The organism is Rufibacter ruber, assembly GCF_014138425.1.
Taxonomy (GTDB): domain Bacteria; phylum Bacteroidota; class Bacteroidia; order Cytophagales; family Hymenobacteraceae; genus Nibribacter; species Nibribacter ruber_C.
On sequence record NZ_JACJIQ010000017.1, the window covers coordinates 55,660 to 113,330 of the forward strand.

49 protein-coding genes (2 of these 49 only partly in view) are annotated in these 57,671 nt (G+C 50.5%); 32 read left to right on the forward strand and 17 right to left on the reverse strand.

The window, feature by feature from the left end; all coding sequences use genetic code 11:
• On the forward strand, window positions 1–1,055 hold the 3' portion of the coding sequence (locus FHS90_RS17700; protein WP_182514037.1) for a type I restriction endonuclease. The gene continues 43 nt to the left of window position 1, outside the view; only the last 1,055 of its 1,098 coding nucleotides appear in the window; its start codon lies beyond the left edge, outside the window; its stop codon occupies window positions 1,053–1,055.
• Window positions 1,056–1,183: 128 nt separating this feature from the next.
• On the opposite strand, the gene FHS90_RS17705 is transcribed toward FHS90_RS17700, so the two are convergent.
• Entirely contained in the window at window positions 1,184–1,735 is a 552-nt protein-coding gene (locus tag FHS90_RS17705) for an REP-associated tyrosine transposase (RefSeq protein ID WP_182514038.1), read from the reverse strand.
• A 92-nt stretch (window positions 1,736–1,827) separates the two neighbouring features.
• Window positions 1,828–2,253, reverse strand: coding sequence for a DUF5655 domain-containing protein (locus FHS90_RS17710; protein WP_182514039.1), 426 nt, complete (start codon window positions 2,251–2,253; stop codon window positions 1,828–1,830).
• A 952-nt stretch (window positions 2,254–3,205) separates the two neighbouring features.
• On the opposite strand from FHS90_RS17710, the gene ccoS reads away from it, so the two are divergent.
• The 8 genes from ccoS to FHS90_RS17750 all read left to right on the forward strand — a co-directional run bounded on the left by ccoS (window position 3,206) and on the right by FHS90_RS17750 (window position 11,949).
• Entirely contained in the window at window positions 3,206–3,412 is a 207-nt protein-coding gene (ccoS, locus tag FHS90_RS17715) for a cbb3-type cytochrome oxidase assembly protein CcoS (RefSeq protein WP_149097431.1), read from the forward strand.
• On the forward strand, window positions 3,402–5,588 hold the full coding sequence (ccoN, locus tag FHS90_RS17720) for a cytochrome-c oxidase, cbb3-type subunit I (RefSeq protein ID WP_182514040.1): 2,187 nt from the start codon (window positions 3,402–3,404) through the stop codon (window positions 5,586–5,588). The genes ccoS and ccoN overlap by 11 nt, the downstream gene beginning before the upstream one ends.
• A gap of 133 nt (window positions 5,589–5,721) precedes the next feature.
• Window positions 5,722–5,916: a hypothetical protein gene (locus FHS90_RS17725; protein ID WP_066835972.1), complete on the forward strand. Its 195-nt coding sequence runs from the start codon at window positions 5,722–5,724 to the stop codon at window positions 5,914–5,916.
• Window positions 5,913–7,121, forward strand: a complete 1,209-nt coding sequence (locus FHS90_RS17730; protein WP_066835970.1) for a c-type cytochrome — start codon at window positions 5,913–5,915, stop codon at window positions 7,119–7,121. Before FHS90_RS17725 ends, FHS90_RS17730 begins: the two co-directional genes overlap by 4 nt.
• Before the next feature lie 1,223 nt (window positions 7,122–8,344).
• Window positions 8,345–9,745 carry a cytochrome c oxidase accessory protein CcoG gene (ccoG, locus tag FHS90_RS17735; RefSeq protein ID WP_066835968.1) on the forward strand — a complete coding sequence of 467 codons (1,401 nt, stop codon included), beginning with the start codon at window positions 8,345–8,347 and terminating at the stop codon, window positions 9,743–9,745.
• 94 nt (window positions 9,746–9,839) lie between these two features.
• Window positions 9,840–10,313 (forward strand): FixH family protein, encoded by a 474-nt coding sequence (locus tag FHS90_RS17740; RefSeq protein ID WP_182514041.1) that lies wholly within the window; start codon window positions 9,840–9,842, stop codon window positions 10,311–10,313.
• A gap of 4 nt (window positions 10,314–10,317) precedes the next feature.
• The gene (locus tag FHS90_RS17745; RefSeq protein ID WP_182514042.1) at window positions 10,318–11,025 is read left to right on the forward strand and encodes a sulfite exporter TauE/SafE family protein; all 708 of its coding nucleotides are present in this window, start codon (window positions 10,318–10,320) and stop codon (window positions 11,023–11,025) included.
• 27 nt (window positions 11,026–11,052) lie between these two features.
• Window positions 11,053–11,949, forward strand: coding sequence for a universal stress protein (locus FHS90_RS17750; protein ID WP_182514043.1), 897 nt, complete (start codon window positions 11,053–11,055; stop codon window positions 11,947–11,949).
• Window positions 11,950–12,114: 165 nt separating this feature from the next.
• On the opposite strand, the gene FHS90_RS17755 is transcribed toward FHS90_RS17750, so the two are convergent.
• The 12 genes from FHS90_RS17755 to rpsF all read right to left on the reverse strand — a co-directional run bounded on the left by FHS90_RS17755 (window position 12,115) and on the right by rpsF (window position 25,851).
• Window positions 12,115–13,479, reverse strand: coding sequence for a M56 family metallopeptidase (locus FHS90_RS17755; RefSeq protein ID WP_182514044.1), 1,365 nt, complete (start codon window positions 13,477–13,479; stop codon window positions 12,115–12,117).
• Window positions 13,469–13,849, reverse strand: coding sequence for a BlaI/MecI/CopY family transcriptional regulator (locus tag FHS90_RS17760; protein ID WP_066835958.1), 381 nt, complete (start codon window positions 13,847–13,849; stop codon window positions 13,469–13,471). The genes FHS90_RS17755 and FHS90_RS17760 overlap by 11 nt, the downstream gene beginning before the upstream one ends.
• Before the next feature lie 787 nt (window positions 13,850–14,636).
• Window positions 14,637–15,740 carry a signal peptidase I gene (gene lepB, locus FHS90_RS17765; RefSeq protein WP_182514045.1) on the reverse strand — a complete coding sequence of 368 codons (1,104 nt, stop codon included), beginning with the start codon at window positions 15,738–15,740 and terminating at the stop codon, window positions 14,637–14,639.
• A 75-nt stretch (window positions 15,741–15,815) separates the two neighbouring features.
• The gene (locus FHS90_RS17770) at window positions 15,816–16,199 is read right to left on the reverse strand and encodes a VOC family protein (protein WP_066836018.1); all 384 of its coding nucleotides are present in this window, start codon (window positions 16,197–16,199) and stop codon (window positions 15,816–15,818) included.
• A 969-nt stretch (window positions 16,200–17,168) separates the two neighbouring features.
• Complete coding sequence (priA, locus tag FHS90_RS17775) at window positions 17,169–19,703, reverse strand: replication restart helicase PriA (RefSeq protein WP_182514046.1); 2,535 nt, start codon at window positions 19,701–19,703, stop codon at window positions 17,169–17,171.
• Window positions 19,704–19,855: 152 nt separating this feature from the next.
• Complete coding sequence (locus tag FHS90_RS17780; protein WP_153042755.1) at window positions 19,856–20,335, reverse strand: hypothetical protein; 480 nt, start codon at window positions 20,333–20,335, stop codon at window positions 19,856–19,858.
• Window positions 20,336–20,532: 197 nt separating this feature from the next.
• A complete protein-coding gene (locus FHS90_RS17785; RefSeq protein ID WP_182514047.1) occupies window positions 20,533–22,569 on the reverse strand; it encodes a thioredoxin domain-containing protein in 2,037 nt (678 codons plus the stop codon).
• 305 nt (window positions 22,570–22,874) lie between these two features.
• Window positions 22,875–23,855, reverse strand: a complete 981-nt coding sequence (locus tag FHS90_RS17790) for a GSCFA domain-containing protein (RefSeq protein WP_066837638.1) — start codon at window positions 23,853–23,855, stop codon at window positions 22,875–22,877.
• Between the two features lie 43 nt (window positions 23,856–23,898).
• Entirely contained in the window at window positions 23,899–24,588 is a 690-nt protein-coding gene (locus FHS90_RS17795) for an HAD family hydrolase (RefSeq protein ID WP_066837634.1), read from the reverse strand.
• A 185-nt stretch (window positions 24,589–24,773) separates the two neighbouring features.
• Window positions 24,774–25,217: a 50S ribosomal protein L9 gene (rplI, locus tag FHS90_RS17800; protein ID WP_066837631.1), complete on the reverse strand. Its 444-nt coding sequence runs from the start codon at window positions 25,215–25,217 to the stop codon at window positions 24,774–24,776.
• A 14-nt stretch (window positions 25,218–25,231) separates the two neighbouring features.
• Window positions 25,232–25,483 (reverse strand): 30S ribosomal protein S18, encoded by a 252-nt coding sequence (gene rpsR, locus FHS90_RS17805; RefSeq protein ID WP_066837628.1) that lies wholly within the window; start codon window positions 25,481–25,483, stop codon window positions 25,232–25,234.
• Window positions 25,480–25,851, reverse strand: a complete 372-nt coding sequence (gene rpsF / locus FHS90_RS17810; RefSeq protein WP_066837626.1) for a 30S ribosomal protein S6 — start codon at window positions 25,849–25,851, stop codon at window positions 25,480–25,482. Before rpsF ends, rpsR begins: the two co-directional genes overlap by 4 nt.
• Before the next feature lie 755 nt (window positions 25,852–26,606).
• On the opposite strand from rpsF, the gene FHS90_RS17815 reads away from it, so the two are divergent.
• The 19 genes from FHS90_RS17815 (at window position 26,607) to FHS90_RS17905 (ending at window position 50,914) form a co-directional block, all read left to right on the forward strand.
• A complete protein-coding gene (locus tag FHS90_RS17815; RefSeq protein ID WP_082893728.1) occupies window positions 26,607–27,923 on the forward strand; it encodes a c-type cytochrome in 1,317 nt (438 codons plus the stop codon).
• Between the two features lie 36 nt (window positions 27,924–27,959).
• On the forward strand, window positions 27,960–30,974 hold the full coding sequence (locus FHS90_RS17820; RefSeq protein ID WP_182514048.1) for a TAT-variant-translocated molybdopterin oxidoreductase: 3,015 nt from the start codon (window positions 27,960–27,962) through the stop codon (window positions 30,972–30,974).
• An 18-nt stretch (window positions 30,975–30,992) separates the two neighbouring features.
• Window positions 30,993–32,411 (forward strand): NrfD/PsrC family molybdoenzyme membrane anchor subunit, encoded by a 1,419-nt coding sequence (nrfD, locus tag FHS90_RS17825; RefSeq protein WP_182514049.1) that lies wholly within the window; start codon window positions 30,993–30,995, stop codon window positions 32,409–32,411.
• Window positions 32,404–32,928, forward strand: a complete 525-nt coding sequence (locus FHS90_RS17830; protein WP_066837618.1) for a DUF3341 domain-containing protein — start codon at window positions 32,404–32,406, stop codon at window positions 32,926–32,928. The genes nrfD and FHS90_RS17830 overlap by 8 nt, the downstream gene beginning before the upstream one ends.
• Window positions 32,928–33,641, forward strand: a complete 714-nt coding sequence (locus FHS90_RS17835; RefSeq protein WP_182514050.1) for a c-type cytochrome — start codon at window positions 32,928–32,930, stop codon at window positions 33,639–33,641. Before FHS90_RS17830 ends, FHS90_RS17835 begins: the two co-directional genes overlap by 1 nt.
• A gap of 20 nt (window positions 33,642–33,661) precedes the next feature.
• Entirely contained in the window at window positions 33,662–34,939 is a 1,278-nt protein-coding gene (locus tag FHS90_RS17840) for a quinol:cytochrome C oxidoreductase (RefSeq protein ID WP_220483103.1), read from the forward strand.
• Window positions 34,940–34,963: 24 nt separating this feature from the next.
• Window positions 34,964–36,016 (forward strand): cytochrome c oxidase subunit II, encoded by a 1,053-nt coding sequence (locus FHS90_RS17845; RefSeq protein WP_074987993.1) that lies wholly within the window; start codon window positions 34,964–34,966, stop codon window positions 36,014–36,016.
• A gap of 23 nt (window positions 36,017–36,039) precedes the next feature.
• Entirely contained in the window at window positions 36,040–37,869 is a 1,830-nt protein-coding gene (locus tag FHS90_RS17850; protein WP_066837612.1) for a cytochrome c oxidase subunit I, read from the forward strand.
• A 3-nt stretch (window positions 37,870–37,872) separates the two neighbouring features.
• On the forward strand, window positions 37,873–38,949 hold the full coding sequence (locus tag FHS90_RS17855) for a COX15/CtaA family protein (RefSeq protein ID WP_182514051.1): 1,077 nt from the start codon (window positions 37,873–37,875) through the stop codon (window positions 38,947–38,949).
• An 8-nt stretch (window positions 38,950–38,957) separates the two neighbouring features.
• On the forward strand, window positions 38,958–39,854 hold the full coding sequence (gene cyoE, locus FHS90_RS17860) for a heme o synthase (protein ID WP_246387147.1): 897 nt from the start codon (window positions 38,958–38,960) through the stop codon (window positions 39,852–39,854).
• A gap of 12 nt (window positions 39,855–39,866) precedes the next feature.
• Window positions 39,867–40,448 carry a cytochrome c oxidase subunit 3 gene (locus FHS90_RS17865; protein WP_182514052.1) on the forward strand — a complete coding sequence of 194 codons (582 nt, stop codon included), beginning with the start codon at window positions 39,867–39,869 and terminating at the stop codon, window positions 40,446–40,448.
• 16 nt (window positions 40,449–40,464) lie between these two features.
• Window positions 40,465–41,211: a cytochrome c oxidase subunit 3 gene (locus FHS90_RS17870; RefSeq protein WP_066837596.1), complete on the forward strand. Its 747-nt coding sequence runs from the start codon at window positions 40,465–40,467 to the stop codon at window positions 41,209–41,211.
• A gap of 28 nt (window positions 41,212–41,239) precedes the next feature.
• On the forward strand, window positions 41,240–41,587 hold the full coding sequence (locus FHS90_RS17875) for a cytochrome C oxidase subunit IV family protein (RefSeq protein WP_066837593.1): 348 nt from the start codon (window positions 41,240–41,242) through the stop codon (window positions 41,585–41,587).
• A gap of 81 nt (window positions 41,588–41,668) precedes the next feature.
• Window positions 41,669–42,265, forward strand: a complete 597-nt coding sequence (locus FHS90_RS17880) for an SCO family protein (RefSeq protein ID WP_182514053.1) — start codon at window positions 41,669–41,671, stop codon at window positions 42,263–42,265.
• A complete protein-coding gene (locus FHS90_RS17885; RefSeq protein ID WP_066837587.1) occupies window positions 42,255–42,803 on the forward strand; it encodes a DUF420 domain-containing protein in 549 nt (182 codons plus the stop codon). Before FHS90_RS17880 ends, FHS90_RS17885 begins: the two co-directional genes overlap by 11 nt.
• 47 nt (window positions 42,804–42,850) lie before the next feature.
• A complete protein-coding gene (locus tag FHS90_RS17890; protein WP_182514054.1) occupies window positions 42,851–43,096 on the forward strand; it encodes a CAMCR motif-containing small membrane protein in 246 nt (81 codons plus the stop codon).
• A gap of 65 nt (window positions 43,097–43,161) precedes the next feature.
• Window positions 43,162–43,479 carry a DUF983 domain-containing protein gene (locus FHS90_RS17895; protein WP_241499075.1) on the forward strand — a complete coding sequence of 106 codons (318 nt, stop codon included), beginning with the start codon at window positions 43,162–43,164 and terminating at the stop codon, window positions 43,477–43,479.
• Window positions 43,480–43,661: 182 nt separating this feature from the next.
• Entirely contained in the window at window positions 43,662–47,357 is a 3,696-nt protein-coding gene (locus tag FHS90_RS17900; protein ID WP_182514055.1) for a sensor histidine kinase, read from the forward strand.
• A complete protein-coding gene (locus FHS90_RS17905) occupies window positions 47,354–50,914 on the forward strand; it encodes a DUF8818 domain-containing protein (protein WP_182514056.1) in 3,561 nt (1,186 codons plus the stop codon). Before FHS90_RS17900 ends, FHS90_RS17905 begins: the two co-directional genes overlap by 4 nt.
• A gap of 170 nt (window positions 50,915–51,084) precedes the next feature.
• Here FHS90_RS17905 and FHS90_RS17910 read toward each other — a convergent pair whose 3' ends face one another.
• Window positions 51,085–51,918, reverse strand: coding sequence for an FRG domain-containing protein (locus FHS90_RS17910; protein WP_241499074.1), 834 nt, complete (start codon window positions 51,916–51,918; stop codon window positions 51,085–51,087).
• A gap of 190 nt (window positions 51,919–52,108) precedes the next feature.
• Window positions 52,109–53,074: an ADP-glyceromanno-heptose 6-epimerase gene (gene rfaD, locus FHS90_RS17915; RefSeq protein WP_066837575.1), complete on the reverse strand. Its 966-nt coding sequence runs from the start codon at window positions 53,072–53,074 to the stop codon at window positions 52,109–52,111.
• 547 nt (window positions 53,075–53,621) lie between these two features.
• Between rfaD and FHS90_RS17920 the strand changes: the two genes are divergently transcribed.
• The 4 genes from FHS90_RS17920 to lpxB all read left to right on the forward strand — a co-directional run bounded on the left by FHS90_RS17920 (window position 53,622) and on the right by lpxB (window position 57,254).
• Window positions 53,622–54,542 (forward strand): ABC transporter substrate-binding protein, encoded by a 921-nt coding sequence (locus FHS90_RS17920; RefSeq protein WP_343049773.1) that lies wholly within the window; start codon window positions 53,622–53,624, stop codon window positions 54,540–54,542.
• The gene (locus tag FHS90_RS17925; protein WP_343049774.1) at window positions 54,539–55,546 is read left to right on the forward strand and encodes a FecCD family ABC transporter permease; all 1,008 of its coding nucleotides are present in this window, start codon (window positions 54,539–54,541) and stop codon (window positions 55,544–55,546) included. The genes FHS90_RS17920 and FHS90_RS17925 overlap by 4 nt, the downstream gene beginning before the upstream one ends.
• Window positions 55,546–55,962: a 6-pyruvoyl trahydropterin synthase family protein gene (locus tag FHS90_RS17930; protein WP_066837566.1), complete on the forward strand. Its 417-nt coding sequence runs from the start codon at window positions 55,546–55,548 to the stop codon at window positions 55,960–55,962. The genes FHS90_RS17925 and FHS90_RS17930 overlap by 1 nt, the downstream gene beginning before the upstream one ends.
• Before the next feature lie 167 nt (window positions 55,963–56,129).
• Window positions 56,130–57,254 carry a lipid-A-disaccharide synthase gene (lpxB, locus tag FHS90_RS17935; RefSeq protein ID WP_182514057.1) on the forward strand — a complete coding sequence of 375 codons (1,125 nt, stop codon included), beginning with the start codon at window positions 56,130–56,132 and terminating at the stop codon, window positions 57,252–57,254.
• A 116-nt stretch (window positions 57,255–57,370) separates the two neighbouring features.
• Here the strand turns inward: lpxB and clpX are convergent, their stop codons facing one another.
• Window positions 57,371–57,671, reverse strand: partial view of an ATP-dependent Clp protease ATP-binding subunit ClpX gene (gene clpX / locus FHS90_RS17940; RefSeq protein WP_066839396.1) — the final stretch only. 923 nt of this gene lie beyond the right edge of the window; 301 of the gene's 1,224 nt are visible here — the last part of the coding sequence; the start codon falls outside the window, past its right edge; it ends in the stop codon at window positions 57,371–57,373.

Sequence of the window (57,671 nt, forward strand, 5' to 3'; positions counted from 1 at the left end):
CCCGCCTGCAGGAATCAATTCAAACAGAAGAAGCTACCAAAATGGCTTTTGTCATGCCATTCATTTCGGCATTAGGCTATGATATATTCAACCCAATGGAGGTAGTTCCTGAGTATATAGCTGATATAGGAATTAAAAAAGGCGAAAAGGTTGATTATTGTATTTTCAAAGATGGCGCTCCAACCATCATTATTGAATGTAAGCACTGGAAAGAGAAGCTTGATGTCCACAATTCTCAGTTGCACCGCTATTTCCATGTGACTGCGGCCCGTTTTGGCATACTCACCAATGGTATTGTCTATCGGTTTTACACAGATTTGGTAGAACCCAACAAGATGGACGATAAACCTTTCTGGGAATTCAATATCACAGAGGTAAGTGAACAGGCCATCTTTGAATTAAAGAAATACCACAAAGCTCAATTCAGCGTGGAGAACATTTTAAGTTCAGCCACAGAATTAAAATATGCCAAAGAAATTAAGCGCATCATGCTGGAGGAAATGGCAAACCCTACCGATGTTTTTGTGAAGCACTTTGCCCGGCAGATTGTCTCAGGTGCCATGACCGCTAAAGTGCTGGAACAGTTTACGGGTTTGGTGAAAAAGTCTATCCACGGCCTTATAAGCGAGATGATAAGCGACCGGTTGAAATCTGCCCTTGCCTCAGAAGAAGATAGAAACTTTGTTCAGTCACGGGTTGAAGAAGAGACCACCGTGCAGCCGGTGAATGCAGAAGCAGCCAGTAAAGTAACCACCACTGAGATGGAGAAAGAGGCCTTTTATATAATTCGCTCTATTCTCAGAGGTAAGGTTGATGCGAATAGGATACACCACCGTGATACGCAAAGTTATTTCGGTATTTTACTAGATGATAATAACCGGAAACCCATTTGCCGTTTAAACCTGGAAGGCGCAAAGAAAACAATTAGCTTGTTTGATGAAGCCAAGAAGGAGTCTAAGCATGAGTTGCAGGGACTTGATGATATTTATGCTCACGCAGAGCAGCTTATAAATACCGCTTTGAGTTATGACTTGAAAACTGTTTCCTTGAACTGAGCTTTATTGTAAAGCAAAACAGCAGAGTTGAGAAAAGGTCAGGCTAAGAAAGGTTTTCTTCTGGTCTGACCTTTTCCCCTTACTAACTCTTCTTTTCTATGGCGCGGAAGTTACTTCCGTGCCTTCTTTTATTCCATAAAGGTTATTTCTATTAACCCTTTACCGCCTGCGTAGTCAGTGGCACTACTGTATAGAAAAGCTTCGGCCGTGTTTACAATACCTGCCACTACGGGATTCTGATGTATATACTCAAGGCACCGTTGCTGCTGGCCATTGCTGGTTAACTCTACCGGGTGGTATTGACTCTGCCAGAATTGGTACTTTTGATGCTTGGCGCTTCCTGCTGCGGCAGTTTGAAAGAGCGACAATAGCCATTCTTTTCTACTCTCCTGACTATTTTCTTGAATAGCCCGCACCAGAGACACGGAGGTGAATTTTTTGAAATCGCGCATGATGTCTGCCAGTGGCAACTTACCATCTGTGCCTAGAGCAAGGTGCAGGTGATTAGTCATGATACACCACGCATAAATGATTAATCCTTTTTCTTTTTGGCAGTACTGCAGGCTGTCTACAAGTATATCTTTGTACTCCCGCCGCGTAAAAGCATCCACCCATTGAACCACCGCGAAGGTGACAAAATATATCTTGTCTGGATTGTTGGCTTTGTACTTCTCACTCATACTCTAGAACTTCCTGCTACGGGGAGAAAGGCACGGAAGTAACTTCCGCGCCATAGAATTAATTACTTTTTTTATTCTCTAACTTTTTTAACCTACTTCCTTCCCTTCTCCGCATCCAAGGCATACGCCAGCCGCATATAATGCAGCACTTCCTCATTCAAATCTTCTTTGTCATAGAAGCGCACGTAGTGGTTGATGAGCCGGTCGCCTAGGTGGCCAATTTTGTGGAAGCAGAGCGTTTGGTCATACACCCGGTCTAGCGGGAGGCACACGTCCAGAAAGTTCCGCCCGAACTGGTGCACTGAGCAGAAGCGCGTGTTCTTGGCCAGGGAGATCATGGTTTTGGCCGGGTGAATCTTGAAATCGCCTATGGTGCGGTACTGCGCCAGGAAATGGTGGTACAGCCCCACGGTTACGTCAGATTTGCCGCGCAGGAAATCGGCCTCGGTTTTGTCCAGGCAGGAGTGGGACTGGTGCGTACGCAGGAAAGATTGGGTGCAGGTGGGGCAGGTCCACATGGGCGGCGGGCGTTTTCGGCTTGTTTTCAGGAAAATAGGCGAAAAACAGAAAATGCACAAATGCGGCGGTTGGTTTTTGTAGAGACCAGGCACCGCCTCGTCTCTTTGGGGCAGTCTACGCGTAAGCGGAAGCAAAATATCAGCTATTTGTAGAACCCAACCCTACCCCTCAGAGGGAGGGGAGTATCTGCACGAGTAGGAAGAGTTAGCAATGGCTACAGCGTTTCCGGGCTACTTTCCGGAAAACAAGCCGAAAACGCACACCTCCTTTTCAGTGCCTGCGGGAGCGGGCAACGCAGAAGCCGTAGGCGCCGAGGTGCTTAGCGGGAGCACAGACAGGCGGTGCAAATCAGCAATGGCCGCGTTGGCGACGAAAGAAACAGCGGTTGCCAGGTACGAAATTAATGAAGGGAAGCCTGTTTGAGCGGCAGCGAGTTTGAGGCTTCTTGATTCTTTTGGTTAGGTTGAGCATCAAGGATCAACGTGACAAACAGGGGCAGAAAGCAGTTCAGATGGAGGTTGGGCAAGAACAGCGGTGGGTGCAAAAGCAATTCGCTGATGGCCGGGAAACGTTCAGCAATGCGTAAGAGACAAGGCGGTGCCTGGTCTCTACAGATATAGGAATGTTCAGCAAACAGAATCTCAGCAATGCGTGCCCTCCTGTGTAAACATCCCCTTCGCCCCCTTCAAAGGGGGGATCAACTAAAGTAAGCATGCTTTCAATGAGAAGGGAGAAGGAATCAACGCTTAGAGTACATAAAAACGTGTTATACAGCCTTTAAACCGCCTTCTCTGACATCAATCACTGGCTAAACTGACGCACGTCATCTTTTTCCCTCCCGTATCTCCTGACCTTTGTATCAACTGAAAGGGCAAGGTAAGCGCGTAAGGGGTTGAGTTCACTTCTTTTTCCGCCGCCGCCTGTTTCAGGAGAGAAAAAATCGGCGCAGCCATGAACATTATCTTTTTACTCATCTGCATCAGTCTGCTGGTGGCCATCCTGTTTCTGGGGGCATTCCTGTGGGCGGTGCGCTCCGGCCAGTACGAGGACGATTACACCCCCTCGGTGCGCATTCTCTTTGACAACGAATTAACCAAAAAACAACCCATTACTTCAATATCTACTAAACCAATGGAGGACACCGCACATGTTAGCTGAGGTTCTAAAAGCTCCGGGCGAAGCGCTAAAATCCAGCGTCCGCACCGTAGAAACATTCTACTATGACAACAAGATTGTCAGGGATTTCGCCTATGCCACCCTGTTCTGGGGCGTGGCGGGCATGCTCATAGGAGTGATCATTGCGTTCCAGCTGGCACGCCCTGAGCTCAACATGGGCACTGAGTACACCACCTTCGGGCGGGTCCGTCCGCTGCACACCAATGCCGTGATCTTCGCGTTTGTGGGCAACGGTATCTTCATGGGCGTGTACTACTCACTGCAGCGCCTCTGCAAGACCAGAATGTACTCAGACAAACTGAGTAAGATTCACTTCTGGGCCTGGCAGCTGATTATTGTCTCTGCGGTGATTACCCTTCCGTTGGGGATTACTACCTCAAAAGAGTACGCTGAGCTGGAATGGCCCATTGACATTGCCATTACGCTGGTATGGGTGGTGTTTGGCTGGAACATGTTCGGGACCATTATTAAACGCCGCGAGCGCCACATGTACGTGGGGATCTGGTTCTACATTGCCACGTTCCTGACCGTTGCGGTACTGCACATTGTAAACTCATACGAGATTCCGGTAACGTTCATGAAAAGCTACTCTGGCTACGCCGGGGTGCAGGATGCGCTGGTGCAGTGGTGGTATGGCCACAACGCGGTTGCGTTCTTCCTGACTACGCCGTACCTGGGTATGATGTACTACTTCCTGCCTAAAGCGGCTGGCCGTCCGGTATACTCGTACCGTCTGTCAATTATCCACTTCTGGTCTTTGATCTTCATTTACATCTGGGCCGGTCCGCACCACTTGCTGTACACCGCCCTGCCAGACTGGGCGCAGTCACTGGGGGTAGTATTCTCTGTGATGCTGATTGCCCCAAGCTGGGGTGGTATGATCAACGGTCTCTTGACCCTGCGCGGTGCCTGGGACAAAGTACGCACTGAGCCAGTGTTGAAGTTCATGGTGGTAGCCATCACCGCCTACGGTATGGCAACGTTTGAAGGCCCTATGCTTTCTTTGAAGAACGTAAACGCCATTGCCCACTACACTGACTGGATAGTAGCCCACGTACACGTAGGCGCCCTGGGCTGGAACGGCTTCCTGACCTTTGGTATCCTGTACTGGCTGTTGCCCCGCATCTTCAGAACCGAGCTGTACTCTAAAAAACTGGCCAACTGGCACTTCTGGTTAGGCACGCTGGGTATCCTGTTCTACGCCGTGCCTATGTACTGGGCTGGTTTCACCCAAGGCTTGATGTGGAAACAGTTCAACAACGAAGGGCTGCTCCAGTATTCTAACTTCCTGGAGACCGTGCTGCAGATTGTGCCTATGTACTACCTGCGCGGTATTGGCGGGGTACTCTACTTAGGTGGCGTGTTCCTGATGATCTACAACATTGTGAAAACCGTGAAAAGCGGTTCTCTCTTAGCCAATGAAGAAGCCCAGGCTGCCCCGTTAATGCCAGCCGCCGTGATCAAAAACACGGGTGAGCACACCGGAGGCCACTGGCACCGCATGATTGAGCGCAGACCGGTACAAATGGCCGTATTCGCCACGGTTGCCATCTTGATTGGTGGTCTGGTAGAGATGATCCCAACGTTCCTGGTAGAGTCTAACGTGCCTACTATTGCCAGCGTGAAACCTTACACCGCCCTTGAGCTGCAGGGCCGCGATGTCTACATCAAAGAAGGCTGCGTGAACTGTCACTCTCAGATGGTGCGGCCGTTCCGCTCTGAGACTGAGCGCTACGGTGAGTACTCTAAAGCCGGCGAGTTTGTGTATGACCGTCCGTTCCTGTGGGGCTCTAAGCGTACCGGGCCAGACTTGCACCGGGTAGGAGGGAAGTACCCGCACAGCTGGCACTACCACCACATGCTGGACCCAACCTCTATGTCTCCGGGTTCTATCATGCCCGCCTACCCATGGTTGCTGGAGAAAGACCTGGACGTGAGCGACACCCAGGCCAAAATTGAAACCCTGACCAGCTTAGGTACTCCGTACGCTCCCGGCTACGCCCAAAAAGCGAACGAAGACTTAGCCCGTCAGGCCAAAGAAATCGCCGCTGAGCTTAAAAAGGAGAACATTGAGGTGAAGCCTGAGAAAGAGATTGTGGCCCTCATTGCCTATCTGCAACGCCTGGGTACAGACATTAAAGTGAAAGAAGAAAAGTAGTTAATAGTTGTTGGTTGTTAGTTTTTGGACAACATAGTTTACAGGAAGGTGCTCCTTACAAGCAATAAAGCAGGAGAGGAGTAGTCTGAAAATCTAACAACCAACAACCAATAACTGACAACTAATAAGAGCCATGTATAAAGAAATATTACAGTCCATAGACGGAATTGAGATTTACCCAATCATCTCGTTCCTTATCTTCTTCTTCTTCTTCCTTGGGTTGATTGCCTACGTGGTGGTAGAAAAGAAAGAGCATATCCAGAGCATGAAAGCCATGCCCCTGCAGAATGATAATGGATTTGACCACCCTTTAAACCCACGGTCATGAAACGATTGATACTTTCCCTGGCCGCCGCGGCACTGGTAGCGGGAACAGGGCTACAACCCGCCGCCGCCCAGGATGCCGTAAAAGGCAAGTCTATCTTTGACGCCAACTGCGCCGCCTGCCACAGTGTGCAGGAGCAGGTGGTGGGCCCTGCCCTCAAAGACGTGCACAAACGCCGCGATGAGAAATGGATCACCAGCTTTGTGAAGAACTCCACCAAAATGATTGCCTCTGGTGACAAACAGGCGGTAGAGATCTTTGAGAAATTTGGGAAAACCCAGATGACCAGCTTTGAAGGTGCGCTCTCAGACGGTGACATCAAAGACGTGATCGCCTATGTCAAAGAAGAAAGCGACAAGCCCGCAGAAGCCAAGGTAGAGGTTGCACCTACTGACCCTACTAAGACAGACGGGGCAACTCCGGCCGCGGCCAGTTTTAACTGGAAAGCCATTCCGCCCGCTACCCAGCTGCTGGTGGTGCTGATCGGGTTCCTGTTGGTGATGGTGCTGGTGTTCCTGGTAATGACCTTTGTGCAGGCGCTTCCGTTGCTGTCTCACATGTATGACAAGCCCGCCCTGCGCAATACCGCCATGGCCCGTTTCATTGCCTTGCTGCGCGGTGACACGTCTACCATTACCGGCAAGCACAAAGACATCCTTATGGAAGACCACAGCTATGACGGTATACATGAGTTTGACAACGACCTGCCACCTTGGTGGAAATACACCTTCTATGTGACCATTGTGTTTGGGGTAGCGTACTTGCTGCACTACCACGTGTTTAGCAGCGGTAACCTGCAGCTCGCCGAGTACGAGGCCGAGGTACAGCAAGCCGCCCTGTTGAACCCATCTGGTGGCGAAGAGGGGAACGTGAACGAGGTGACCAACTTCACCGCTCTCACAGAGTCTGCGAAACTGGAAGCCGGGAAAGCCGCCTTCATCCAGAACTGCGCCGCCTGCCACGGTCAGGAGGGACAAGGGGTGGTTGGTCCTAACCTGACAGACGAATTCTGGCTGCACGGCGGCGATGTGAACGATGTCTTCAAGGTAGTGAAGTACGGCGTGACCAGCAAAGGCATGGTGGCCTGGCAGAAAAAGCTGAGCGATGACCAGATCCTGGAAGTTTCCAGCTACATTCTGAGTTTGAAAGGCAGCAACCCGGCCAACGCCAAAGCCCCGCAAGGCGAGAAATACGTGCCTAAGAAATAGAGAACCTCTAAAGTACATTACAACCCTTTATTACGTCTCTTTTATAGAAGCCCCTGTCTGTAAGGCAGGGGCTTTTAGTTGTTTGTCTGGGAGAATGGTGGGAGGGTATTTCTGTTTCTGGCCTGTTTTAGAGAAAACAGCTCCAAAACGCAAAAGCGGTGTTCCTGCTCCCCCAGGGAGAAGGGTAGGAAGAGGGGCTGCGGTTCTAATAGTAAAGGTAATTGGCGCAGACACCCGCAGGTCTGGAAGACAGGGCGAGGTCATATGAGTAGACGGTAAAGTGGTGGCAAAAGTATACCCCCCAACCCCTCCAAGGAGGGGAGTGATCTGGTAAGCGTGGATCTGCTTGTGTAAACATCCCCCTTCACCCCCTTCAAAGGGGGAGTATCAGCTGGAGTTAGAAGGCACGGAAGGAACTTCCGCGCCATAGGGGGCTATAGAGGCAGAGGTAATGTGAGGCTGCCGCCTCATGGAAGCTGAAAGCTTCCGCCATTATAGGTCCAAGTTGAAAACTTGAACCAGAGAAAGCGGCAAATAAGCAGCAAAAAGTAAACAAACAACAATGAACAATCAACACTTCTGCTGGTGCCACCTCTGTTAATTAGCACTTCTGCCCCTGGCTGATGTGCGCAGCACGGGCTCGTCTCAGGCTAGCGGATCAGCAGTAGTTACCTACTGAAGCAGACAGAGCAAGTAAGGAAGTATCAGGAGAGGAACCGAAACCAGTCCTGGGGGTGAGCGCCTCTGTTACTACGGTGCCGCTTCAGCGGCAAGGCCGGAGGGCCTAGTTTTAACAGCAGTGCTCACCTCCAGGACGGGGCCCCGCGGCCGTGAGCGCTTACCGGAAAAGATGAAACAGTACAGTGAGTGAGGCACCGGAGCAAACGGTAAAGCCAAGGGAACAGCAAACTACGCACTGACACTGCAGTAGAAACAAGCAAGCGAACAACAGCCCACGTTCTAATCAGCAGGAAGTCAAAAAGAACAGCTAACTGCTTGCTGTTCCAAATCAGAAGACCTCAAAGCCAGACTCCCCCTGCTGGGCTGGGCAAATAGATATGAGAAGGAAAAACTGACGAAGATCATTTTCGCCAATGACCCATGAACTCGTGAACCGCAGAGGAGACCGGTAATTTTACATCGTAATTCGGAGCAAAGGAGACACCTTCCGCCAAATTACGAGAACCCCCTCTCGCTGCCGGGCGCACAACCGGTATGAGACCATGAGTACATTATTAACAGATCCAGAAACCTTTAGAGACACGCTCTCTACCGTTGACAAAGACGGAAAACGGGTTTGGCTTTACCCTAAGAAGCCCAGCGGGAAATTGTACCAGTACCGCAAGTATGTGAGCTACGCGCTCCTGACCCTGCTCTTCACGGGACCTTTCATGAAAGTGAACGGGCTGCCGTTGTTGCTCTTCAATATTCCGGCCCGTAAGTTTGTCCTGTTCGGCATGATCTTCTGGCCGCAGGATTTCTTTATCCTGCTCATCGGGTTCATGGCCTTTATCATGTTCATCATCCTGTTCACCGTGGTGTACGGGCGGGTGTTCTGCGGTTGGGTGTGCCCCCAGACCATTTTCATGGAAATGGTGTTCCGGCGCATAGAATACTGGATTGAAGGAGATGCCCCCCAGCAGAAAGCCTTAGACAAATCGCCCCTGAACTGGAACAAACTCTGGAAAAAGACCGCCAAACACACCCTGTTCGTGCTGGTATCTTTTGTGATTGCCCATACCTTTCTGGCCTACATCATTGGGGTAGAGGAACTCTGGAAAATAGTCACAGATTCCCCGGCCAACCATTTAGGCGGACTTTTCTCTTTGATTCTGTTCACCGGCGTGTTCTACGGGGTATTTGCCCGCTTTAGAGAGCAGGTGTGTACCATTGTCTGCCCCTACGGAAGGCTGCAAGGCGTCATGCTGGACAAGCAGAGTTTAACCGTAGCCTATGACTACGAGCGCGGTGAACCCAGAGGCAAGCTCCGCAAGAACCAGGTCCGGACTGAGGGCGACTGTATTGACTGCCATCAGTGCGTGCAGGTATGCCCCACCGGCATTGATATCAGAAACGGTGCCCAGCAGATGGAGTGTATCAACTGCACCGCCTGTATAGACATCTGTAACTCCATCATGGACCTGGTGAACAAGCCGCACGGCCTTATCAAAGTGGCTACAGAGGAAAGTATAGCGGAGAAGAAAGCCTGGAAATTCACTACCCGTATGAAGTCTTACACAGCCGTGCTGGTGGTGCTGGTGGGCGCGTTCACCACGTTGCTGATTACCCGCAGCAACATTGACGCCACCATTCTGCGCACGCCGGGCATGCTCTACCAGGAGACGGACAAAGGCACCGTGACCAACCTCTACCACATTACGCTCATCAACAAAACCGATGAAGAGCTACCGGTAAGCCTCAAGCTCCTTTCTTCTGAAGGTTCTATCAAAGTGGTGCGCAATGAGCTGGTGCTTCCTAAGCAAGGCTTGACAGAAGGTGTCTTCTTTGTAGAAATTCCTAAGAAAGAACTAGCCTCAGCCTCCTCTAAAGTAGAAATTGGTGTCTACAGCGGTGACAAACTCATTGCCACTGAGAAAACCAAGTTCCTGGGGCCTGGCCACTAAATATATTTTGAGAAAGAGTGACGGTGAGAATGACCGGCAACCGGCGTCTCACCCTCACTCACCAAAAACCATCAACCCAAAATAAGAAACTACCATGTCTACCCATACTACCACCACCCCTGTTAAGCAATTCTCCCTGCTGCCCTACATCATCATCACCGCCTTCATACTGTTTGGCTCTTACATTGGCTTTATGGTCTACGGGGCCATGCAGAGTGAGGTGAACCTGGTGAGCAAAGACTACTATGCAGAAGAGCTGGCCTATAGCCAACGCATGAAGCAGCTGCAGGAAACCCAGCAACTGGAGCAGCCCATCCATATAGTGTCTGCCGAAATGGCAGAACAACTGGTAATCCAGTTCCCCAAAGAGTTGGCTAAAGCCGAAGGCATAGTGCACCTTTTCAGACCCTCTGATGAGAAACTGGATGTGGTCCTGAAACTGGAGTTGTCGCCAGAAGGCCTGCAGAACATCAATACCGCCAGCCTGGCCAAAGGCCATTGGCGGGTGCAGGTGACCGGCAAGCTGAACGGGAAGGAATATTACCAGGCACAGGACGTAACACTCTAATACCATGTGGTGGGCGGGTGCAATCATAGGTTTTATCAGTAGTTTCCATTGCGTGGGGATGTGCGGCCCCATAGCCATGGCGCTGCCTGTTGGCAGGGGTACCGGCGCTTCTTTTGTGGGAGGCCGGCTCCTGTACAACCTGGGCCGTGTAACTACTTACACCAGCCTGGGCCTGGTAGCGGGGCTGCTGGGCCGCACGCTGCAGCTGGCGGGCTGGCAACAAACCATCTCTATTGTGTCTGGGGTCCTGATGTTGGCCCTGGTGCTGTTACCCAGATTGGATACCGGTACCCTGGGCCAGAAACTGGGTACTGACCGCTGGTGGAACGCCCTCCGGAAAGCCATTGGCAAACAGTTTCAAAATCCTTCGCCAAAGGCGCTGTTCACGGTGGGCTTGCTCAACGGTCTGCTGCCCTGCGGCATGGTGTATTTTGCGTTGGCGGGGGCGGTAAGTGCGCAAAACGTAGGCGGGGCTGTGCTGTACATGGCCATGTTTGGGTTGGGAACGCTGCCGCTAATGTGGCTGGTGTCCCTTTCCGGTAAAATTATTCAGCCCAGGTGGCGGGCGCTCATGCGCAATGCCGTGCCCTACGTGGCGGGGTGCCTGGCCGTGCTGTTCATTTTGAGAGGCCTCAATTTAGGGGTGCCGTATCTGAGTCCTAAGCTAGTAACTACGGAGCAAGAGGCGCCTGTGTGCCATGTTCCTTCATAAGATACCCAAACGTTAACCAACAAGCACATGAAAACCTCACCAAGAATCCTGCTTCCGTTTAATTTTACAGACGGCTGCGTGGCCGCTCTACGGTATGCCTATCAGTTTGCCGGCAAGGTAGGTGCTGATATCACCTTGTTGCACTGCAGCGGCTCCCTCAAGCTTACCCCAACCTTTAAAAGCCACCTGCTTCTGAGGCTAAGGTCGTTTGCTGAACGCTACGCCTCTAGTTATGTTACCGGTACCGGTGTAGACCCTGTTATTGAATGTGTGCTGAAGGAAGGCAACCTTAGGGAAAACCTGCGTTCAGCCGCAGAAGAAGTAGGGGCCAGCTTAGTCCTGTCTCCCGCCGATTATTTATTGCAGACCCTGACTGAAGGGGAGGTGGTGGCCCTGCCGGAACTGGTTGCCTGCCCTGTGCTGCTGGTGCCAGAGAAAGCAATATTTACCCCCCTCAAAGAAATTGTCTTCACCCTGGATGTCACTGACACAGACGCCAGCGTGATGCAAACGGTGCAGCGGTTGGCCCAGCGCTTTCAGGCGCACCTGTCATTGCTGCACCTGCACAGCAAATTAGACGGTGTGAGTTTCTGCCAGGTGCAGAAAGCCAGCGAAAAAGTGAAGCAGGAGCTGGAGTACGCCCACTGCTCTATCACCTGTCTGGAAGAAGAGGACCTGCTGGAAGGCCTGAATGACTTTGCGGCCCCGCGTATCCCGGACCTGTTTGTAATGGCCACCCGTGACACGCACCTGCTGCACCAGTATTTCTCCGGCCGCTACCGCAAAACCAGCGCCTACCATTTGCACACGCCGCTGCTAAACCTGTACCAGGCCCGCAGAACCGCCTGTTCAGGAGGCTGTACCCACTGCAACACCTCCAGCCATTCCCATGCCTCTGAGGCAGCTGAAGCAACCGTGGGGTAAGGCGTAATCCTGCTTTTGGGCTGTTTTATGAAAAACAGGCCGAAAACAGGATTTGTGCGCACCACTAGTTGACACAGCTTTTGTGCTTCAGAAGGTCCTATACAGGAACAGCCCTGCTTTAGAGATAAAGCAGGGCTGTTCCTGTATAGGACCTTCTGAAAGCAGTTAATGCATAGGGCCGTAACCCACCACTACTACAGACTCCATCAGATGCACTGGTTTCCCTTTTAGTTGAGATGAGACCTTGGCAAGAGATTGCTGATGATCCTGCGTCATTTTGGTCTTGTCATTCTTGAACCCGTCAATCAGGATAGAGAAGGGGAATACAAAGGTAGTGGGGGAGGTGGTGCCATTGGTTTCCCACGCGGACATTTTATTGACTACCCTTACAATCTTTTTTTCTAAGGAAGGGTGGCTGGCCTGCAATACCTTCATGTTGCCGGGGTTGCCATTCTTGTCAATGGTTAACTGAATGAACACGCTGCCATACTCATTGTTCTTCTGTGCAACCGAAGGAATTCTGATGTTATTGGCTAAAAACTTGTACAGCTCGTTCTTTCCACCCGGGAACTGGGGCTCCCTGGAGTTCTGGTCTTTGGGAGTGTGCTCCCTGGTGGCGGCTTGTGGTTCAGCAGAGGCTTGCAGATGCAATTGGTAGGACGAGAGCGAGAGCACCAGCAGGGCCACCAGCGGAAGGGCCAGAAGCTGTTTCATTTTGGGGGTGCGGCGGTTGGTTTGGTGAATCATGTGAATACGTTTTAGAGTGAGTGATTTATTAAAGAAATGACCTATGGTGATAGAAGAGGCTTGCAAGACTTGATTGGCGAGCAGGAGCCCATAGGTTTTCCGGTCACCGGTGGTAACTACCTGGGCATCTGCCATAAATTCATGCACGGCAACCAGGGCTTTTCTGTATACCGGGAGAAGGGGGTTGAACCAGAATAAAATGCACAGGACCTCCATAAAAAGCAAATCATAGCTGTGCCCCTGCCTCACGTGAACCCGCTCATGCTGCAAAATGCGCTCCTGGTCTGCTGCACTCAGGGAGAGGGTGTTGTCCCAGAAAATGCAGCGGAAGAAAGAGAACGTAGGCCAAGCCCCCTGCGTGGGAATATAGGTGATGCCATCACGGGTTTCGGCAGTAGCCTGGTGTTGCACCTTGAGGGCCCTGAAGAGCAGTAACTGACGTAGAAACCTATAGGCTGTATAACTGAAGCCGCCAACATACAAAAGCCCAAGTAGACCGGACCAGTGGAACCAATCATGTTGAGAGGCCGCGGCATCTGCAACAGGTACCTTGATGAGAACGGCCGTAGGTGCCGCCACCAGTGCTGATAATGGGGCTATGGCAGCTACTTGTACCGGAATCTGTAAAAGGGGCAGGAGCAGGGAGAGGACCGTGGCGGCTAATAAATACGCACGATTAAACCCAAAACACGTCTCCTGCCTCAGAACCAGGTGAAAAAAGAGAAAGAAGGCGAGTAGGCAGGCGCCAGATTCCAGAGAATAGGCAAGCAGGCTATTGGTCATGATCTTCTGGGGTAGAATTCTTTTTTACATAGTTCACCAGTTCCTCCAGTTCCTTTACATCTAACTCCTCTTCCTGAGCGAAAAAAGAGACCATGCGTTTAAAGGACCCGCCAAAGTAGCCGCTTACAAAGTTTTTGAGAAAGAACTTCTGGTAGTCGCTTTTCTTGATGAGGGGGTAGTACTCATGGGTTTTTCCGTAAGCGGTGTAGCCTACAAACCCCTTCTTCTCCAGAATTCGCACAATAGTGGAGACCGAATTATATATAGGCTTCGGCTCTGGGAACTGCTCTATCACATCTTTCACAAAGCCTTTTCCAATCTTCCAGAAGATGTGCATGACCTGTTCCTCTGCTTTGGTTAACTCTTTCATTTTAAAGTGGCTGGTGGTTGTATAAACGTATAACTTAATTTTAAGTTATACAACTTATTTTTAAGTTATTTTCAGTGTGAAAGAAATTCCTCAGGTAGGGAGCGTTTTAGAAGGACGGGGATGTTAAGGGCCAACTTTCTGTTTTTGGGCTGTTTTATGAAAAACAGGCCGAAAACAGAAATCCCGCAGCTAATGTAGGTGCGGGATTTCTATAATCTGTCAGGATGAGCTAAGCGATAGGTCAGGTATTCTGCCCTGGCATCGCGTTGGGGGCTTGGCTGGCGTCCCGTTCATCTACCAGCCGCATGTACCTTGGCAACTCTTTAGAGACGTCTTCTTTTTGGTAGAGGCGGCAGTGGTGGTGGAAGGTGCGCGCTCCAGACAGGGGCCCATCTTATGGAAGCAGAGGTTATCCTGAGGGAGCAGGCGGTCAAACGGCAGCACCACGTCAACAAAGTTTTTCCCTGACCTGATGAGGGAGCAGAACCTGTGTTCCCGGCCAGGGAAATCATAGACTTGGTGGGGTGCAGCGTAAAACCGCCAATGGTGCGGTACTACCCCAGAAAAAGCTGGTACAACCCTACCGTATGCGCAGACTTGGCCCGCAGAAACTCTTCTACCGTTTTGTCCAGGCTGGAGTGGGGTAGTGCGCAAGCATTGCTGTGGGCAGGCAGGGAAGGTCTACATGTGCGTTTTTGGCTTGTTTTTAGAAAAGTAGGCCAAAAACAGCGAATCAGCCCGCGGCACCCAACGCATTTGGCTGCCGCGGGCTGTAGCAGCAGAGAAGCTATTTGATGGCAGATAACAACCGGCTCCACCTGACTTTGTCTGTGAAGGAGGAGGCCAGGGAGTCTGTAGACAGCCACACCATGACCGCTTTGCCTACCACGTATTCTTCGGGCACATAGCCCCAGAAACGCGAGTCATTGGAATTGTGGCGGTTGTCTCCCATCATGAAATAGTAGTTCTGCTTGAAGGTGTAGTGGGTAAGGGCTTTGCCCTTCTGAAACAGTCGGCCATTTTTGACCTCCAGATGCTCATTGTGCTCGTACCTGCGAATGATCTTCTCATAAAGCGGCAGTGTCTCTGGGGTAAGGGCCACCGTTGCGCCTGCCTTAGGGATGTACAGTGGCCCAAAATTGTCCTGGTTCCAGGCGTAATGTTCTGGCGCCTGCGGAAACACGCGCGGGTCAGCCTCACCGGCGGCGGCTGTGAGCGGGGTAACTGCCTGAATGAAATCAAACGTTTTGAGCAGGGCAGCCGTCTTTGGGAGGGTGTGCAGGATATAACCGCCCTGCACCGGTACCACATCGGTAATGTCGTGCTTCCGGAAGAACGCCTCCTGCACGTATTCCTTGGTTTGTACAAAATAGCTGAACTGGAGCTTTTCCGGAGCCGGAGACAGTTTTCCGTTGAGGTACACCTGTCCGTGTTTGATTTCCAGGGTGTCACCGGCTACGGCAATGCAGCGCTTGATCAGGTAGGTTTTCAGGTCAACTGGCCGCTCCACTTCCTCTGGGTGGTTGAACACCACCGGGTCATGGTGCTGCACCTCAGAAAACCCGGGAAAGCGGTAAGCCGGAAGTTGCACCAGGTCTGAGAACGACGCCAGGTTGGTTCCCCAAAGGGTTTGGTGCGTGAGCGGTACCTGCAGCGGGGTAATGGGCGTGCGGGGACCGTAGTGCAATTTGCTTACAAAGAGATAGTCGCCGGTGAGCAGTGACTTCTCCATAGAAGAACTGGGAATGGCAAAAGCCTCAAACGTGAGCCACCTGATGAGCGTGGCGCATACCACGGCAAACATCACGGCATCTGCCCATTCACGGGCCGCGCTTTTCTTTGTGGCCGGGCCGGCCCATGGCTTTTTGCCTTTCCAGAATCTGAGTTTCATAGTTGGTGGCGAACAGGTTGTAAAGCAGCAGAAATATAGAATAAAACTATATTTCTGCTGCTTTATTGCCCGTGCCTATGCCAGCGGAGAAACCACCCACCACGTGTTGCCGTGCGGGTCTTTTACTCCGCCGCTCCGGCCGTAGCTCTGGTCACTCACTTCCATAACTGACGTGGCTCCTGCAGCCAAGGCTTTCTGATATGATTCATCTGCGTTTGCCACGTGAAGGTAAAGCCCGGCGGGTTGGGCAGACCATTGGTCAGAGGCTTCTGCTAACATGAGGGTACTGCCGCCTAGGGTCACTTCGGCATGCATGATCTGGCCGTCTTCCCGCAGATGCTTCAACTTTTCTTCGGCCTGAAAGACATTCTTCAGGAATTCCAGGAATTGAGCGGCGTTGGGAACAATTAAATAAGGCATTACCGTTTGATAGCCTTCTGGAACGGGTACATGAGGCATAGCTTTCTCTTTTAGGTTTTCAAAGGCAGGAAGGAAAGTGGTATAAAAATGCGAAAAATTAATAGATCTGGTATCTTGATTTGCCGCCTTCTGGTCTGTTTTTAAAAATATCACCCCGTCGCTTCTTCAGGGGCATTATTCAAAAGCCACGGAAGTTACTTCCGCGCCATAGGGGGCGAAGAAGTGTGAGGCAGGCCCAGATCGCAGACCTGAACCAGGTCACCAGCAACTCCCAAACAGTTATCTACTAAATCAGACCAGCAAAAGAAAATAAGAGCTGCAAGCCTGCGCCAGCGGGAGTTCAAGAATTTCAGCACGGGTAAACCAACACTGCGCATTGTCGCTGCCCGGCAGCGAGGGCAGTCAGAGACTACCCATCATCACCAGGCACGAGTCTGGAGACTCGCGCCAGCAGCTACAGCAGCCCCTATCAATTTGCCACTAACAGTCTGCCACAGACATTCCACCACCCATGCCCCTGGCTGATGTGCGCAGCACGGGCTCGCCACAGGCTAGCGGTTCAGCAGCAGTTACCTGCAGAGGCAGACATAACCAGACAAGCTGATCAGTGAAGGAACCTAAACCAGTCCTGGGGGTGAGCGCCTCTGTTACTACGGTGCCGCGGGAGCGGCAAGGCCGGAGGGCCTAGTTTTAACAGCAGTGCGAGACGGCAGGACGGGGCCTCGCGGCCGTGAGCGCTTACCATCAACCATGAAACAGTAAAGTGATTTCGCACCGGAGCAAGCGGCACAGCCAAGGGAACAGCAAACCACACATTCCAAAAGATGAAACAGTAAAGTGATTTCGCACTGGGGCAAACGGCAAAGCCAAGGGAACAGCAAACCAAGCATTCCAGCAGAAACGGCAGCCACTTCCATATATTTTTAACGGTAAACAGAACCACACCGCCACAAGCGGTACCCATTCCTGTAGGCACAAAGCGTTCTGCTCAAAGAAAAAAGAAAGACTTTAATTGGGATCCACATCTACCACAACCCGCAACTGCTTAAAATCTTTGTTCTGCAGCAGGTGAAACACCGCTTCCTGAATCTGCGATTTAGAGTACTTGAGATTACCGCTCTCGCGGTCCAGTTTCACATGAATTTCTTGCAGAAACTGGTTCCTGATCTTGAAGATATGCGGCGCCTCTGGGCCTAAAACCCCGGTTCTGCCTAAGCGGTCTACCAGGTCCTTGGCCAGGAGAATGGCGGCGTTTTCACAGGGACGGGCTTCAGGGTGTTTCACGGTAAGCCTAATCATGCGCACAAACGGCGGGTACCTGAACTTTTGCCGCTCGGCAATCTCCTGCTCGTACAGCCCCTGATAGTCATTCTCAATCACCCGCTGGAAAATGGGCTGGTTGGGATTGGCCGTCTGAATAAGCACTTTGCCTTTGTTGCCCTTTCGGCCGGCGCGGCCGCTCACCTGCACAAACAGCTGATAGGCCCGTTCATGCGCCCTAAAGTCTGGGTAGTGAATGATGCTGTCGGCGCTCAAGATGCCTACCAGGCTCACGTGCTCAAAGTCCAGGCCTTTGGTCACCATTTGGGTGCCCACCAGAATGTCAGTGCGCTGCAGCTCAAAGTCTTCAATGATCTGCTGGTGGCTGTTCTTGCGTTTGGTGGTGTCCAGGTCCATGCGCTGGATTCTGGCCTCAGGCAGCAGCAGCTTCAGCTCATCTTCAATCTTCTCAGTCCCGAAGCCCACCGTTTTGAGCATGGTAGAGCCGCAGGCGGGGCAGTCATTGGGTTTGCGTTCAGTATAGCCGCAGTAATGGCAGCGCAGCTCATTGGAGAACTTGTGGTAGGAGAGGCTCACCGCGCAGTTACGGCACTTGGGAATCCAGGCACAGTCATTGCAGTCAATGAACGGGGCATAGCCACGGCGGTTCTGAAACAGAATGACCTGCTCTTTGCGGTGCAGCGTGTCTTCAATGTCATGCACCAGCCGCTGCGAAAAGTGACTGAGCATATTCTTGCGCAGGCTCTCCTGCCGGGTGTCTACCAGTTCTACGGTGGGCAAGGTGGCTTCCCCATACCGCACCAGCAGGTTCACCAGACCCCAGCGGCCGCTCAGGCAATGGTAATAGCTTTCTATAGACGGCGTGGCCGAACCCAGCAACACCTTGGCACTGTGGAACTGCGCCATCATCAAGGCTACCTCGCGGGCGTTGTAGCGGGGGGCGGGATCATGCTGCTTGTAAGAGGGCTCATGCTCCTCGTCCACTATCAGGAGGGAGAGTGAATGGAACGGCAGGAATACACTGGAGCGCACGCCCACCACCACCTGAAACCGGCCTGACAAGATGCCGTTCCAGACTTCTACCCGCTCATTGTCTGAGAACTTGGAGTGGTACACGCCCAACCTGTCACCAAACACGCGTTTGAGGCGGGTCACAATCTGGGCGGTGAGGGCAATCTCCGGGAGCAGGTACAGCACCTGGCCCCCGGCGTCTACCGCTTTTTGAATGAGGTCAATGTAGACTTCGGTTTTGCCGCTCCCCGTAATGCCGTGCAGCAGTACGGTGTCTTTCTCCCCAAAGAAATCCAGCACCTGGTCCCGGGCCGCCGCCTGGTCTGCAGAGAGTTCAGTGGCCAGATAAGGGCCCCGGCCTTCTGCGAGGGGGAAACGGCTTACCACCCGGTCAAACTGCTCCAGCACGCCGTTCTTCAGCAGCGTGTTGATAGCAGAAAGCGAGAGGTGCGGGTTGGAGGTGAGCAGGTTTTTCTCTATCCCTTCTTCATTGGCGGCCAGTTCTTGCAGAAGCGGAACGAGCTGTACGTACTTGAGCAGCACATCCAGCTGCTTGGGTTTGGCCGCCAGTTGGTTAAAGAGTTCTTCCAGGGTGGCTTCATCTGTGGTGAACATGGGCGCCAGCCGGACTTTCTTCACTACTTTGGGCGCGTACTTCTCCGCAATCTCCTCATAGATAATGATGATGTCTTTGAGAAGCAGCGACTTGATGATTTTATGGAAACTGGTGAGTTGCAGCAGCTGGCCCACCTCAGTAAAAGTGAGGTGCGGTTTCTGCCAGAGGGCGAAAATGATTTTCTCCTCGTGGGCGGTTAACGGCCACTCATTGGTTTCCTGATGAAACTGCGGGTGCAGCTGAATTTTAGATTCGCTGCTGAGCTTTAAGGCCGAGGGGAGGGCGGCGTTGATGACTTCACCCAGGGTGCAGAGGTAGTACTCAGCCATCCAGTTGAAGAGACGCAGCTGCGGGGCGGTCACCACCGGTTTTTCGTCAATAACCTCCAGCAGGTATTTGGCCTGGTATTCTTTAGGCGGGTTCTCATGCACCCGCGCCACCACACAACTCAGCACCTTCTTGGCCCCGAACTGCACCAGTACCCGCGCGCCCACCAGCACCTCATCGCCCATTTCATGCGGAATGCGGTAAGTGAAGAGTTTGGGCAGGGGTAACGGCAAAATGACGTCCGCGAACAGGGTAACCCGTTCAGGGACGTCATCAGCAGGTATATTGAATTCTAGTTCAGGAGTCAAAGCGGGCAGTTTAGGCCAAATTTCGGAAAAACAGGCCGGAAACGGAAACTTTGACTTGCGCAGGTTTAAAAATAGTCTTTCGGGCCGGTGGCAGGTACCGTCAGAATCTGCTTGGGCAGGGGTAGGCCATGAAACCCAGCGCTTAGCCTGTCTTAGTTGTTCACTCTAAAGTCTTCCACCAGCAGCGCTTTGTGGGCAGCTCCAGCGTTTTGGGCCTGTAACACGGTGGTATACAGCAGAACAGGCTCATCTTTTCTCAGTTCAAGCTGAAGTTGCTCCACCAGGTCAGTTTGCACGGGCAACCAGAACTCCTGCCCGTTGTATTTAAACAGCAGCTCATACCGGTAACCTTTGATCTCGCGGTGCTTCATGCCCAGCGCCTCCATGAGTTTCACGTTAGGGGCAGACACTGCTCTAAACTGACCGTCATAGATCATGTTCAGGCGATAGCCAGCGGTAGCTTCCACCTCGGCTCCCACGGCGGCAGTAGCCGGCTTGGAGTTCAAAATTGTCTCAATGGTAGCCTCTGGGTGGTTCTTGTTCAAACGGGCCCAGTAGTTACTTCCATCTTGCGCAAAGGTGGTTGCGGCGCAAGCCAACCAAAACCCACCAACTAATAATAACTTCTTCACTTCTAAAGGGTTTAATAGATGTTGAACTCTTCAACAGGAAATTCAACGTGTCATTCCTATTGTTTATCGAAGTTCGGGAGTTTATTTTAAAAGTGCAAGTGCAGGACAAGTGGCGATGGTGGTAAAAGCTGGTTTTTTGCCTGTTTTGGCTTATTTTGTTATTATCTTTATACTAAGTTCTTTTTAAAGTTCTAAACTTATTTTTGTGATTTGAGTTGGTCCAGCGCTTCAGCCACTGAGTGCACCGGCAGCTGGCAGGCGTGGTTGTAGCAGACATAGAAGGTGGTTTGGCCGTTGAGCGCGGTTCTGCCTTCTAGCAGGGGAAGCACAGAGTCCTGCGGTTCTGCTGTCCCTGCCAGCAGGGCGTTGGGCAGAAAGTGTTGCTGGAGAAGGCGCCGTTCCTGGTGGGCGTCTGGCCCTATGACAGCAACCTCTGCACTTGGTTTAAGCTTGAGGAAGTAAAGTGAAGCCCAATTGGCCAAATGGGCAGGCTCCTGCACCACCAGATCCCGCACCTTTGCCAGCATCTTCTCTGAGAGGGAGGTGTATTGGTCATTGTCAAAATACAGCCCCAGCCAGTGCAGGTTGGTCGCCATCACAGAGTTAGAGGCCGGTATGACATTGTCCATGATTTCTTTCTTGCGGGCAATGAGGGCTTCGCTCTCAGCGCTGGTGAAGAAGAAAAGATCTTCTGCCGGGTCATAAAAGTTTTGCAGTGTGTGCTGGGTGAGCTTTTTGGCCTCCCTGAGCCAGTTTTCATCAAAGGTGCACTGGTAGAGGCCAATCAGCGCCTGAATGAGCAGGGCGTAGTCTTCCAGGAACCCGTCAACAGTGGCTTTCCCTTCTTTGTAGGTGTGGTACAGCTTGTTCCCGGTTTTGAGGTTCTGGAGCAGGAAACGGGCGTTGGTACAGGCCAGTTCCAGTATGGTAGGCTCATTCAATGCCTTGTAGGCATCTGTAAGACCCTTTAAGAGAAGCGCGTTCCAGGACGTGAGAATTTTATCATCCAGGCCCGGGTGCACGCGTTGGCTGCGGGCCTGCAGGAGCCGGTCTTTCCAGTTCTGCACATGTTCCTTCAGCTCCTGGGGTGTTAACCCCTGATCTGCGGCAAAGGCGTCATCTGTTTGTCTGCGGTGCAGGATATTGACGCTGTGCTCCCAGTTGCCCTGGGCGGTGGCATTGTAGTACCTGCTGGCCAAGGCGGCCTCTTCGCCCAGAACCTCCTCCAGCTCGGTTTGGGTAAAGACATAGAATTTCCCTTCCTCGCCTTCACTGTCAGCGTCTAAAGACGAATAAAAGCCACCGTCTGGGCGGGTGAGGTCATGTTCAACAAAGGCAATGGTTTCCAGCACCACCTCTTTGTACAGGTCATTGCGCGTTGCCTGATACGCCTCTGCATAGAGACTGATGAGCTGGCCGTTGTCATACAGCATTTTCTCAAAATGCGGCACCAGCCACTCCTCATCAGTTGAATACCGGGCGAAGCCGCCGCCAATCTGGTCATATATTCCGCCGAAGGCCATTTCTTCCAGCGTGAGGTTCAACTGTTCCAGGGCGGCGGTGTCTTGGGTGTGGTAGTAGTAGCGCAGCAGGAACATCCAGATGCTGGGCATGGGAAACTTGGGCGCCTGCATGGTACCGCCCCGTTTAATGTCAAACCTGGCTTTCAGGCGCTGGTACAGCTGCCCAAAGTCATCTGGGTTGAAGTCTGGGTTGCTTTGCTGCAGCCCAAATTGGGAGAGTGTACTGCGGTTCAGGTGCTGGGCAAACTGATCAGCCGACTGGTCCAGCTCTGTACGGTTCTGGCGGTAGGCCTCTGCAATGTTCTGGAGCAGCTGTACCCAGTTCTGGGGCGGGAAATACGTGCCGCCGTAAAAAGGCTTGGCCTCTGGGTTCAGGAATACGTTGAGGGGCCACCCCCCCTGCAGGCCCATGGCGTGCAGGGCGTCCATGTACACCTGGTCCACGTCTGGGCGTTCTTCGCGGTCTACTTTGATGCAGACAAAGTGCTGGTTCATGACCTGGGCAATCTGTTCGTTCTCAAAGCTCTGGTGCTCCATCACATGGCACCAGTGGCAGGCGGCATAGCCAATGCTCACCAGGATAGGTTTCTGCTCTTCCTGGGCTTTCTGCAGCGCCTCTGGGCCCCAGGGGTACCAGTCTACAGGATTGTAGGCGTGCTGCAGCAGGTAAGGGCTGGATTCACGGGCGAGGCGGTTGGGCTTTTTTTCCATAGTGGTGGGTGGTGGGGTTTTCTGTTTTCGGCCTGTTTTGGCCAAAACAGGCCGAAAACAGAAATTGGTTGGCTAACTAAGTATTCCTTGATTCTTTTGACTTCTCATGTTTTCTTATGGCGCAAGCGTCCGCTTGTGCCTATAGGTATTGCAGACCAAAATCCGTGCAGGCACAAGCGGACGCTTGCGCCATGAGAATTCCTTAACTACAGAATTCCTTTAAATTCAGAATTCCTTGAAACCTCAATAATCCTTAGAATGCGTTTTCGGCTTACTTTTTCTGGAACTGGCCAAAAACAGGAAGTTCATGTACGCAACTGACGCTGCACGGTGGCAATTTCTTCGTGTACATTGGCTTCTAACGCCATGGCCTGGAGCTTCTGCAGGAGCTGTTGCAGGAACTGCTGGTGGGCTGAACTGTCAGGGTTGAAGGCGCGGTGGGTCAAGTCCCGCTGCACCTCTGCCCAGCGCTCCAGGAAATGGGAGAAGGCCTGGTCTGCGTACACGTCAATAAATTTCTCCCAAATATAGGTTTCTGCCATTTCTGACGGATGGATCAGGTCTGCGCCATAGAAGCGGTAATCTCTCAGGTCATCTAGCAGCAGCTCATAGGCCGGGAAATAAGAAATCATAGGGTGCTGCTCCTGCGCCAGGTGGGCCGCCAGCCGTAAAATGCTTTTACTCACATTGTTCAGCACCAGGGTGTCTTTCACGTGGCGTACCGGGCTAACAGTCAGGATCACTTGCAGGGTAGGGCAGTGTTCCTGCAGCAGTTGCAGGGTTTGGCGGGCGTCTTGGGTGATTTCTTCCAGGGTGAGCAGGCGCCGGCTGAAAGACCGCTGCGGTACCTTGTGGCAGTTGGCAACCAAGGTGCCGTTGTCATTGCGCTCGTACACATACGCGGTGCCCCAGGTCAGCAGCAGGGCCTGCGCCTGTTTAAGGAAATGGCCGGCCTCCTGCAGAGCCTCCCTGAGCATCTGGAGCAAGCCCTCCGGTTCTGCATGGCGGTAAGACGAATGGAAGTCATGGTGAAACCACAGGCCTTGCCGCTCCACCAGCCCATCTGCCAGGCCTGCGGTATCACCGGTAACGGCGGCTCTTATGAGTTTATGGGCCGAAAGCGGGTTGAAGATGGTGCCAAACGGGTTCACCTGTGCGTTGGCCTTCACCAGCCGGAGCTTGCGGCCTATGACCTCTGCAAAGCAGGAGCCTATGGTAAAGATGCCTTTGGTGCGGGAAAAACGAATGGGGGCGGGTGGAATGTGTATTTCTGTACGGAACTGCATGAACCAAAAAGAAGGTGCAGCTACAAAATACGTAAAAACCTCCTTAACCGTCTGGATTTAATAACGGCAGAAGCTGGGGGAGGCGGTCAATGGCAAACGTAGGGTTGGCTTTGTGACACAGGGCCGTGTTGCCGTACCCAAAGGTGGCCCAGCAGGAGGCAATGCCTGCGTTGTTGGCGAACTCCAGATCTGCATGGGTGTCTCCCACCATCAGGAACTGGTTGTTCTTTGCCTGCGGGTAGTGGGGCTGTATCACCTGGTGAAACGCCATGGGGTGGGGCTTTTTCTTGAGCGGCAGGGCCGGATTGTCCCCAATGACCAGGTCAAAATAGGGGCGCAGGTTGAATTTGAGCAGCGCATCTTCAATGGCCTGCTGGCCTTTGTTACTGATCACCGCACAGGCCAGGCCCAATTCTTTGAGGTTTTTGAGCAGAGGCTCAGCGCCGTCAAACAGGGTGGTGAGGCGGCCGCCGTCAGTGTCATAGATGGTGCGGTACAGGTGCACCCATTCGGCCAGCTCCGCATGTTTTTCTTCCTCCCGCAGGGGCGGGTGAAGGAGCGGCAGCATTTCCCAGAGATTGGCCCCGGTGCTAATGCCTTCTTTTACCTGCTGTTCTCCGGGCGGGGTCACCCCTTGGTGTTCAAACGTCTTCTGAAACGTGTACAGGATAGAGTCCTGGGTGGCGCAGAGCGTGCCGTCAAAGTCAAAGATGAGCACCTGGTAGGGAAGCATGGCAGTAGGATAATGGGGTCTGGTGGGTGGCTGATCAGGTGAGAAGCCGGCGAAGTTTCTGTTTTCGGCCTGTTTTGGCCAAAACAGGCCGAAAACAGCTTTAAAGGGCCCTGCTAGAACCGGCTTAAAACAAAAACATCCTGCCGTTTTACGGCAGGATGTTTAAAAAGATCGTTGTGTAGGAATTAAGCTTCTACAACGTTGAAGCGAACCTGGTGCTTCACTTCTTTGTGCAGGTTCAGTGTGGCGGTGTATTCGCCCAAAGACTTCACCTCCTGGTCAAAGTCAATGCGCTTACGGTCTACCTCATACCCAAGGCTCTTCAAAGCCTCAGAAACTTGAAGGGTAGTTACCGCACCAAAGATTTTACCGGTTTCACCGGCTTTGGCAGGGATGTTCAACACGGTCTCACCAATACGGTTTGCCAGTTCCTGAGCATCTTTCTGGATTTTATCTGCTTTGTGGGCAGCCTGGCGTACGTTCTCCTCCACTACTTTTTTAGCAGAAGGGGTTGCCATTACCGCCAGTCCTTGAGGGATCAGGTAGTTACGGCCGTACCCTGGTTTTACGTCAACCACATCGTTTTTATAGCCAACGCCTTTCACGTCATCTTTCAGAATAACTTGCATCGTTCTTTACCTCCTTATTTTAAAGAATCCGTTACGTAAGGCAGAATTGCCAGGTGACGAGCTCTAGCCACGGCCTGAGCTACTTTGCGCTGGAACTTCAAAGAAGTACCGGTCAGGCGGCGAGGAAGGATTTTGCCTTGCTCGTTCACAAACTTCAATAAGAAGTTGCCGTCTTTGTAGTCAATATACTGGATTCCGTTTTTCTTGAAACGGCAGTATTTCTTGCGCGTGTCTTGCTTGTGGATTTTTTCGTTTACTAAACTCATGATGCTTGTGCCTCCTTCTCTTTTTTAGATGATTTAAACTCACCGTTTCTGCGGCGCTCATTGTAAGCAACAGCGTGCTTGTCAAGGGCGGTGGTCAGGAAGCGGATGATTTTCTCATCACGACGGAATGCTAGTTCCAGCGCGTCTACCACGGTAGAAGGGCCCTGGAACTCCATGAGGTGGTAGAAGCCGGTGTTTTTCTTCTCAATTGGGTAAGCCAGTTTTTTTAGACCCCAATTCTCCTCATGGATAATGTCGGCGCTATTTTCCTTAAGCACCTGTCTGAACTTCTCGACCGTCTCCTGCATCTGAACCTCGTTCAATAACGGGGTCATGATGAAGAGAACTTCGTAGTTTTTTAACGACATGGTTAAAATGATTATTTGGTTCGAAGCGGCAAAGGTACGCCTATTTCCAGCACAAAACAAACAAACTTTGCAACTGGTGTGGCTAAATAAATTCAGGTGACCGGATGCTCACCTGAAAGTACGTTTCAGGGCTGTTTTCCTGAAAAAAGCCCTGAAATAGAGACTGGCCCTGATGTGAGGCTAGTGGTTTGGGGTATAAGATGCGCAACAGGGGTGGCACAGGCCAGAAGCAGGGAAGGGGATTCCCTATTTAATATTTGAGTTTGATGGGTTGGCACCTGAATGAAGAAGCCCGTTTTCTGTTTTTGGCCTGTTTTTAGAAAAGCAGGCCAAAAACAGAAAACGGATTTTCAGAGAAGTTTCCAACTGGGGCTAAGCAGATATAAAATGATACAGGTCATGGGTGAAGAAAGGTGTTATCATCCCCTTGCGTTGCACCTTATATAATAGGAGTGGTCAGAGGCCTAGGGAGGGGGCCTGAGGGGGCATAAGCGTGGCAGCTGCAGGAAAGACAGGTGGGAGAACGTAAAAAGGGGGCTGAAACGGGGTGTTTGCGAACAAAATGACAGTAATTTATAAGAATTCTAAATAGGGTGAAAAGAGCCTTGCAGCATGATTTGAAGCCTGTTTATGAGGGCTTTAGTACGTGTTATTACTGAGGGAAAAAGAAGAAATATTGTGTTTGAATAATGGTTATCGGGTAGTAGATTTGTGCCCGTAATGTACTTTCAATATACTAACACTACATTTAAGCTATGATTAGCTGTAAAAAGAGAGCAAAATCTACCTTCCTACTCCCTTTTATCTTTATCTTCTTTGTGGTTTCCAGTGCTTTTGCGCAGGAAACGGCACAGGTAGGTACTGCGGGTGTAACGCCAGGTTCTGCTGAGGCGGCTCCGGCTGCCGGGGGCGGTGGTGGTGCTGATGCGGCTGTAATTGATGCCGGGAGTACCCTTTTCAAGAATAACTGTGCGCAGTGTCACGCTGTAACCGCAGAAGTTGTAGTAGGTCCTGGTCTGAAGGATGTGCACAAGAGAAGATCACAGTCTTGGCTGCAGAAATGGATCAAGAACTCAAGTGCTCTCATTCAAAGCGGCGACAAAGATGCGGTAGCCGTTTACAATGAATATGCTAAGCAGCAGATGCCTTCTTTCGCCTTCTCTGATGATGAGCTGAACGCCATCATTGCTTACATTAAGCAGGAAAGTGAGAGCGCGGCCACTGACATGGCGCCAAGTGGCGTGCCGGGTGCTGAAGCTGGCGCTCAGGTTGGCACTAACGCTCCTGATGCGGTAGGCGGCTACGTAGACATGCTCTTAATAGTGCTGGTAGTGGTGCTGATTGTACTAGTGATCACGCTGCTGATCATTGCCTCAGTTCTGAAGAACTACCTGAAGAACAAAACAGACCTTACGGGTGCTGAGCAGGAAATGCTGGAGCGCCGCACCAACTTTGCCAATATCTACAAGTCAAAAGCGGTACGGGTGATTGTGGGTCTGATCTTTATAGTAGTGTTGGTGGATATCTCCATTGATAAAGTAATGGGAGTGGGTATTCAGCAAGGGTACGCTCCCAGACAACCTATTGCTTTCTCCCATAAACTGCACGCCGGTGATCACCAGATCAACTGTAACTACTGCCACACCTCGGTTTACAAGAGCGAGAAAGCAAACATTCCTTCGGCAAACATCTGTATGAACTGCCATAGCCAGATCAAGAAGGAGTCTCCAGAGATTCAGAAAATCTACCGCGCTATTGAAAATAACAAGCCTATTGAGTGGGTACGGGTACACAACCTGCCTGAGTTGGCTTACTTCAACCACTCTCAGCACACTAAAGTGGGCGGGGTGGAGTGCCAGACGTGCCACGGTCCTATTGAGACCATGGAAGTGGTAGCCCAGTACTCGCCATTGACCATGGGCTGGTGTATTGACTGTCACCGCAACACTCCTCTGAACACAGAAGGAAACGCTTATTATGACAACTTGGTGAAGTTGCATGAGAAGCAGTCAAAAGGCGCTTTCATTGTGGCGTCTAACGGTGGTACTGAATGTTCTAAGTGCCACTACTAATCAATTCCATATCCTGAATTTGAGTTTTTGAGATATATGCAAGAAACAATTAAATACTGGAGAGGGGTAGAGGAGTTAAACAACACTCCGGAATTCCAGCAGCATGCTCATAACGAGTTTCCTGAGTTCCTGCCAGTAAGTGAAGCCAACGGAGATGATTCTTCCTCTCCTGTAGCTCCAAGACGTGATTTCTTAAAACTGTTGGGTTTTGGGATGGCAGCGGTTACGCTAGCCTCTTGTGAGGCCCCGGTTCGTAAAGCGATCCCTTACCTGCATAAACCAGAAGAAGTAGAGCCGGGTGTAGCCAACTGGTATGCCTCTACTTACTTTATGGGGGATTTCTACAACCCCGTGTTGGTGAAAACAAGAGAAGGGCGTCCAATCAAAATTGAGGGGAACCCGCTTTCTCCCATCACCCAGGGCGGTACGCACGCCCGGTCACAGGCTTCTTTGCTGGGACTTTATGACCAGTCCAGACTGAAAGGCCCAATGGCTGGCGGCAAGGAGGTTTCCTGGAAAGAGGTTGACCAAAAAATCAGAACCCGCCTCACCGGCGTACAGGGGAAAGTGGTGTTGGTGTCAAACACCATCATCAGCCCGAGTACCAAAACGGTGATCAGGGAGTTTGGAGCCCAGTTTCCTTCTTTTGAACACGTAACCTATGATCCAAAGTCTGCTTATGGCTTGTTACGTGCTAACGGTGGTCTGGTACCTGGGTACGATTTCAGCAAAGCCAAAGTCATTGTTTCTGTTGGCGCTGACTTCTTAGGATCCTGGATCTCTCCGGTAGAGTATTCAAAACAATATATCATTAACCGGAAAGTGACGGCTGAGAACCCTACCATGTCTCGTCACATCCAGTTTGAGAGCTTCTTGAGCTTAACCGGGGCCAACGCCGACGTGCGGGTACCGGTGAAGCCCTCTGAGTATGGGGCGGTGGTAGCTGCCTTATACAATGCAGTAGCCAGAGGTGCCGGTGCAGAGGCAATCACTGCTCCAAATAACGCCTATGCGAAGCAGGTAGAAGCGGCTGCCAAAGAATTGTTGGCTAACCGTGGCGCTGCCTTAGTGGTATCTGACTCTAATGATGCGTCTGTTCAAGCGTTAGTGGCCGGTATTAACAGAGCATTAGGCGCAGAAGGTAGCACTATCAATACCGCTGCCCCTTCTTATGTGCGTCAGGGAGATGATGCCCGTATGCTTCGTCTTGTTCAGGACATGAACAACGGCGGTGTAGGGGCTGTGATCTTCTATGGTGCCAACCCTGTTTATGATCACCCGTTAAGCCAGCAGATTGTAAGCGGGCTGAAGAAGGTAGGCGTGAAGATCTCCTTTGCTGACAGAGCTGATGAGACCGCTTCTTTAGCTGACTATATCTGCCCAGACAGCCATTTCCTGGAGTCCTGGAATGACTACGAGCCCAAAAGAGGTTTCTTGAGCTTGGCTCAACCAGCTATCACGCCAATTTATAACACCAGACAGGCCCAGCAATCCCTGTTGGTATGGACCGGCTCTACCACAGACTACTACAATGTGATTCAGAGAACCTGGTCAGGTGTAGTGGGCAGCGCCGCCGGATGGGATAAAGCCGTTCATGATGGTGTTGCGCAAGGAACTACCGGTTTGAACGAGCCAACAGCCGCTGTTGCTCCTGTCACCTTGGCGGGTGCCGCGGTAGGCATTAACAAAGCTGCCCGCGCGGCAGCCGGTAAAGGTGCCTTTGAGCTTGAAATTTACGAGAAGGTAGCTATTGGAACTGGCCAGCATACCAACAACCCATGGTTGCAGGAAATGTCTGACCCCACCACCAAAGCAGTTTGGGATAATTACGTTACCATCTCCCAGGCAGATGCCAAAGCACAGGACATTGAACAAAATGATGTGCTGCGGGTAACTGCAAAAGGTAAAACCATTGAATTGCCTGCCTTGATCCAGCCCGGCCAAGCAGTGGGGACTGTTGGTATTGCCGTTGGATATGGCCGTACCCATGGCGGACAGGCTGCTAACAATGTTGGCGCTAATGTGTACCCGTTGGTAACCGTTTCTGACAATGCGTTACAGTATACCAATACTGTCACTATTGAAAAGGCGGGTACTGATAAGCCTATTGCCCAAACCCAGACCCACCACACGGTAATGGGCCGTAATGTGGTTCAGGAGTCAACATTAGGCAAGTACAAGCAAGATCCTAAGAGCGTAACAGAGTATATTAAAATTGCTACGCCAGACGGACCTCAAAAGCCGCAGAAAGTATCTCTTTGGCAAGATTACGAATATAAGAACCACCACTGGGGTATGGTCATTGACCTGAACTCCTGTATTGGTTGTGGTTCTTGTACAGTAAGCTGCCAGGTAGAGAACAACATACCTGTTGTAGGTAAGCAGGAAGTATTGAACCGCCGTGAAATGCACTGGCTGCGTATTGACCGCTATTATAGCAGTGATGCTACCCGTGAAGACGGTGGGTTTGAGAAAATGGAAGACCCGTCTGCTAATCCTGCAGTGGTGTTCCAACCAATGCTATGCCAGCACTGTAACCATGCTCCGTGCGAGACGGTTTGTCCGGTGGCTGCAACTATGCACAGCACTGAGGGTATCAACCAAATGGTGTACAACCGCTGTGTGGGTACCCGTTACTGCGCAAACAACTGCCCATATAAAGTACGTCGCTTCAACTGGTTCAACTATGCGAACAATGAGAAGTTTGACTACAACATGAACAACGACCTAGGTAAGATGGTGTTAAACCCAGATGTTACCGTTCGTTCGCGTGGTGTAATGGAGAAATGCTCGTTCTGCGTACAGCGTATACAGGCAGGTAAGTTAGAGGCCAAGAAAGAAGCCCGTCGTCCTAAAGATGGTGAGATAGTTACTGCTTGTGCCCAGGCTTGCCCAACCAACGCCATCATCTTTGGAGATATGCTGGATCCTAACAGCCAGGTATCACAAATCCTGAAGCGTGAAGAAGGGGAGCGTGCGTTCCACGTGTTGGAAGAGTTGAACACTCAGCCAAACGTGACTTACTTAACCAAAATCAGAAACCAAGCTTAATTTAACACAGAAAGATATATGCAGCACGTATCTCCGATAAGAGAACCCTTAGTAACCGGAGGGAAAACTTATGCAGACATCACGGAGGACGTTTGTCGGCAGGTGGAAGCCAAGCCGAACGTCCGTTGGATGGTGGCCCTGGGGGTTTCTTTGGTATTTCTTGGAATCTTTATTTACTCTGTATACCGTACCTTGTGGTTTGGGATTGGGGAATGGGGACTCAACAAAACAGTAGGTTGGGCTTGGGATATCACCAACTTCGTATGGTGGGTAGGTATTGGCCACGCCGGTACTCTGATTTCGGCCATCTTGCTTTTGTTCCGTCAGAAATGGAGAACCTCTATTAACCGCGCCGCTGAGGCGATGACCATTTTTGCGGTAATCTGTGCGGCCATGTTCCCTGTTTTGCACATGGGCCGACCTTGGTTGGCGTACTGGGTATTGCCTCTTCCAAACACATTTGGCTCCCTGTGGGTGAACTTTAACTCTCCTCTTCTTTGGGACGTGTTTGCCATCAGTACCTATTTCTCAGTGTCACTGGTTTTCTGGTACATAGGTTTGATCCCAGACTTTGCAACCATCAGAGACAGAGCTACCGGTCCAATTGCCCGCAGAGCGTATGCTTTGTTAAGCATGAACTGGACAGGATCTGCCAAACACTGGTCTCGTTATGAGACAGTGTCATTGATCTTAGCCGGCTTGGCAACGCCACTGGTACTTTCAGTGCACACCATTGTATCAATGGACTTTGCCACTTCGGTAATTCCTGGTTGGCACACCACCATCTTCCCTCCATACTTTGTGGCTGGAGCTATCTTCTCAGGGTTTGCCATGGTATTGACCTTGATGATCATTACCCGCAAGACTTTCAAACTGGAAGATTATATTACCCTGGAGCACGTTGAGTCTATGAACAAGGTAATCACCTTAACAGGATCAATTGTAGGGGTGGCTTATATCACAGAATTCTTTATTGCCTGGTATTCAGGGGTGGAGTATGAGCAATATGCATTTATCAACCGGGCTACAGGCCCTTACTGGTGGGCATACTGGTCTATGATGACTTGTAACGTAATTACGCCTCAGCTTTTCTGGTTCAGATCAATCCGCAGAAGCCTTACCGCCACCTTTATCATCTCCATCTTTGTGAACATTGGTATGTGGTTTGAGCGTTTCGTGATCATTGTAACGTCTCTGCACCGTGACTTCCTGCCATCCAGCTGGGTAATGTTCTCCCCAACGAGCATTGACATAGGAGTCTATGTAGGAACCATGGGCTTGTTCTTTACTTTATTCCTCCTGTTTGCCAAATTCTTCCCAGTGGTGAACATGGCAGAGGTGAAATCTATTTTGAAGTCGTCTAGAGGGGTAAGCCACACCCACAACCCTGACGCATCTATGCATGGCACAGCTCCTAACACCCACAAACATGACTAGTAAGAAATATATACTCGGAGTATTTGATGACGAGGATGTGCTGCTGAACGCCATTGAGAAAACACGCGCGGCAGGCACCAGAATCTATGATGTATTCTCGCCCTATCCTATACACGGCATTGATGATGTGTTAGGGATTCAGCGGTCAAGACTGCCTATTGTGGCCTTCTTGTGCGGCTTGTGTGGTACCTCTTTCGCCCTTTGGATGCAGATCTACATGCTGGGCTTTGACTGGCCAATGATAATTGGTGGTAAGCCGCACGTAGCCCTTCCTGCCTTCATTCCGGTTACCTTTGAATTAACTGTACTTTGTGCGGCGTTTGGTATGGTGATCACATTCTTTGTGATTAGTGGTCTCCGCCCAACGTTGAAAGTGCCAGTGATGGATGTTCGGTCAACTGATGACAAATACGTAATGGCCATTGAGTTGAAAGAAGGAACAGATATTAATAAACTCAATGATCTTCTCCGTTCAAACGGGGCAATCGAAGTAAACGAGAAGGAGGTAGTTAAATAATGAACAATATCTTCAGAACTGGGGCTAAAGCCTCTTTGATTCTTCTTTCTTCTGCACTCTTTGCTTCCTGCGGACAAGATACGCAGGATCCAGGCTTGGAGTATGCGCCTGATATGTACTATCCGGTATCATATGAGCCGTTGAAACAACTGGAAGGAAATAACAACGCCATTAACCCCGGGGGGTTGAATATGCGCGTACCTGCTGCCAATACTATTGCCCGCGGTAAACTAGGGTTCTATACCCATATTTCTAAAGACAGTGCTGAGGTGGCCGGACGTGAATTGTCAAATCCGTTACGGGCGAACCAGAAAAACCTTGAAGAAGGAAAAGTGTTATACCTACGTTTCTGCTCGCCTTGCCATGGTGATTCTGGAACAGGGGACGGGTTAGTGGGTGCTAAGTTTAAAGGTGTACCCAATTATACCCAGGGCCGTTACGCTGCGTTGCCCGCTGGCCACATCTACCACGTGATTGTAAACGGTCGCGGACGTATGATGCCTCACGGTACGCAGGTAAACCCGGAAGAGCGCTGGAAGATAGTGATGTATGTGCAGCAGTTGCAAAAGGGGAAAGTTGATGTAGAGGCAGACACCGAAGCAGATACCGGATCTCTCGTACAAGACGCTCCTAACGGCCCCAGCACCAATGCAAACAGCAACGAGGTGACCGGAACCACTGTTCATCCTACTAAGGATATTCGTAGTAATTAACCGTAAAAGGTATTTTTGAAATGATAACTGAAGAAAGACTTAGTATCTCAAAAAGAACCACCAACAGGTTCTTCTTCATGATAGCTATAGGGTTGGTGCTGCTGGTTGCCGGTCTTGTGATTGCTGCCAATTTTAGCGGTGGGCATGGAGATGCCCACGGAGCTGAAGCTGGTGGGCATGGAGCTGGATGGGTACAGCGTTTAATGGCCAACCTTTGGATGAACAATGTGTATTTTACAGGAATCTCTGTTGTAGGTATACTATTTGTGGCTATACAATATGTGGCTTACGCAGGTTGGTCTGTGGTGATTAAGAGAGTTCCTGAGGCACTTGGCAGCTATCTGTTAGTTGGTGGAGTCATCATGCTTCTTGTGTTCCTCCTTCCTATCATCTTTACAGGGCACAACACCCTCATGCACTGGACTGATCATGCACTCACTGAGGTGGGAAACCCTAAATATGACCCTATTATTGCGGGTAAATCTGGTTTCCTGAACGTTCCGTTCTATACTATCAGAATGATCGCCTATTTCACGTTGTGGTTCTTATTTTTCAAGTGGTTGAGAAAAGAATCATTGGCAGAAGATCTGAATGGCGGGTTAAACCATTATAATAAGAGCATTAGATTAGGAGCAACCTTTCTGGTTATCTTTGGGGTAACGTCTTCCATGTCTGCCTGGGATTGGGTGATGTCAATTGACACCCACTGGTTCAGTACCATGTTTGGCTGGTATGTGTTTGCCAGCTGGTGGGTTTCCGGATTGGCTGCCATCACCTTGACCGTAATTTTCCTGAAGCAGAATGGCTACCTGAAAATGGTCACTTCCAATCACCTGCATGACCTTGGTAAATTTGTGTTTGGTTTCAGTATTTTCTGGACGTACATCTGGTTCTCCCAGTTCATGCTGTACTGGTATGCAAACATTCCTGAAGAAGCCATCTATTTCATTGAGCGTTTAGGAGGTAATAACAACCATTACACCTGGATTTTCTTCTTCAACCTGTTTATCAACTTTGCTTTCCCGTTCCTGGTTCTGATGACCAGAGACGCAAAGCGACAGATGCTGGTTCTGAAGATTGTATGTATTGCCATCTTGATTGGACACTGGTTTGACTTCTATATGATGATTATGCCGGGAACTATGCGTGCCGAAAGTGGTTTTGGATTAATAGAGATAGGTACTGCTTTGACTTTCCTGGGAATCTTCCTGGTAAGATATACTAAAGAGCTGACCAAAGCCTCTCTGGTTCCAGTGAACCACCCATTCCTGGAAGAAAGTGTTCATCATCACGTTTAAGACTCATTTTAAAAGATACAGATAATGATTACGATTGCTGTAGCACTATCAATCATCCTATTACTGGTCACGCTCTACCTGTTATTTAGAATCCAGATTCTGGCTTCTATCTTCAAGGGTAGCTATAGACGTGATGTTGGCAAAAGCAACAAAGTGAATGCCGTTCTTCTATTGGTATTCTTCTTTGTGATGGGAGGGCTTTTCATTTGGTCTTTTATGGATGCCAAAGAAGATATGATTCTTCCTAATGCTTCTGTACATGGAATTGACATTGACCAAATGTTCTGGTTAACCATGGCGGTTATTGGAATTGTGTTTGTCATCACACACATTCTGCTTTTTGTTTACTCCTACAAGTACCAACACCAAGATGGCAAGCGCGCGTATTTCTATCCGCATAACAACAAGATCGAAATTATCTGGACAGTTATTCCTGCGGTTGTAATGGCGTTGCTGGTTTTCTCAGGTTGGAAAACCTGGGCAAAAATTACCAGCCCGGCCCCTCAGGATGCTGTGGTGGTGGAGATCATGGGTAAGCAGTTTAACTGGTTGACCCGCTACCCTGGGGCAGACAATAAATTGGGTGTGGTTAAACATACTTTGATCACTGCTGAAAATGAATTTGGTATTGATTTGACTGATCAGAATTCAGCAGATGATTTTCCGGGTGAGCCAAGTGCTTTCCACGTTCCTAAGGGCACGCCGGTATTATTGAAAATCAGATCAAGAGATGTGATTCATAGTGTGTTCCTTCCGCACTTCAGAGTAAAGATGGATGCTGTACCTGGTATGCCTACATCTTTCTGGTTTATCCCAACCAAGACTACCGCTGAAATGCAGACAGAGACAGGTAATCCTGATTTCCAGTATGAACTGGCCTGTACTGAAGTGTGCGGACGTGGTCACTTTGCCATGAAAACTATCCTTGTGGTTGATGAGCCTGAAGAATATAAGAAGTGGGTAGAGGCTCAGTCAAAGAAAACATTTGCTACCACCTTGCAGGGAGGTGGCTCTGACAGTGCAGCAGTTGCTGTAAATTCAGAAGCCGGTGCTGCAAGTCTTGCTACAAAACAATAGTTATAATCTCTTAACAGTATTGTATGTCTAGTACAGATATTTCATTACATAAAGATGTGCATCTAGAGCACGATGATCATCATGATGACCATCACAATGAAAGCTTCATTACGAAGTACGTCTTTAGTCAGGACCATAAGGTAATTGCCAAACAATTTTTGTTCGCAGGTATTTTCTGGGCAATTATTGGTGGAACCTTATCCAGCCTTTTCCGGATGCAGCTTGGCTTTCCGGAAGCAACTTTCAACTTTTTAGAGCCCCTGCTAGGTAAATGGGTAGAGGGGGGAAAGTTGAATCCGGAGTTCTACCTGGCATTAGTTACCATGCACGGTACCATCATGGTGTTCTTTGTATTGACTGCAGGATTGAGCGGTACCTTTAGTAACTTCTTGATCCCTCTTCAGTTAGGAGCCCGTGACATGGCCTCTGGTTTCATGAACATGTTGTCCTTCTGGTTCTTTTTCTTAGCCAGTGTGATTATGTTCTATTCTCTCTTCTTAGAGACTGGCCCTGCAGGTGGTGGCTGGACGGTTTATCCGCCGTTGAGTGCTCTGCCACAGGCCATAGCAGGTTCTGGAACAGGGATGACAATGTGGTTAATTAGTATGGCGCTGTTCATTGTATCTCAGTTGCTGGGTGGGGTGAACTACATTACTACGGTTATCAACATGCGTACCCGCGGTATGTCAATGTCAAAAATGCCTCTTACTATTTGGTCATTTTTCCTGACTGCCGTTCTTGGTCTGTTAGCGTTCCCGGTTCTCTTCTCCGCTGCTTTGTTGCTGATTTTTGACCGTTCATTTGGAACCAGCTTCTTTTTATCTGATATCTATGTAGCGGGGCAGGCGCTTTCTCACACGGGAGGTAGCCCAGTGTTGTTCCAGCACTTGTTCTGGTTCTTAGGTCACCCAGAAGTGTACATTGTAATACTTCCAACATTTGGGATTGTATCTGAAGTCATCACTACCAATGCCCGTAAGCCAATTTTCGGTTACCGTGCTATGATTGGTTCTATGTTGGGTATTTCCGTTCTTTCCTTTATTGTTTGGGCTCACCACATGTTCGTTTCAGGTATGAATCCATTCCTGGGATCTGTGTTCATGTTCCTGACCCTCATCATTGCAGTTCCTTCTGCGGTGAAAGTGTTTAACTGGTTGGCTACGCTTTGGAGAGGGAATATCAACTTCACACCAGCCATGCTGTTTTCTGTGGCATTTGTGTCACTGTTTATTTCTGGTGGAGTAACTGGTATCATTTTAGGTAACTCGGCACTGGATATCCAGTTGCATGATACCTACTTTGTGGTAGCTCACTTCCACTTGGTAATGGGTAGTGCCGCATTCTTTGGAATGTTTGCCGGGGTGTACCACTGGTTCCCTAAGATGTTTGGTAGAATGATGGATGAGAAGCTTGGCTATGTTCACTTCTGGATTACTTTCATCTGCGCCTACCTGATCTTCATGCCAATGCACTACATGGGTATTGCTGGTTTCCCAAGAAGATATTATACCTGGACTGGATTTGATACCTTCAGCACCTTCCTGGATATGAACTCCTTCATTTCCATTGCTGCTATCGCTGTTTTCTTTGCACAGTTGTTCTTCCTGTTTAACTTCTTTTACAGCATATTCAGAGGAAGAAGAGCTACGGAGAACCCATGGAAATCAAACACCCTGGAGTGGACTACACCGGTAAACCCTGGGCATGGAAACTGGCCTGGACCGCTACCAGTGGTTTACAGATGGCCTTATGACTACAGCAAACCGGGTGCACCTGAAGATTTTATTCCTCAAAATGTGCCTTATTCACAGACACAGTCTTCTAACTTGCCTCACGAGAGAGACGAGTTTTAACGAATGGGAAAAGAATCTTTTAGAAGTAAAAGGTTTAGAAATATAGGGTTTTTAACCATTGCTTCTGTTTATTTTCTAATACTAGTAGGGGGGATCGTCCGTAGTACTGGGTCTGGCATGGGTTGCCCAGATTGGCCTAAGTGCTTTGGAACGTGGGTCCCCCCCACTAGTTTAAACGAGCTGCCTTCTGATTATCTGGAGGTCTACAAAGAGAAACGCATACAGAAAAATCAAAGAATAGCGAAGGTGCTGGAAAGGGTAGGTTTTTCTGAGGTGGCTCAGGAAATTTTTGCCCATCCTTCCCAATATATAGAATCCGAATTCAACGTCACCAAAACCTGGATTGAATATATAAACAGGTTAGTGGGAGTGGTCATTGGGATTTTAATCTTCTTAACTGTTCTTGCCGCATTTCCTTTTTTAAGAAATGACCCAAAGTTATTTTGGGGTGCCGTGGCTTCTTTACTTCTGGTTGTTTTTCAGGCTTGGCTTGGATCGTTGGTTGTGTCAACAAACCTTTTGCCAGAAATGGTGACCCTGCACATGGCATTGGCGTTGTTTTTGGTGGCTCTTCTCATTTATATTGTGGTGAGGGCGAAAAGGCATGAAGTTTATCAGCAGCCGGTTCTATCATCTGGATCATTAAAATGGATGCTAGGCGGGGCTTTGCTTCTGACTTTTGTACAGGTAATTCTGGGTACACAGGTTAGGGAGCAGGTGGATATAGTAGCTTTCAATTTAAGCAATCAGCAGCGGGAGACGTGGATCAGCCAATTAGGAGCATCTTTCTACGTGCACAGGTCGCTCTCCATTTTGGTGGTATTGCTAAATGTGGCGCTATTTTATTTTGTGAAGCAGTTAGGGCACAGGGGAATGCAAAGGATGGCAGTATGGATCTTAACTTGTATAGGGGCGGAAATTTTATTGGGTGTGGTGTTGGCTAATTTTGCGCTCCCGGCGGTTGTACAGCCTCTACATCTCTTATTAGGAACCGCTCTCTTTGGGGTTCAATTTCTGCTGCTCATGTATTACTTCTATGCTCAGAAACCTAAACGTCAACCAGCGCAGCTGGTGGCATAAACTAGTTTATGTTCGTACAAGAAATAGCATCAAGTACGCAGGCATCAACGGCCATGAGTAAAGTATCTGCCTATATACAGTTATTGAAGTTGAGGCTATCTTCAGTGGTGGCTTTTTCCAGTGCCATTGGTTTTCTTTTAGGAAGGCCAGATGGGCGTTGGGTAGATACTTGCCTGGTCATGTTAGCCGGTTTGTTAGTGACTGGTTCTGCCAATATTATTAACCAGATTCTGGAAAAGGATCTGGATAAACTGATGAAACGCACTGCAAAAAGACCTTTGCCAAAGGGTGTTTTGACAGTAACAGAAGCTACCGTGTATTGTCTGGTGTTAGGAGTTGCCGGAATAGCCCTGTTAGGGTTTTATTTCAACTGGCTGTCTGCCATGCTCTCCTTTCTGTCTCTTTTGTTATACGGATTTTTTTATACCCCTTTAAAGCGTATTTCGCCCATTTGTGTATTTGTGGGGGCCATACCAGGGGCGCTTCCTCCTCTGATTGGCTGGGTAGCGGGAACAGGTTATGTAGGGGTTGAGGCTTTAATCTTGTTCGGAATACAGTTTATCTGGCAATTCCCCCATTTTTGGGCTATTGCCTGGGTGTTAGATGATGATTATAAAAAGGCGGGTTTCAAAATGCTCCCCATGGCGGGTGGTAAAAACTTGAAAACCGCTATTCAGATCATGATCTATACTTTACTGCTGATTCCGCTGGGGCTGTTGCCTTTGCAGTTTGGGATGGCCGGTAAAACGTCTGCTTTTGTGGCAGTGGTATGTGGGGTTCTTTTTTTAATGCAGACTTTCTATCTCATGCATACCTGTTCTAAACGTGCGGCCATGAATATTATGTTTGGGTCATTCCTGTACTTGCCCATAGTACAGATTGCGTTTGTGGTAGATAGACTTTAAGAGTGTTTTAACATGGTAGCTAATACAGAAATACAAACTGAACACAGACGGGTTAATCCGCTTAAATTCATTCTCTGGTTGCTTATTGTAAGCATCCTGATGATGTTTGCAGCCTTTACCAGTGCCTATATTGTTCGGCGGGAAGAAGGCAATTGGCTGGAGTATGACCTTCCTTCTGTCTTGTTGATCAATACCATCATTTTGATTTTGAGTAGTGTGTTCATGCAATGGGCCTATGTGTCTGCAAAGAAAGATAACATCAAAAATGTTAGACTGGGGCTCATCCTCACTTTTATTGCCGGAACCGCTTTTCTCATAGGACAATGGGAGGGATGGGCCGAGCTGGTGCGTAATAACGTGTTTTTTGGGGGAAGTACCTCCAACCCTGCGGGCTCATTTCTGTATGTATTAACAGGGGTGCACGCATTTCACCTGGTCACTGGCTTAATTTTTCTAATTATTGTAGTAATTTCGGCGCTCAGGTACCGGGTACACTCTAAAAACCTTACCCGAATTGAACTATGTACCATCTACTGGCACTTTTTAGGGGCTCTGTGGATCTACCTGTATATTTTTCTAACGTTGAACCATTAATAATTCTCTAACACATATGTCGCAAACAACAACATTTGAGCAGCCTAAAACCGGCACTTGGGATGGAGGTAACGAGCCCTTTAAGGCGAGTTATGGGAAACTGATGATGTGGTTTTTCCTCTTGTCAGATGCCTTTACCTTTGGTGCTTTTTTGACTACTTACGGGCTTGCTCGCCATCGGCACCATGCCTATGAAGGTACGCCAGAGGCGTTCACTTTCTCTACAGAATGGTGGCCAATCCCTGAAAAAGTTTTCAACGCGTTTCCTTTTTTCCATGGGGTAGACTGGCCCTTAGCGTTTGTGGCCCTAATGACCATGATCCTGATCCTTTCTTCTGTTACCATGGTGTTAGCGGTTGAGGCAGGTCACCGTATGGACAAGAATGATGTGCAGAAATGGTTGTTGTGGACCATCTTGTTTGGTTCTATGTTCCTTGGTTGCCAGGCGTGGGAGTGGAGCCACTTTATTGCCGGAACAGATGAGGGTATGAAACTGGCAGATGGAAGTGTGATTTATGGAGCCAACCTTATTGTGAACCAGTACGGGCCCCCATTGTTTGCTGACTTGTTTTTCTTCATTACTGGTTTCCACGGCACACACGTATTCAGTGGGGTAGTATTGTTGATCCTGATTTTCTTTAATACTGTGAACGGTGTTTACCATAGAAGAGGACACTATGAGATGGTAGAGAAAGTTGGTCTTTACTGGCACTTTGTAGACTTGGTGTGGGTGTTTGTATTTACCTTCTTCTACTTAGTGTAATTTGTTTGACTTGATAATTTGACTAGATATGGCAGCACATTCTCATCATAATGAAGATCATGGTCATGTAGGAGACATTCCTAAAGCACAGACCAAAGCTATCTGGAAGACCTTTGTCATCCTTTGCGTCATTACTGCAATTGAATTTGCCTTCGCGTTCATGATGGAAGCAGGTACGTTGCGTAATGCCATCTTTATTGGCTTAACTATCCTGAAGGCGTTTTACATTGTTGGGGAATTCATGCACTTGAAGCATGAGACTAAAGGCTTAATCTGGGCTATTCTGGTACCAACCATTCTTTTATGCTGGTTACTGGTGGCTCTTTTGGTAGAAGGCACTTTCTACGGAGATTCAGTGTACAATTACTTCAAATAAATGAGTCCAAAAAAAGCCCTGATACTTGGTGCTGTTCTATTGGTACCGGTATTGGCCTTTTTATTCCTTAAGATGTTCGGAGTGAATAGATATTCACTCCGAACTTATTTTCCGGCAACGGTAGATTCAACTTTGGTGCAAGGTCAGTGGCAGTTTGACACCCTCTACCACAAAGTTCCCCCCTTCTCCTTCACTTCCCAGACGGGCGCCTCTTTCTCCCAAAAAGAACTTCAGGGCAAAGTGTTTGTTGCCAATTTCTTCTATACTTCCTGCCAGGGTATCTGTAAACAGGTCAGCACCCAGCTGGCGCGTGTGCATGATGCATTTCGGTTTCAACCAGATGTAAGGCTTGTTTCTTTCACCGTAAATCCTGAGCAAGACCTGGTCCCGCAACTGAAAGAATACAGTGACAGCTTTAGGGCAGACCCCTCCCGGTGGATTTTTCTCACAGGGCCTAAACCCCAAATCCAGGCCTTAGCTGCTCAAGGGTTTAAGCTGCCAGTTGTAGCTGCGGCGGGAGACAGTGCTGAACTGGAACTGCACAAACAGTTAATGCTGGTTGACAAGCAAAAGCGGATACGCGGCATTTATGATGGAACCAGCGCCAAGGAAATTGACAGATTGATTACAGAAATTAACGTGCTCCTTTCAGAGTACGAAACAGACCATGGAAAATAAAACCATTCAACACCCAAACGATTCCCGGTACTTGATCCTGATTGCCATTCTTTCAGTAGTGGTGCCGTTGCTGGTGGCATTTTTGCTTTTTATGCCACAGACAGGCAAGTTAGGAGATCTGGATGTGTCCTTCCTTCCTAAACTGCATGCGGTCCTCAATTCTTTAACGGCTATTTCACTGGTAGTGGGGTACCGGTATATTAAGAAAGGGAACAGAAGGTATCACCGGTTTGCTATGACCACAGCTTTTGTGCTTTCTGCTTTCTTTTTAATCTCTTATGTAACCTATCACTATCAGGCTGCTCCTACGCCTTACGGCGGAGAAGGGCTTATCAAAGGCATTTACTATTTCATTCTGATTACCCATATTGTTCTGGCTGCCGTCATTGTGCCATTGGTACTACTGTCAGTGTATTTTGCGTTATCTGAACAGAACGCCAGGCATAGGAAGGTTTCCCGCTGGACCTTTCCGTTATGGTTATATGTGGCTGTAACCGGTGTGCTGGTATATTTGATGATTTCACCTTATTATGTGTGAAACTTCTGATGGCCGCTCGTGTTATTGAGAAAGATTAAAGGGAAGCGATGATGAACAGAAACTATATCTATTATTTAACAGGCGTAGTGGTGGTGATGGCCCTGTTGCTAAGTGTAATCCCGGCAGAGGCGCAGTGCGCAATGTGCCGGGCCTCAGTTGAGTCATCTAGCGGCGGTCCCACAGACACAATTGCGAACGGGCTGAACAAAGGGATCCTGTATTTAATGGCTGTGCCGTACGTGTTGATTGGGTGCGTAGGCTTCTTTTGGTACCGTTACAGCAAAAAGAAATAATGGGTGCCGGGGAGCATGTGAAGGCCGGCTTGGCAATGCGTTGCCCCAGATGTCACCAAGGTGAAATGTTTACGCATTCTGCCCTGAACCTTAAAAAGTTTGACCAGATGCCTGAAAAATGCCCGTTTTGTGGCTTCAGGTATGAGATTGAACTGGGCTTTTATTGGGGAGCCATGTATATGAGCTATGGCCTTTCTGTGCTGATTGTGCTGATAGTAGGAGTGAGCCTTTATTTTCTGGCCAATGACCCGCCTACCTGGGTTTATTTGACGGCTGTAGCCGGTACCGTGATTTTGCTAACGCCTGTGCTTTTCCGGTATGCCCGCGTGTTAATGCTTTATTTATTCGGGAGCGTCTCCTTTGACCCCAAATATAAACGATAAGCCTTCGTTTAAATGTAACGGTCACACCAGGGCTTGCGCAGAGCTTTTCCTGATTTGCGTTTTTGGCCTGTTTTCTTAAAAACAGGCAAAAAACAGAAAGCTGCTGCAGCTTAATTCTGTTTTGCGGGTGACTTCTGAGCATTTTGCCCGTAATATGGCTAAATTCGGAAAAAAAGGCGGCCTTGAAGTTTACTCGTAATATTCCTTTTTTCTTCTTGTTTGCTGCGGTGCTGTTTGGCGCGGTGGGTCTTCTTCTGCAGGTAAGTGTGCAGCGGGAGCTGTTAGAGGCACCTGAGCGGGAAATGGCCAGAGAGGTGCGGGAACGGGTGCAGAACCACGTGGAACAGGCCAGGCAGGAGCTCACCCAATTAGCCAGTGCCCTGCCGGTAGAGACTGGTTTTTTTTCCAAAAACCTGGTGAAAGCCAGTTTGCCAGTTTTTATCTTCCAGAAAAACAAACTTGTCTTCTGGTCTGACCATACCCTGCGGCCAGAGCTTGATCTCATAAACCTGCGGCGCGAGGTGGAAATGCAGGCAAACCGTTTCGGGCGTTTTCTCACCGTGACTTACCGTCCTTCTGGCACCTATACCCTGGTGGCAGTAATTCCCCTGGAAATCAAGTACGGGATTAGCAATACCTTTCTCCACAACGGGCTAAACCCGGTAATCTTTGAAGACCATGCCGCCTCTCTGCAGGCTGAGCGGTCTAAAAATGCCGTGCCAGTGGTAGATGCACAAGGGAATTACCTGTTCTCCATCATTGTCATGGACCCGGCAGATTGGCTGCACGCCAGTAAGTGGACCTTTGCCTTGTATGCGCTGGCCTTGCTGATGGCCCTGCTCTTCCTGCTGACCCTGCGAAGAAGATGGAAGCAGGAAGGGCATCTCATGTGGTCCCTGTGGAGTTCTATCATTGGGGTAATTGCCCTCCGGGGAACAATGCTCCTGTTTAATTTCCCCAACAGCGTGCTGGAGATGAACCTCTTCAGCCCCCGGGTATATGCCGCCGGCTGGTGGTCGCCCTCTTTGGGGGATCTTCTGTTAAACGAGCTCTGCCTGTTGGCCATTGCCATGCAGGTGTATTGGTTTTGCCGGGCCATCCGTTTTCAGCCTGATTTTCAAAAAACAGGTCAAAAACAGATTTGGGCAAGTATTGGCCTGGGCACTCTGATCACCCTGGTCATTATTAGCTGGTATGAAACCTATAGCAGCATTGGGATCAATACCCAGCCTACCCTAGATATTTCAAAAAGTGTCTCCTTCAGCTTAGAAAAGACCATGATCTTTCTGGTCATGGTGATGCATACCTTAGCCCTAAGCTGGGTGCTGCGCCTGTTGTTGAACTGGTTGCCCTTCAGTCCTGGCGGCAAGCGCGCTTTTGCCTTTTCATGGGTGACCGTTCTGGCCATGGCCCTGGTGTGGGCTTTTTGGCGGGATGCCCCCAGTGGCAATTGGGTGGTTTTACTGGCCAGTGCCACCCTGGTGGGGTGGGAGCAACTACACAGGGAGTTGGGCAGGCGTGCCGGTATTTATTCCAGTGTGTTTCTGTTGAACATTCTTGGGGCCAGTCTGGGCGCAGCCGCGTTGTATGACCTGCACGCCCAACAGCACCGGCAAGACAAGCAGCGGGTAGTGAGTCAGCTCTTGAAAGACCGGGATGATGAGGCAGAGTATTTTTTAGCGCAGGCCGCTGAGGAGATTGGGAAAGACCCCATGATCCGGCACGTGTTAAGGGCCCCCTGGATCAACCTGAATTTCCTGGACCAGAAGATAAGGAGGCAGTATCTGCAGAATCTGGAGGAGAATTACGCCATTACACTTCGGCTGTTTGATATCAACGGCCAGGCGCTTTCCTTTACAGATACCCTGACCAACTGGCATTCTTACGCCCGCTACTGGGCCCCAAAAGCAAAAAACACAAATCAGAAAGGGCAGTTGCTGATTAAATCTGAGACGGAGCCAGGCAAATTCACCTACCTGCAGGAAATCAGGATGGCGGTGAACCCGGTGCAATGGATGACCCTGGTGCTGGAGGTTACCCCCAAATTAGCCGCTCCCAACAGTGTCTTGCCTGAGTTGCTGGTAGAACGTAAGAGTTCACAGCCTAATTCTATCCCGGGGAGCAGTTATGGGCTCTGGCGAAACGGTCGTTGGCTCAAGACCGAAGGCTACTTTGAATACAGCCGGTACTTCTCTCCCCAGCTGTTTCAGGTGCCGCTGCTCTTTAGCCAGGGGCTTACGTTGGCAGATTACCACCACCTGGGGGCTGTTTCTGGAAACGGGACGGTGGCCGTGGTGAGCACCCCGGCCTACGGTTTCCGGTCCTGGCTTTCAAATTTCTCCTTTCAGTTTCTGGTCCACACCCTGGTGCTCTTTGCTTTGCTGGCCGTGGTGATCTTGTACCGTGGGCGGCTGGTGCAGGTGATTGCCTCTACCTTCGGAACAAAAATTCAGCTGTTCCTGAACCTGGGCATTCTGGTGCCCTTGGTGATAGTAAGTTTGACCATTGGGAGTCTGGTGACAGATTCATACCGGCAAGACATGGTGCGCAGCTACCTGGAGCAGGGGGAATTTGTGCGGCAGAACATCCAAACCAGCAACTGGGGGCATACGCTGTTCAAAAGCAGGCCAGATTCTTTGAGCCGAAGGGTTAGCCGGTTGGCCGCCCTGGCGCAGTCTGAATTGAATTTTTATGACGCCCAGGGGCAGTTGAGAATCTCCAGCCAGCCAGCTCTGTTTGAGGCCGGGGTAATCTCCACCCGCCTCAACCCGCAAGCCATCAGTGTCTTGAAAGAGCAGGGACTCAACCGGGTGCTGCTGCAAGAGAAAGCCGGCAGCCTGCCTTACAGCGCCATCTATGTGCCCTTGCGCAACAGCCCCACTGAAAGCCCCCAGGGGTATCTGGGAATACCGTTTTTTGACGCAGAGAAAGAGCTTAATGCGAAGCTCATCCAGCTCATTACCACCATCCTGAACATTTTCACCGTCTTGTTCCTGGTGTTTGTGCTGGTCAGTTATGCCGCCACCCGCGCCCTGACGGTGCCCCTGAAACTACTCACTGACCGCCTGAAGCGCACCACCCTCACCGGCCAGAATGAGAAACTGGTGTATGAGTCATCAGATGAGATTGGGTTGCTGGTGCGGGAGTACAACCAGATGCTGCAGAAGCTGGAAGAAAGCAAGCAGGAACTGGCGCTGCGGGAGAAAGAGGCCGCCTGGAAAGAGATGGCCCGGCAGGTGGCCCATGAGATAAAGAACCCGCTCACGCCCATGAAGCTTTCATTGCAGTACCTGAGAAAGGCCATGCAGGAGGGCCGCAGCAACATGGAGGAGCTGGTGGAGAAAATTTCCAAGACCATGATCACCCAGATTGATGTTCTGGGCGATATTGCCACCTCATTCTCCAACTTTACCTCTATGCCAGACCTCAAACTGGAGGTGCTGGAACTGAATGACCTGGTAAAGAGGGCCGCAGACCTGCACCTTAACCCCCAGCAGCACCGGGTGCAGCTGGAGATGCCGCCTGCAACTATTCTGGTAAAAGCAGATGAAAACCAGCTCATCAGGATCTTCAACAATTTACTGTTGAACGCGCTGCAGGCGGTACCTTCTTCCCGCAGGCCAGAAATTCAGGTGCGGGTGCAGCCCTCAGAGCCGCACTGGGTGCTGGTGGCGGTACAGGACAACGGCTCTGGTATTCCACCGGAGGTGCAGCCTAAGATTTTTGTACCTAATTTCAGTACCAAGTACTCCGGTTCAGGCATAGGGCTGGCAGTGGTGAGGAAAGGGGTAGAAGCCATTGGCGGTTCTATCTGGTTTGAGACCGAGGAGAATGTGGGGACCACATTCTTCCTGAAACTGCCGGTGGTGCAGCCATGAGGTACGGGTGGGGAATTGTGCTGTTGCTGCTGCTAAGCCTGGCAGTAGCTTCCTCCACGCAAGGGCAGACACTTTCTAACCAGCGGTGCAAGTGGGTACTGCTGCAGGAGGGGGCCTTTCAGCTGGACTCCTTGACTATTGCCGAGGAAAGCCTGCAGTTTTTTGATAGCCGGCAGGTGCTTCGGCCTATGTCTTTTCTCTATGACCCGGCCTCCGGCCTGTTCCAGTTCATGCATCTGCCCCCGCCTGCCGTCACCCCCAGGCTTTTCCCAGATTCGCTTATTGCCCGGGGAGAAGGGGCGTTTTTGGCCCGTTTTCCTGAAAACAGGTCAAAAACAGACTCTGTGTTGATTTGCTACCGGGTGCTGCCGGTGAACCTGGCGGCGGTAAAATTTAAACGGGACGTCAGACTGCTGGATTCAGCAGAGTTTGAGCGGCAGAATGTGTTTGAGCCGCAGGCGGCCCGGGAGGAGCTGTTCAAAACACCGGGTCTGAACAAAACGGGTAGTATCTCCCGCGGCGTATCAGTGGGGAACACGCAGAACGTATTTGTGAATTCTGCCCTGAACCTGCAGCTGGAAGGCAAACTGACTGAGGAGATTGACATCACCGCCTCTATCACTGACCAGAACATTCCCTTTCAGCCCGAAGGCAATACCCAGCAGCTACAGGAGTTTGACCGGGTTTTCATCACGCTGCAGCACCGGCTCTGGACGTTGACCGGTGGTGATGTGGTCCTGAGAAACCGCCCGGTATCCCATTTTCTGAGGTTTTACAAAAACGTACAGGGAGGGGCCCTGGAGGTGAACCGGGGCAAGAAAGGTTGGGAGAGCTCTACGGCGGTGGCGGCGTCAGTGGCCAAGGGTAAATTCGCCTCAGAGATCATCACGCCCCTTGAAAGTGTGCAGGGGCCGTACCGTCTGCGCGGGCCCAACGGGGAACGGTTTATCATTGTCCTGGCCAACTCAGAACGGGTTTACCTGGACGGGAAACTGCTCACGCGCGGCTTTGACTATGACTATGTAATTGACTACAACCAGGCTGAGATTACCTTTACCCCAAAGTGGATCATCACGCGCAACTCCCGCATCAGGGTTGATTTTGAATATTCTGACCAGAATTACACCCGCACCGTGCTGCACGCCAACCATTACCAGAACATGGGCAGGTTCAAGGTGTACGGTAACTTCTACAATGAGGCAGACAACCAGAACAGCCCGCTGCTGCTGAACCTGAACAATGACCAGAAGCGGCTGCTCACTCAGATTGGGGATGACCTGCAGCAGGCGGTCTCCTCTGGGGCAGAGCAGGTGAAATACAGCCGTAACCAGGTGCTCTACCAGCTAAAAGAGGTGCAGACCGCCAGCGGCAGTTTCAATATCTATGAGTACACCACAGACTCAACGGTAACTCTGTATGCCGTTAGTTTTACTGAGGTAGGGGCTGGGCAGGGCAATTACAACCTGCTGAACACTACCGTGAACGGACGCGTGTACCAATGGGTGGAGCCGGTGAACGGGGTGCCGCAGGGGCGGTATGAGCCGGTGCGTATTCTGCCCACGCCCATTCAGAAGCAGATGATGACCCTGGGCGGGATCTGGTCTGTAGACCCCAAAGCAGAAGTTTTTCTGGAAGTAGCGGGCTCCAGGAATGATCTGAACCGCTTCTCAAAACAGGATTCTGAAGATGACCAGGGCAAAGCCCTCAGAGTGGGCTATCAGGTAGGTGACCGCACTATAAAATTTCTGGGGCCGTACAAACTGCAGAGTGCGCTGGCGTATGAATACACAGATCCTAACTTCGCGCCCATAGACCGCTACCGTGACATTGAGTTTGACCGTGACTGGAACAGCCCCACCAACACCACCTCAGCCCGGCAGTCCAGAATTGAAGACCATATTCTCTCTTTCTCAGTGGGGGGCGTGCGGGATGCCAGAAATTATCTGAACTACAAGCTCAACCGCCGCTACCGGCCCAGTGAGGTAGATGGCACCCAGCATCTGTTGGAACTAGGGCAGACCGTGAAAAGGCTGGAACTCAGAACCAACCTGTTTCTCATGAACAATGAGCTGGTTGATACCAGGGCTGAATGGGTGCGCGGAGAGATAGGCGTGCAGTACCCTACCCGCTTTTTCACCCCCGGCTACGTATACCGCTTTGATAAAAACCGGGTCACGTCTAAACTGAATGAACAGCTGGTTGCCTCTGCCAACTATTTTGATGACCACCTGTTTTTTCTGCAGAGCGCAGATACGGCAAAGGTAAAATTCAGGGCCGAATACAGTCGCCGGGTAGATTGGCGGCCAGAGAACGGGGAGCTGGGCAACAAGCAGATGGCCAACACCTACAACTTCAGCGCCAGTACCATTGTCAGGAACAACCACCAGATCAACGCGCTGCTCACCTTCAGAAATGTGCAGGCCCGTGACAGCCTGCCAGAAACCAGCGTGCTTTCTAAAATTGACTGGGTGGGAGACTTCTTTGACCGTAACCTGCGCTCAGAGTTAAGCTACGCCATTGGCACCGGTAGGGAGCTGAAGCGCGAATACCAGTTTGTGGAAACGGTGCCGGGGCAGGGAACTCATTATTTTGAAGACCTGAACCAGGATGGGCAGCAGGACCTGAATGAGTTCTTTGAGGCCCAACCCACAGATCCGCCGTACCGGCGAAATTATGTGCGGTTGTTCATTCCCACAGATGAGTATGTGCTGGCCTACACCAACAATTTCACCTACCGGCTCAACAGCAGTTTGCCCCGGCAGTGGCAGCGCGCAGAAAGCTGGGTAAAGCGCATGGCCTCCAAATTCTCTGCCCTCTCTTTTGTGGCCATAGACAAACGCACCACAGATGATGACCTGCGCAGCCGCTTCAACCCGTTCAGCCTCAATTTTGCTGATACATCGCTGCTCTCGCTGACCCGCTCTTACCGCAATACATTATACTTTAACCGGAGCAACCCCAAATACGGGGTGGAGTGGACGGTGCAGCAGAGCCTGCAGAAAATCCTGCTCACCAACGGCACAGATGTACGCCTCAACAGCAGCCAGCAAATGCTGTTCAGGGTTAACCTGACGGAGGTTTTTTCCAGCCGACTCAACGTGACCCGCTTTAAGCGGGAGAGCTCCTCTAATTACCTGACCACCAAAAATTTCCTGATCAGGTCCTGGGAGGCCACGCCTGAGCTGTCTTACCAACCCAACACAAAGATCCGGTTCACCGGCACCTACCAGTGGATGGACAAGGAAAACGAGCAGGGGGCGCAGGAGGAGGCCCGGTTTCATGAGTTCGGCAGTGAGGTGCGGCTCAGCCAGGTAGGCAAGCGTACAGTGGCCGGCGTGGTGAAATACATCAAAATTAACTATACCGGCCAGATTAACTCACCGGTGGCGTTTGAGATGCTTAACGGTTTCCAGCCCGGCAACAACCTCACCTGGAACCTGGCCGTGCAGCAGCGCCTCACCAACGGCCTCAACATCACCCTGGACTATGACGGCCGTAAACCCCAAGGCGTCAGAACCATTCACACCGGCAGAATGCAGGTATCAGTGCTTTTTTAATTAGGAATTAGGAATTAGGAATTAGGAATTAGGAATTAGGAATTAGGAATTAGGAATTAGGAATTAGTTTTCCCTGACCGCATGCTTCCTTCTGTTTTTGGCCTGTTTTCTTGAAAACAGGCCAAAAACAGAAACTAATTTTCAATTTTTAACTCCCAATTCTTAATGAATTACGTGGTGGTATAATGCCGTCTCAGCCATGCACTGATGCCGGTTAACCCAGGAAACAGCACGCGCTCGGTAATGTTGGCTTGGTCCAGTTTGTCCCGGATTTCCCATTTCAGATAAGTGGGAATGATGAGCCGGTAGTACAGTTCAGGCTGCTCTGCGAGCCAGCGGCAGAGCAGGGCGTCTGGGGTTGACATCATGGAGAACAGGGCGTACTGGTGCACAATGCGCTCATCTAGTGACGGCGGCTCCAGAAACATCACAAACGGCTCTGTCTGAAACTCGCTCAGGCTTTTGAGGGTGGGGGCCACGGGCTCCAGCACCTCGGGGGTGAATACGTTAGAGCCTTCCTGCCTAATGGCCTTCTTCAATTCCTCTGGCAGGTAATCAGTTGACTTTACGTAGTTCACGCACCAGATCACCCCGTCTTCATGAAAGTTGTTCAGGTCTGCCGTGGCAAAATGCAGCGCCACGTACGGCGAGTACGTCCAGTCCAGCAGGCGGGTGGGCAGGCCGTGGTGCTGGGCAACGGCCAGCCAGTTCCAGATAGACTCTCCAGACTCGGTGAAGCTGGTGCCACGGGCGTATTTCCTGAAATTCCGGAGCAGGTGGGGCTCCAGTTTGGGGTAGTCCCCGCCAATGCGCATGAGGCTGGTCTTGAGGCCGTAGTTTTTATTCCATAGCCCCCGGAACACATACGGGGAGCGGTACCGGTTGATTTTGTCATCCCAGGAATCACGGAAGAGCTCGCGCTGTAGTTCTTCCCAAGACTCTACCCGTACATCATTGGGCATTTCCAGGTAGGGGGATGTAGTGGGAGTGGTCTCTGAGGTCATGGCCTTTCTACGGAAATTAATGGGCGTCTTGTTAAACCAAACCCCGGGGCAGAAGAAAAATCAGTAGTTATACGAGCAGCTACCGCCAGCTTTGCCTTCTCCAAACACATTGCCGTTTTAGGGCTGTTTTTACAAAAACAGCCCTAAAACAGCTGCGCGCCTACCCATAGTAGGCGCGCAGCTGATAGGTCTAATAGTAAGCGTTTGAGGTGAGGTAGTTCTGAACGTAGTCCTGCACCCCTTGCTCCAGCGTATGAAAAGGCTGGTCATACCCAATAGACCGCAGCTTGTTCATGTTGGCCTGGGTAAAATACTGGTACTTGTCTCTGATATCCTCCGGGGTGTCTTTGAAATCAACGTTGATTTCCCGGCCCATGGCCGAAAACGTATTGAAGGCCAGGTCCAGGAACGTACGCGCCTCCCCGCTGCCCAGGTTGTAGATGCCTGAGTTTTTGCGGTGGTGCATGAGCCAGTACATCACTTCAACCACGTCTTTCACGTACACAAAATCCCGCATCTGCTTTCCGTCTTCAAAATCTGGGTTATGTGACCGGAACAAGGTGAGGCGGCCAGAGTCACTGATGGAGTTGAAGGCGTGCATCACCACAGAGCCCATGCGGCCCTTGTGGTACTCATTGGGGCCATACACATTGAAGAACTTCAAGCCTACCCAGAAAAACGGTTTGGCCGTCTGTTCCAGTGCCCATTTGTCAAAGTCGTTCTTAGACTCGCCATACGGGTTGAGCGGCTGCAGCAACGGAATCATGTTCTCGTCATCATCATAGCCCAGCGTGCCAGAGCCGTAAGTAGCCGCAGATGAGGCGTACACCAGCGGAATCTGGTATTCGCAGCAGGCGTTCCAGACTTTTTTAGAATAGTCCAGGTTGAGCAGGTTGAGAACCTCGTAGTTGAACTCAGAGGTATCTGTGCGCGCGCCCAGGTGAAAGATGAACTCCACCTCCTCGTAGTTTTTGTCCAGCCAGTCAAAGAAGTCGTTTCGGTCAACAAACTCCTTGATTTTTTTCCCCTCCAGGTTGGCCATTTTCTTGGCAATGGAGAAGTTGTCTACTACTACTATATCATTGAAGTTGGCGAGGTTGAGTCTGGTGACCATGCAACTCGCTATAAAGCCGGCGGCTCCGGTTACTACTATCATGGTGTTGTCTTTATTTCAAAGCGTAAAGCTAGCCAAAGGTACGAAAGTTTCAGCGGGCGAGATGTTGCGGGGAGGGCGGTGCCCACCTCAATTCCTGTTTTGGGGCTGTTTTCTGAAAAACAGCCCCAAAACAGGAATGTACCTGCATGGGGTTTTTCAAGAGTTGCCCTACTCGCCCCTAAAAAGGGGCAAAAAGAGGTGTTCACACCAGCTGCACTACGCATTTCTGCTCCTTCCCCGCCTGGGGGCGGCGCTAAGCGAAACGTTCTCCGTCAGAATGTGGGAACTTCCCTGGCCCGTTATTCCTAAGAGCAGGTGCGCCCTCTCCCGTTCTTTCCAAACCTCTGGGGGTTAACCTCGGCCGCCTGCCCGTGCTCCCGTTAAGTTCCTGGGGGGCTGCGGCTTCTGCGGAGCAAGCTCCCGCAGGAGGAGGGAAGTAGTATTCCCATTGGGGAAAATCTGGCACGGGGTTCATGTTCCAGACAGGGTACTTCTCTTGAAGCAAATGCTGTATCTTTGGGGCTTACCCTGAATTTATAGTACCCACGTGAAGTATCAGATTATCTATAAGGCGAAGAAAAGCCTGCCGTTGTATGCGTTGTGTGTGGCGTTGTTTTTCGCCTGTGAATCTAAAAGGCAAGGCCCTGCTACGTCTGCTGACGCCACCCTGCACACGGTGACAGATGATTTGGGCCGTAAGGTGACGCTACCGGTAAAACCGACCCGTATTCTGGGGTTGGCACCGTCTATGACTGAGATGCTGTTTGCCGTGGCTGATACCGGGACTATCATTGCCCGAACCCAGAACTGTGACTATCCGGCTGCCGCCCTGGCCAAGCCGGTCCTCAACAATTACCCCATGGACTATGAGCGGCTGCTGGCCCTGAACCCCCAGGTGGTGTTCGCCACTGAAGGAATCATCTCAGCAGAGGTGGCGGCGCAGGTGGAGAAGCTCCACATTCCTATCTATTACCAGGCGTATGACAGTGTGGCAGATGTGCTGCGCGGCATACGGGACTTGGGGCGGTTGCTGCAGCGGGAGGAGCAGGCAAACGCAGTGGCAGACTCGCTGCAGCTACGGCTGAAGGCGTTGGCGGCAGATTCAGGCCGGGCCCCTAAGCCCCGCGTATTGGCTATTACATGGCGGGACCCTATTTACGTGTATGGCCGCAATACTATTTTGACAGACAAACTTTCCTTTGCCGGAGCCAGAAATGCCGTAGAGGAAAAATTTGCGCAGGCTTTTCCGGCGCTTACCCGGGAATATATCCTGAAAATGAACCCAGATGTGATCATTGGGGGCAGCTTTGACCATTATGAGAAGACATTTTTCTCGCTGTACCCAGAGCTTAGGCGCATTAACGCCTATAAGAACAAACGCATTTTTGACGTAACCGATGACCTGCTAGCCCGCCCCAGCCCACGGGTGGTGCAAAGTATTGAGGAACTAAAAAAGGTGCTGCCGTGAGAAAAACAGCCTGGGTATTTCTGTGTTTGCTGCTGTTGCTGACCCTGGGGTTTTTCCTGAGCCTGCGGGTTGGGAGCATTAGCACGCCGTTCAGCACCATTCTGGAGGCGTTTGTTTCATATGAGGCCAGTGATGCGGCGCATTACAGCATCATACACCTGCGGTTGCCGCGCCTGCTGTTAGCGTTTCTAACGGGAGCCTCCCTGGCGTTTGCGGGTTACCTCATGCAGGCGCTGGTGAACAATGCCCTGGCCGACCCCTATTTGCTGGGAACAGCGTCTGGGGCATCACTGGGGGCTTCCATCAGTTTTTACCTGTTTGCAGATCTAACTTTCCTGGGGTTTTACATGCCTCCATTTTTTGCGCTGCTGGGCTCCTTTGGGGTAACGCTGGTGGTGGTGGTGCTGGGGTCGCGGCGTGGGCAGCTGGTTCCCAGCCAGATGCTGTTGGTGGGCATTGCCTTGAGTTCGCTGCTGGTGGCGCTGGTGAGCCTGATCATGTTCCTGTCTGAGTCTGAGAGCCAGCTGAAATCTGTGGTGTTCTGGAGCATGGGCGGGTTTGAGAAGGCAGATTGGACCAACCTGGGATACCCGGCCACGGCGCTGGTGCTCTCCCTGGTGCTGTTCTTTTTTCTGCAGCGCCACCTTAATGTATTGCTGCTGGGCACCGAGAGGGCAGAGACGCTGGGGCTGGATGTGCGCAGGATCAGATGGGTGATGCTGGTGACGGTGTCTGTGGTGACAGGCTTTGCGGTGGCTTTTTCCGGCCCTGTGGGGTTTGTGGGGCTCATGGTGCCGCATGTAATACGGGCCCTGCTGGGCACCACCAGCCGGTTGAACCTGGCGGCCTGCGCGTTAGGGGGCGGCCTGTTTCTGGTAGTGTGTGATTTGATCTCGCGGCTGCTGTACCCGCCAGCCGGTTTACCGGTGGGCATTGTGACTTCGTTCTTTGGTGTGCCTTTCTTCGTATATTTGCTGCGTAGAAAGAATTACCGATTCAATTAATGGTATACGTAAGCCGGTTAGAGCATTTTAACGCAGCACACAAGCTGCACAACCCCAATTGGTCTATGGCCAAGAACAAGGAGGTATTTGGCCCGTGCGCCAATACCAACTGGCATGGGCACAATTATGAACTGATAGTAACGGTAAAGGGAAAGCCTGACCCGGAAACCGGTTTTGTGATAGACCTGAAAAAACTGAGCCTTCTCATTAGGGAGCACATCATTGAGAAGGTAGACCATAAGAATCTGAACCTGGACGTGCCGTTCATGGAAGGCAAGCTGGCAAGCACTGAGAATCTGGTGATGGAGTTCTGGAACATCCTAAACCCCCAGATTCCCCGTATATCAAATGCGCAACTGCACAGCCTGAAACTTTACGAGACGCCCCGCAATTTTGTGGAGTATTTTGGGGAGTAAGCCCGTGGTGAAAGGGGATTTGGAGTAGAAGTTGGAGGAGTACAGAAGGCTTACACGCTTGAAGACTGACACTTTTGCCCAACCGGGCAGGAACACCAAACCTGCCACACGTTGAACTGCTCACCCATAACTAAAAAAGAAGCCTGTTGGCAGGCTGCTATTTTCTGATGAAGTACTATATCATTGCCGGAGAACGGTCCGGAGACTTGCACGCCTCAAACCTGATCAAGAAATTGCACCAGGAAGATCCGCAGGCGCACATACGCTGCTGGGGCGGTGACATGATGGAGGCGGCAGGTGCTCAGCTGGTGAAGCATTATCAGGAAATGGCCTTTATGGGCTTTCTGGAAGCGGCCACCAACCTGCTCAAAATCAAGCGTTTTTTAAAGGAGTGCCAGCAGGACCTGCTGCAGTACCAGCCAGATGTGGTCATTCTGGTAGACTATGCCGGGTTTAACATGCGCATTGCCAAATTCGCCAAGGCGAACGGGCTGAAAGTCTTCTATTACATCTCGCCTAAAATCTGGGCCTGGAACCAGGGGCGCGTGCATACCATCAAGAAACTGGTAGACCGCATGTTTGTCATCATGCCCTTTGAGAAAGACTTCTACCAGAAGTTTGATTACCACCAGACAGACTATATTGGCAACCCTGTGTCTGACTCTGTGTCAGCGCACGTGGTGAACAAGAACTTCAGGAAAGAAAACGGGCTGGATGACCGGCCTATCATTGCGGTGCTGCCGGGAAGCCGCCAGCAGGAGATAGAGAACATTCTCTACATCATGCTGAGCATTCTGCCACCGTTCCAGGATTACCAGTTTGTGGTGGCCGCGGTGAGCAACTTTTCTAAAGAGTACTACGAGCACTTTAACCGTGAGCCGTTCATCAAGATTGTCTATGACCAGACCTATGACCTGCTGGCACACGCAGAGGTGGCCCTGGTAACCTCTGGCACCGCCACGCTAGAGACAGCCCTGTTTAACGTGCCACAGGTGGTGTGCTACCGTACCAGCAACATCTCTTACTGGATAGGCAAGGCGGTGATCAAGGTGCCTTATATTTCTCTGGTAAACCTGATTGCCAATGAGCGGGTGGTGCCAGAACTCATTCAAAGCGATTTGAATGCGCAGAACCTGGTCAAGGAACTAAAGAATGTATTGGAAAACCCTGCCGGCCGTGACGCGCAACTCAAAGGGTACGCCAAAGTGCGCAAGTTGATTGGTGACTTCAATACCTCTGAGACAGCCGCCAAACTGATGGTGCAATACCTAAAGGAGGAGAAGAGCAAATAAAGATTTCTGTTTTCGGGCTGTTTTTAGAAAACCAGCCCGAAAACAGAACAGGCAAAATAAAAGAAGGGCTGCCTTACATCTGGTAAGGCAGCCCTTCTTTTATGGGTTTGCGTGCACTATGCCACCTTCAGCTGCTTGATAGAAGACTTCTCAAATTTATCACGGGCATATTCTAAGGTTATTTCCAGGGTACCGCCGTCCTGGTCAGAAGGCAGGTCAAACATGGCATCTGTCATGATCCCCTCACAGATAGAGCGGAGGCCACGGGCCCCTAGCTTGTACTCTGCCGCTTTTTCTACAATGTACTCCAGGGTTTCATCTGTGAACTCCAGCGTGATGTTCTCCATCTCAAACAGACGCTTGTACTGCTTGATCAATGAGTTTTTAGGCTCTGTCAGGATCAGGCGGAGCGTTTCA

What these genes read in the sequence shown, in the direction of transcription:
- FHS90_RS17705 (WP_182514038.1), bottom strand. Translation starts at nt 1,735, where the DNA reads ATGAGTGAGAAGTACAAAGCCAACAATCCAGACAAGATATATTTTGTC.
- FHS90_RS17710 (WP_182514039.1), bottom strand. Translation starts at nt 2,253, where the DNA reads ATGTGGACCTGCCCCACCTGCACCCAATCTTTCCTGCGTACGCACCAG.
- ccoS (WP_149097431.1), top strand. Translation starts at nt 3,206, where the DNA reads ATGAACATTATCTTTTTACTCATCTGCATCAGTCTGCTGGTGGCCATC.
- ccoN (WP_182514040.1), top strand. Translation starts at nt 3,402, where the DNA reads ATGTTAGCTGAGGTTCTAAAAGCTCCGGGCGAAGCGCTAAAATCCAGC.
- FHS90_RS17725 (WP_066835972.1), top strand. Translation starts at nt 5,722, where the DNA reads ATGTATAAAGAAATATTACAGTCCATAGACGGAATTGAGATTTACCCA.
- FHS90_RS17730 (WP_066835970.1), top strand. Translation starts at nt 5,913, where the DNA reads ATGAAACGATTGATACTTTCCCTGGCCGCCGCGGCACTGGTAGCGGGA.
- ccoG (WP_066835968.1), top strand. Translation starts at nt 8,345, where the DNA reads ATGAGTACATTATTAACAGATCCAGAAACCTTTAGAGACACGCTCTCT.
- FHS90_RS17740 (WP_182514041.1), top strand. Translation starts at nt 9,840, where the DNA reads ATGTCTACCCATACTACCACCACCCCTGTTAAGCAATTCTCCCTGCTG.
- FHS90_RS17745 (WP_182514042.1), top strand. Translation starts at nt 10,318, where the DNA reads ATGTGGTGGGCGGGTGCAATCATAGGTTTTATCAGTAGTTTCCATTGC.
- FHS90_RS17750 (WP_182514043.1), top strand. Translation starts at nt 11,053, where the DNA reads ATGAAAACCTCACCAAGAATCCTGCTTCCGTTTAATTTTACAGACGGC.
- FHS90_RS17755 (WP_182514044.1), bottom strand. Translation starts at nt 13,479, where the DNA reads ATGACCAATAGCCTGCTTGCCTATTCTCTGGAATCTGGCGCCTGCCTA.
- FHS90_RS17760 (WP_066835958.1), bottom strand. Translation starts at nt 13,849, where the DNA reads ATGAAAGAGTTAACCAAAGCAGAGGAACAGGTCATGCACATCTTCTGG.
- lepB (WP_182514045.1), bottom strand. Translation starts at nt 15,740, where the DNA reads ATGAAACTCAGATTCTGGAAAGGCAAAAAGCCATGGGCCGGCCCGGCC.
- FHS90_RS17770 (WP_066836018.1), bottom strand. Translation starts at nt 16,199, where the DNA reads ATGCCTCATGTACCCGTTCCAGAAGGCTATCAAACGGTAATGCCTTAT.
- FHS90_RS17785 (WP_182514047.1), bottom strand. Translation starts at nt 22,569, where the DNA reads ATGGAAAAAAAGCCCAACCGCCTCGCCCGTGAATCCAGCCCTTACCTG.
- FHS90_RS17790 (WP_066837638.1), bottom strand. Translation starts at nt 23,855, where the DNA reads ATGCAGTTCCGTACAGAAATACACATTCCACCCGCCCCCATTCGTTTT.
- FHS90_RS17795 (WP_066837634.1), bottom strand. Translation starts at nt 24,588, where the DNA reads ATGCTTCCCTACCAGGTGCTCATCTTTGACTTTGACGGCACGCTCTGC.
- rplI (WP_066837631.1), bottom strand. Translation starts at nt 25,217, where the DNA reads ATGCAAGTTATTCTGAAAGATGACGTGAAAGGCGTTGGCTATAAAAAC.
- rpsR (WP_066837628.1), bottom strand. Translation starts at nt 25,483, where the DNA reads ATGAGTTTAGTAAACGAAAAAATCCACAAGCAAGACACGCGCAAGAAA.
- rpsF (WP_066837626.1), bottom strand. Translation starts at nt 25,851, where the DNA reads ATGTCGTTAAAAAACTACGAAGTTCTCTTCATCATGACCCCGTTATTG.
- FHS90_RS17815 (WP_082893728.1), top strand. Translation starts at nt 26,607, where the DNA reads ATGATTAGCTGTAAAAAGAGAGCAAAATCTACCTTCCTACTCCCTTTT.
- FHS90_RS17820 (WP_182514048.1), top strand. Translation starts at nt 27,960, where the DNA reads ATGCAAGAAACAATTAAATACTGGAGAGGGGTAGAGGAGTTAAACAAC.
- nrfD (WP_182514049.1), top strand. Translation starts at nt 30,993, where the DNA reads ATGCAGCACGTATCTCCGATAAGAGAACCCTTAGTAACCGGAGGGAAA.
- FHS90_RS17830 (WP_066837618.1), top strand. Translation starts at nt 32,404, where the DNA reads ATGACTAGTAAGAAATATATACTCGGAGTATTTGATGACGAGGATGTG.
- FHS90_RS17835 (WP_182514050.1), top strand. Translation starts at nt 32,928, where the DNA reads ATGAACAATATCTTCAGAACTGGGGCTAAAGCCTCTTTGATTCTTCTT.
- FHS90_RS17840 (WP_220483103.1), top strand. Translation starts at nt 33,662, where the DNA reads ATGATAACTGAAGAAAGACTTAGTATCTCAAAAAGAACCACCAACAGG.
- FHS90_RS17845 (WP_074987993.1), top strand. Translation starts at nt 34,964, where the DNA reads ATGATTACGATTGCTGTAGCACTATCAATCATCCTATTACTGGTCACG.
- FHS90_RS17850 (WP_066837612.1), top strand. Translation starts at nt 36,040, where the DNA reads ATGTCTAGTACAGATATTTCATTACATAAAGATGTGCATCTAGAGCAC.
- FHS90_RS17855 (WP_182514051.1), top strand. Translation starts at nt 37,873, where the DNA reads ATGGGAAAAGAATCTTTTAGAAGTAAAAGGTTTAGAAATATAGGGTTT.
- cyoE (WP_246387147.1), top strand. Translation starts at nt 38,958, where the DNA reads ATGTTCGTACAAGAAATAGCATCAAGTACGCAGGCATCAACGGCCATG.
- FHS90_RS17865 (WP_182514052.1), top strand. Translation starts at nt 39,867, where the DNA reads ATGGTAGCTAATACAGAAATACAAACTGAACACAGACGGGTTAATCCG.
- FHS90_RS17870 (WP_066837596.1), top strand. Translation starts at nt 40,465, where the DNA reads ATGTCGCAAACAACAACATTTGAGCAGCCTAAAACCGGCACTTGGGAT.
- FHS90_RS17875 (WP_066837593.1), top strand. Translation starts at nt 41,240, where the DNA reads ATGGCAGCACATTCTCATCATAATGAAGATCATGGTCATGTAGGAGAC.
- FHS90_RS17885 (WP_066837587.1), top strand. Translation starts at nt 42,255, where the DNA reads ATGGAAAATAAAACCATTCAACACCCAAACGATTCCCGGTACTTGATC.
- FHS90_RS17890 (WP_182514054.1), top strand. Translation starts at nt 42,851, where the DNA reads ATGATGAACAGAAACTATATCTATTATTTAACAGGCGTAGTGGTGGTG.
- FHS90_RS17895 (WP_241499075.1), top strand. Translation starts at nt 43,162, where the DNA reads ATGTTTACGCATTCTGCCCTGAACCTTAAAAAGTTTGACCAGATGCCT.
- FHS90_RS17905 (WP_182514056.1), top strand. Translation starts at nt 47,354, where the DNA reads ATGAGGTACGGGTGGGGAATTGTGCTGTTGCTGCTGCTAAGCCTGGCA.
- FHS90_RS17910 (WP_241499074.1), bottom strand. Translation starts at nt 51,918, where the DNA reads ATGACCTCAGAGACCACTCCCACTACATCCCCCTACCTGGAAATGCCC.
- rfaD (WP_066837575.1), bottom strand. Translation starts at nt 53,074, where the DNA reads ATGATAGTAGTAACCGGAGCCGCCGGCTTTATAGCGAGTTGCATGGTC.
- FHS90_RS17930 (WP_066837566.1), top strand. Translation starts at nt 55,546, where the DNA reads ATGGTATACGTAAGCCGGTTAGAGCATTTTAACGCAGCACACAAGCTG.
- lpxB (WP_182514057.1), top strand. Translation starts at nt 56,130, where the DNA reads ATGAAGTACTATATCATTGCCGGAGAACGGTCCGGAGACTTGCACGCC.